This is a genomic window from Streptomyces sp. NRRL B-1347, assembly GCF_000720325.1.
GTDB lineage: Bacteria > Actinomycetota > Actinomycetes > Streptomycetales > Streptomycetaceae > Streptomyces.
The window spans coordinates 1-57,671 of sequence record NZ_JOJM01000018.1 but is presented as its reverse complement, the minus strand read 5'-3'; the positions used below and the strand labels follow the sequence as shown (position 1 = coordinate 57,671).

Annotated in this window: 34 protein-coding genes and 1 pseudogene (1 of these 35 running past the window's edge); 14 read left to right on the top strand and 21 right to left on the bottom strand. The window is 74.3% G+C overall.

What is annotated here, in order from left to right:
• From IG74_RS0117500 to IG74_RS0117485, 4 genes and pseudogenes are all read right to left on the bottom strand, one after another.
• Positions 1–7,947, bottom strand: the 5' end (the start) of a protein-coding gene (locus tag IG74_RS0117500; RefSeq protein ID WP_030677332.1) for a non-ribosomal peptide synthase/polyketide synthase. It extends 12,078 nt beyond the left edge of the window; only the first 7,947 of its 20,025 coding nucleotides appear in the window; it begins with the start codon at positions 7,945–7,947; its stop codon lies beyond the left edge, outside the window.
• Positions 7,948–7,960: 13 nt separating this feature from the next.
• Positions 7,961–25,820: pseudogene (locus IG74_RS45935) on the bottom strand (non-ribosomal peptide synthase/polyketide synthase).
• A 102-nt stretch (positions 25,821–25,922) separates the two neighbouring features.
• Positions 25,923–27,272 (bottom strand): serine hydrolase domain-containing protein, encoded by a 1,350-nt coding sequence (locus IG74_RS0117490; RefSeq protein WP_030677330.1) that lies wholly within the window; start codon positions 27,270–27,272, stop codon positions 25,923–25,925.
• Positions 27,273–27,357: 85 nt separating this feature from the next.
• Positions 27,358–28,578, bottom strand: coding sequence for a cytochrome P450 (locus IG74_RS0117485; protein WP_051854973.1), 1,221 nt, complete (start codon positions 28,576–28,578; stop codon positions 27,358–27,360).
• A 1,471-nt stretch (positions 28,579–30,049) separates the two neighbouring features.
• Between IG74_RS0117485 and IG74_RS0117480 the strand changes: the two genes are divergently transcribed.
• Positions 30,050–30,664: a hypothetical protein gene (locus IG74_RS0117480; protein WP_051854972.1), complete on the top strand. Its 615-nt coding sequence runs from the start codon at positions 30,050–30,052 to the stop codon at positions 30,662–30,664.
• Between the two features lie 122 nt (positions 30,665–30,786).
• Here the strand turns inward: IG74_RS0117480 and IG74_RS0117475 are convergent, their stop codons facing one another.
• Positions 30,787–31,533, bottom strand: a complete 747-nt coding sequence (locus tag IG74_RS0117475) for an RNA polymerase sigma factor (protein WP_063761255.1) — start codon at positions 31,531–31,533, stop codon at positions 30,787–30,789.
• Positions 31,534–31,700: 167 nt separating this feature from the next.
• On the opposite strand from IG74_RS0117475, the gene IG74_RS0117470 reads away from it, so the two are divergent.
• Positions 31,701–32,795 carry a MerR family transcriptional regulator gene (locus IG74_RS0117470; protein ID WP_051854971.1) on the top strand — a complete coding sequence of 365 codons (1,095 nt, stop codon included), beginning with the start codon at positions 31,701–31,703 and terminating at the stop codon, positions 32,793–32,795.
• A 50-nt stretch (positions 32,796–32,845) separates the two neighbouring features.
• On the opposite strand, the gene IG74_RS0117465 is transcribed toward IG74_RS0117470, so the two are convergent.
• Complete coding sequence (locus IG74_RS0117465) at positions 32,846–33,517, bottom strand: fasciclin domain-containing protein (RefSeq protein ID WP_030677302.1); 672 nt, start codon at positions 33,515–33,517, stop codon at positions 32,846–32,848.
• A 255-nt stretch (positions 33,518–33,772) separates the two neighbouring features.
• On the opposite strand from IG74_RS0117465, the gene IG74_RS0117460 reads away from it, so the two are divergent.
• A complete protein-coding gene (locus IG74_RS0117460; RefSeq protein ID WP_030677298.1) occupies positions 33,773–35,464 on the top strand; it encodes a molybdopterin-dependent oxidoreductase in 1,692 nt (563 codons plus the stop codon).
• 15 nt (positions 35,465–35,479) lie between these two features.
• Here the strand turns inward: IG74_RS0117460 and IG74_RS0117455 are convergent, their stop codons facing one another.
• Positions 35,480–36,232, bottom strand: coding sequence for an anti-sigma factor (locus IG74_RS0117455; RefSeq protein ID WP_030677295.1), 753 nt, complete (start codon positions 36,230–36,232; stop codon positions 35,480–35,482).
• Positions 36,229–36,813, bottom strand: coding sequence for a sigma-70 family RNA polymerase sigma factor (locus tag IG74_RS0117450; RefSeq protein ID WP_030677293.1), 585 nt, complete (start codon positions 36,811–36,813; stop codon positions 36,229–36,231). Before IG74_RS0117450 ends, IG74_RS0117455 begins: the two co-directional genes overlap by 4 nt.
• 207 nt (positions 36,814–37,020) lie before the next feature.
• Here IG74_RS0117450 and IG74_RS0117445 point away from each other — a divergent pair, with 207 nt between their 5' ends.
• Both IG74_RS0117445 and IG74_RS0117440 read left to right on the top strand, forming a co-directional pair.
• Entirely contained in the window at positions 37,021–38,643 is a 1,623-nt protein-coding gene (locus IG74_RS0117445) for an SDR family oxidoreductase (protein ID WP_078868838.1), read from the top strand.
• 41 nt (positions 38,644–38,684) lie between these two features.
• Positions 38,685–40,061, top strand: a complete 1,377-nt coding sequence (locus IG74_RS0117440) for a cryptochrome/photolyase family protein (RefSeq protein WP_030677288.1) — start codon at positions 38,685–38,687, stop codon at positions 40,059–40,061.
• Positions 40,062–40,086: 25 nt separating this feature from the next.
• Here the strand turns inward: IG74_RS0117440 and IG74_RS0117435 are convergent, their stop codons facing one another.
• The 4 genes from IG74_RS0117435 to IG74_RS0117420 are packed head-to-tail and all read right to left on the bottom strand — an operon-like array spanning position 40,087 to position 42,414.
• Entirely contained in the window at positions 40,087–40,689 is a 603-nt protein-coding gene (locus tag IG74_RS0117435; protein ID WP_051854970.1) for a hypothetical protein, read from the bottom strand.
• Positions 40,686–41,669: a DUF6286 domain-containing Asp23/Gls24 family envelope stress response protein gene (locus IG74_RS49415; RefSeq protein WP_051854969.1), complete on the bottom strand. Its 984-nt coding sequence runs from the start codon at positions 41,667–41,669 to the stop codon at positions 40,686–40,688. Before IG74_RS49415 ends, IG74_RS0117435 begins: the two co-directional genes overlap by 4 nt.
• On the bottom strand, positions 41,666–41,851 hold the full coding sequence (locus IG74_RS52115; protein ID WP_030677279.1) for a hypothetical protein: 186 nt from the start codon (positions 41,849–41,851) through the stop codon (positions 41,666–41,668). Before IG74_RS52115 ends, IG74_RS49415 begins: the two co-directional genes overlap by 4 nt.
• A 50-nt stretch (positions 41,852–41,901) precedes the next feature.
• Positions 41,902–42,414, bottom strand: coding sequence for an Asp23/Gls24 family envelope stress response protein (locus tag IG74_RS0117420; protein WP_030677276.1), 513 nt, complete (start codon positions 42,412–42,414; stop codon positions 41,902–41,904).
• 182 nt (positions 42,415–42,596) lie between these two features.
• Between IG74_RS0117420 and IG74_RS0117415 the strand changes: the two genes are divergently transcribed.
• The 5 genes from IG74_RS0117415 to IG74_RS0117395 all read left to right on the top strand — a co-directional run bounded on the left by IG74_RS0117415 (position 42,597) and on the right by IG74_RS0117395 (position 46,423).
• Positions 42,597–43,184, top strand: a complete 588-nt coding sequence (locus tag IG74_RS0117415; RefSeq protein ID WP_051854968.1) for an RNA polymerase sigma factor — start codon at positions 42,597–42,599, stop codon at positions 43,182–43,184.
• Positions 43,175–43,885 carry a hypothetical protein gene (locus IG74_RS0117410; protein WP_234334357.1) on the top strand — a complete coding sequence of 237 codons (711 nt, stop codon included), beginning with the start codon at positions 43,175–43,177 and terminating at the stop codon, positions 43,883–43,885. The genes IG74_RS0117415 and IG74_RS0117410 overlap by 10 nt, the downstream gene beginning before the upstream one ends.
• On the top strand, positions 43,879–44,235 hold the full coding sequence (locus IG74_RS0117405; RefSeq protein WP_030677266.1) for a hypothetical protein: 357 nt from the start codon (positions 43,879–43,881) through the stop codon (positions 44,233–44,235). Before IG74_RS0117410 ends, IG74_RS0117405 begins: the two co-directional genes overlap by 7 nt.
• Positions 44,236–44,450: 215 nt before the next feature.
• Positions 44,451–44,939 (top strand): beta-class carbonic anhydrase, encoded by a 489-nt coding sequence (locus IG74_RS0117400; RefSeq protein WP_030677263.1) that lies wholly within the window; start codon positions 44,451–44,453, stop codon positions 44,937–44,939.
• 158 nt (positions 44,940–45,097) lie between these two features.
• Entirely contained in the window at positions 45,098–46,423 is a 1,326-nt protein-coding gene (locus IG74_RS0117395) for a hypothetical protein (RefSeq protein ID WP_158857654.1), read from the top strand.
• A 107-nt stretch (positions 46,424–46,530) separates the two neighbouring features.
• Here the strand turns inward: IG74_RS0117395 and IG74_RS0117390 are convergent, their stop codons facing one another.
• Positions 46,531–46,881 carry a helix-turn-helix transcriptional regulator gene (locus tag IG74_RS0117390; RefSeq protein WP_030677257.1) on the bottom strand — a complete coding sequence of 117 codons (351 nt, stop codon included), beginning with the start codon at positions 46,879–46,881 and terminating at the stop codon, positions 46,531–46,533.
• Positions 46,882–47,017: 136 nt separating this feature from the next.
• Between IG74_RS0117390 and IG74_RS0117385 the strand changes: the two genes are divergently transcribed.
• Positions 47,018–47,755 carry an STAS domain-containing protein gene (locus IG74_RS0117385; protein WP_078868836.1) on the top strand — a complete coding sequence of 246 codons (738 nt, stop codon included), beginning with the start codon at positions 47,018–47,020 and terminating at the stop codon, positions 47,753–47,755.
• 49 nt (positions 47,756–47,804) lie between these two features.
• Here IG74_RS0117385 and IG74_RS0117380 read toward each other — a convergent pair whose 3' ends face one another.
• Positions 47,805–48,569: a GNAT family N-acetyltransferase gene (locus IG74_RS0117380; RefSeq protein ID WP_030677251.1), complete on the bottom strand. Its 765-nt coding sequence runs from the start codon at positions 48,567–48,569 to the stop codon at positions 47,805–47,807.
• Between the two features lie 294 nt (positions 48,570–48,863).
• Here IG74_RS0117380 and IG74_RS0117375 point away from each other — a divergent pair, with 294 nt between their 5' ends.
• On the top strand, positions 48,864–49,055 hold the full coding sequence (locus IG74_RS0117375) for a hypothetical protein (RefSeq protein WP_030677248.1): 192 nt from the start codon (positions 48,864–48,866) through the stop codon (positions 49,053–49,055).
• A gap of 75 nt (positions 49,056–49,130) precedes the next feature.
• On the opposite strand, the gene IG74_RS0117370 is transcribed toward IG74_RS0117375, so the two are convergent.
• From IG74_RS0117370 to IG74_RS0117360, 3 genes are all read right to left on the bottom strand, one after another.
• Positions 49,131–50,345, bottom strand: a complete 1,215-nt coding sequence (locus tag IG74_RS0117370; protein WP_030677245.1) for a hypothetical protein — start codon at positions 50,343–50,345, stop codon at positions 49,131–49,133.
• A 277-nt stretch (positions 50,346–50,622) separates the two neighbouring features.
• The gene (locus IG74_RS0117365; RefSeq protein ID WP_158857652.1) at positions 50,623–51,579 is read right to left on the bottom strand and encodes a hypothetical protein; all 957 of its coding nucleotides are present in this window, start codon (positions 51,577–51,579) and stop codon (positions 50,623–50,625) included.
• Entirely contained in the window at positions 51,576–51,932 is a 357-nt protein-coding gene (locus IG74_RS0117360; protein ID WP_030677243.1) for a winged helix-turn-helix transcriptional regulator, read from the bottom strand. The genes IG74_RS0117365 and IG74_RS0117360 overlap by 4 nt, the downstream gene beginning before the upstream one ends.
• 123 nt (positions 51,933–52,055) lie before the next feature.
• On the opposite strand from IG74_RS0117360, the gene IG74_RS0117355 reads away from it, so the two are divergent.
• A complete protein-coding gene (locus IG74_RS0117355; RefSeq protein ID WP_078868834.1) occupies positions 52,056–52,715 on the top strand; it encodes an NAD(P)-dependent oxidoreductase in 660 nt (219 codons plus the stop codon).
• A gap of 94 nt (positions 52,716–52,809) precedes the next feature.
• On the opposite strand, the gene IG74_RS0117350 is transcribed toward IG74_RS0117355, so the two are convergent.
• From IG74_RS0117350 to IG74_RS0117340, 3 genes are all read right to left on the bottom strand, one after another.
• On the bottom strand, positions 52,810–54,000 hold the full coding sequence (locus IG74_RS0117350) for a serine hydrolase domain-containing protein (RefSeq protein ID WP_030677241.1): 1,191 nt from the start codon (positions 53,998–54,000) through the stop codon (positions 52,810–52,812).
• Positions 54,001–54,128: 128 nt separating this feature from the next.
• Positions 54,129–54,890 (bottom strand): GNAT family N-acetyltransferase, encoded by a 762-nt coding sequence (locus tag IG74_RS0117345; protein ID WP_030677240.1) that lies wholly within the window; start codon positions 54,888–54,890, stop codon positions 54,129–54,131.
• Between the two features lie 204 nt (positions 54,891–55,094).
• The gene (locus tag IG74_RS0117340) at positions 55,095–55,292 is read right to left on the bottom strand and encodes an antitoxin (RefSeq protein ID WP_030677239.1); all 198 of its coding nucleotides are present in this window, start codon (positions 55,290–55,292) and stop codon (positions 55,095–55,097) included.
• Positions 55,293–55,561: 269 nt separating this feature from the next.
• Between IG74_RS0117340 and IG74_RS0117335 the strand changes: the two genes are divergently transcribed.
• A complete protein-coding gene (locus IG74_RS0117335) occupies positions 55,562–56,935 on the top strand; it encodes an alkaline phosphatase (protein ID WP_030677238.1) in 1,374 nt (457 codons plus the stop codon).
• A 67-nt stretch (positions 56,936–57,002) separates the two neighbouring features.
• Here IG74_RS0117335 and IG74_RS0117330 read toward each other — a convergent pair whose 3' ends face one another.
• On the bottom strand, positions 57,003–57,389 hold the full coding sequence (locus tag IG74_RS0117330; RefSeq protein ID WP_030677234.1) for a RidA family protein: 387 nt from the start codon (positions 57,387–57,389) through the stop codon (positions 57,003–57,005).
• Positions 57,390–57,671 lie beyond the last annotated feature (282 nt).

The window sequence follows — 57,671 nt, the reverse complement described above, 5'->3', positions numbered from 1 at the left end:
GGCCGGGATCACCGCGGGGGCCGCGGTTCCCGCCGGTGCGCCGAGGGCGGCGGCCAGGGCGCACACGGTGGGGTGGGTGAACAGGAGCCGGGGCGACACGTCGGTGCCGAAGGCCGCGCGCAGCCGCGAGGTGACGCGGACGGCGAGGATGGAGTCGCCGCCGAGGGCGAAGAAGTCGTCGTCGGCGCCCACCTCGTCGGTGTCAAGGACGTCCGTCCAGGCGGCGGCGACGAGCCGTTCGGCCTCGGTGCGCGGCGGGGTGCGGTCGCCCCCGGTGGCGAAGCCGTCGGCGCCGGGCGCGGGCAGGGCGCGCCGGTCGAGCTTGCCGTTGACGGTCAGGGGCAGCGCGGCCAGCGGGACGTAGGCGGCGGGCACCATGTGGGCGGGCAGCAGGCGTTCGAGGTGCGCGCGGAGCTCGGCGGCCGCCGGGGCGCCGTCCTCGCCCGCGCCGACGACGTGCGCGACCAGGCGCCGGGTCCCGGCGGTGTCCTCGTACACGCCGACGGTGGTGGCGCCGACGCCGGGGTGGGTGTGGAGGGCGGCCTCGATCTCGCCGGGTTCGATGCGGTAGCCGCGGATCTTGACCTGGGCGTCGGCGCGGCCGAGGTACTCCAGGGTGCCGTCGGGCCGCCACCGGGCCCGGTCGCCGGTGCGGTACATGCGGCTGCCGGGCGGCCCGAACGGGTCGGGCAGGAAGCGGGTCGCGGTCAGGGCGGGCAGGCCGAGGTAGCCGCGGGCCAGGCCCTCGCCCGCCACGTACATCTCGCCGATGGCGCCGGGCGGTGCCAGGGCCAGGTCGTCGTCGAGCACGTGGACGCGCAGGTCGGGGATGCCGGTGCCGATGGGGCTCGCGGCGCCCGTGCGGGCCGTGGCCCGGTCGAGCGGGGCGTAGGTGACGTGCACGGTCGTCTCGGTGATGCCGTACATGTTGACCAGGCGCGGCGCGTCGTCCGGGTGGCGGGCGTACCAGTCGGCGAGCCGGTCGACGTCGAGGGCCTCACCGCCGAAGATGATCTGACGCAACGCCAGGCGGGCGCTCAGCTCGGGGTGTTCGGCGTCGGCGCGGACCAGCGGGTAGAAGGCGGACGGCGTCTGGTTGAGGATGGTGACGCCTTCGTCCGCGAGCAGGCGCAGGAAGTCCTCCGGGGAGCGGGCCGTGTCGTCGGGGACGACGACGAGCCTGCCGCCGTGCAGCAGCGGGCCCCACAGCTCCCACACGGAGAAGTCGAAGGCGTAGGAGTGGAACAGCGTCCACACGTCGTGCTCGTCGAAAGCGAACCGGTCCCGGGTGCGGGTGAACAGCCGCACGACGTTGGCGTGCGGTACGACCACGCCCTTGGGGCGGCCGGTGGAGCCGGAGGTGTAGATGGCGTAGGCGGGGCTCTCCGGGAGCGGGCGCCGGGCCGGGGCCGGGCCGGTGGCCGGGCGCCGGTCCAGGTCCGCCCGGACCGTGGCGTCGTCCAGGAGCAGCACGTCGATGTCGGTGCTGTCGGTGCTGTCGGTGCTGTCGGTGCGTACGTCGGTGTCCGTGGTGGTCACCAGGGCCACCGGGGCGGTGTCGCGCAGCAGGTGGGCGACGCGTTCGGCGGGCAGCTTGGGGTCGATCGGCAGATAGGCGGCGCCGGACTTGAGGGCGGCGATGACCGCCACGACCAGGTCGGTGGAGCGGGGCAGGGCGAGCGCCACGAACCGCTCGGGTCCGGCTCCGGCCTCGGCGAGGCGGTGGGCGAGGCGTCCGGCCGCCGCGTCCAGTGCGGCGTAGTCGAGACGGTCGTCGCCGCAGGTGACGGCGGTGGCGTGGGGGGTGAGCGCGGCCTGGGCCTCGAAGAGGTCCACCAGGGTGTGCGCGGGGCGTCCGTGCGCGGAGCCGTTCCAGTCGGTCAGGATCCGCCGGCGTTCCTCGGCGGTCGTGGCGGCGAGATCGCGCAGCGGCCGGTCGAGGTGGTCGGCGAACTGCGCCAGGAGCAGGCACAGCCGGTCGGCGAGCGCCCGCGCGGTCGCGGCGTCGAACAGGTCCGGGTCGTAGGCCAGGTCGAAGCCGAGGCGTTCGCCCTGGTAGGCGCGGAGCACCAGCGGGTAGTTGGTGGCGTCGCGGGAGGTGACGTCGACGAGGCGGACGCCGGTGGTGGCCGCGCGGGCCTCGTCGAAGGGGTAGTTCTCGAAGGCCACCATGCTGTGGAACAGCGGGGTGCCGGACGGCACGTCGCTCAGCGCGGTCAGCTCGGCCAGGGAGACCGCGGAGAAGCGCCGTGACTCGGCCTGTGCCTCCTGGAGTTCGCGCAGCCATGCGCCCGCCGTGCGGCCGCTGTCGACGTGGACGCGGGTGGGCAGGGTGTTGATGAACATGCCCACCATGGACTCCACGCCGGGCAGTTCGTCGGGGCGTCCGGACACGGTGGTGCCGAACACCACGTCGCGCTCGGCGCCGTGGCGGGCGAGCAGCAGCGCCCAGGCGCCCTGGACCAGGGTGTTGGCGGTGAGCCCGGCCGCCCGCGCGGTGCGTGCGAGGCGCGCGGACACCTCGTCGGACAGGCCGGTGGTGTGCACGCCCGCGGAGCGGGCCTGGTGGGCCTCGCGCAGGGGGCGGTCGACGGGCAGCGGTGTCGGCGTGGCGAAGCCCGTCAGGACCTGCTGCCAGTGGGCGCGGGCGGCCGTGCCGTCCTGCTCCGCCAGCCACCGTACGTAGTCGCCGAAGGGGCGGCGCACGGGCAGCGGTGCGGTGCTGCCCGTGGTGAGTGCCGCGTAACGCTCGCCGACCTCGGTGAGCACCTGGGCGAGGCTCCAGCCGTCCAGGATCAGATGGTGGGAGGTCCACAGCAGATGCAGGCGCGCGTCGGGCAGCCGGACCAGGGTGAGCCGCATGAGGGGGGCCGTCGCGAGGTCGATGCCGTGCGCGAGGTCGTCCGCGCGCAGCCGGTCGAAGCGGGCGGCGCGCTCGTCCTCGGGCACCTCCCGCCAGTCCACGTGGGTGACCGGTACGCAGACCTCGCGGTGCACGACCTGGAGCGGGGCGGGGACGTCCTCCCACACCACCGACGTCCGCAGGGTGGGTGTCCCGTCGGCCACCTGCTGCCAGGCCAGGGCGAAGGCGTGCGGGTCGGCCACGCCGTCGAGGAGCAGCGCCGCCTGGTCCACGTACACGTCGTCGGCGCCGCCGACGAGGCGGTGGAAGAGCATGCCCTCCTGGAGCGGCGTCAGCGGCAGCAGGTCCGCCACGTTCCTGCCGTCGCCGACGAGGCGGTCCACGCCGGCCTGGTCCAGGCCTGCCAGCGGGTAGTCGGAGGGGGTGCGGCCGCCCGCGTCCGGGCGGGCGCAGTGCTCGGTGATCGCGGTCAGGGCGGCGGCCATGTCCGCGGCCAGGCCTTCGACGGTGGCCGCGTCGTGCGTGTCCTGGCTGTAGTGCCAGGTGATCTCCAGTTCGCCGTCCGCCACCACGGCCGTGACGTCGAGCAGGTGGTCGACGGGCTCGTCCGCGGCGAGGTCCCGGCCGGGCACGTCGGCGGCCGGGGCGAAGTTCCCGGTGCCCGCGGTGTCCCACTGGCCGTGGTAGTTGAAGGACACCTGGGGCAGGGGCAGGTCCCGCAGGGCGCGGGCGGCCGGGTCGGGCGAGCCGAGGCGGGCCAGGGCCTCGTAGCTCAGGCCGCGCCGGGGCACGGCCCGCAGCCGCTCCTTGACGGCCTTGAGCGTGGCACCCCAGTCGGGTGCGCCGGGCGGTCCTACGGGGGTGAGGGTGACGGGGTACTGGGTGGTGAACCAGCCCACCGTGCCGGACAGGTCGAGGGTGTCGTCCTCACGGCCGTGGCCCTCCAGGGCGACGGTGACGCGCGCGGTGCCCGCCCAGTCGGCGAGCACCCGGCCGAGGGCGCTGAGCAGCACGTCGTTGACCTGGGTGCGGTAGACGCCGGGCACGCGGCGCAGCAGCGCGTCCGTGGTGGTCCGGTCCACCCGGGTGCGGACGGTGCGCACCGATCCGGCGAGCGGGGCCGCGGTCCGGTCGACGGGCAGCGCGGTGCGGGGCTCGGCGGCCTCCGCCGTCCAGGCGGGCAGGTCGTCGTCGAGGCCGCCGGACCGCACCAGGTCGGACAGGTGGCAGGACCAGTCGGCGAAGGGGGTGGCGGCGTGCTCCAGACGGACCGGCTCACCCGCGGCGGCCTGGCGGTAGGCCTGTTCCAGGTCGCTGAGGAGGATGCGCCAGGAGACGCTGTCCACGGCCAGGTGGTGGGCGGTCAGGAAGAGTTGCGGCCGCTCCCCCGTATCTGAACGTGCCCCTGTTTCTGGCTGCTCCCCCGCCGCGGGGCGCAGCAGGGCCGCGCGCAGCAGGGCTCCGGTGGCCGGGTCCAGGGCGGCGCGGGCGGCGTCGGCGGCCGCTTCCCTGGCGGACGCGGCGTCGGCAGCGTCGGCGGCGGTGTCCGCGGCGGGCAGGTCGTGGCGGGTCAGCAGGCCGGAGGCGGGCCCCTCACCGGGGTGCTGCCGCCAGCCGCCCTCGCTGTTCGCGAAGCGCGTGCGCAGCGCCGGGTGGTGGGCGGCGAGGGCCTCCACGGCCTGTTCCAGGGCCTGTTCGTCGAGGTCGTACGGCAGGTCGAGCAGCAGCGACATGCTGAAGCGCGACGTCGGTCCGTGGGTGGCGAAGAACCACTCCTGGACGGGGGTCAGCGGGGCGGGCCCGGCCGTGTGCGACGGTCGGGGCACGGGTGCCTCGGCGTTCCGCTGGGACGCGGCGGCGGCCAGGTCGGCGACCGTCTGGTGCCGGAACACGTCCTGCGAGCTCAGCCGCAGCCCGGCCGCGCGGGCGCGCGAGACGGCCTGGATGCTGAGGATGGAGTCGCCGCCGAGCTCGAAGAAGTTGTCGGTGACGCCCACCCGGCTCGCGCCGAGGACCTCCGCCCAGATGGCGGCGAGGGTCTCCTCGTCGGGGGTGCGCGGGGCGACGAACTCCCGTTCGCGCGGGCCCGTGTCGAGGTCGGGGGCGGGCAGGGCCCTGCGGTCCAGCTTGCCGTGGGCGGTCAGCGGCAGCGCGTCGAGCACGGTGAACGAGGACGGCACCATGTGGTCGGGCAGGACCCGGCGGCAGGCGGCCCGCAGCGCGGACGCGGCGGGCCGGTCGGCGCCCGGGGCGGGCGCGACGTAGGCGGCGAGGCGCAGATGGCCGTGTGCGTCGGGCACCGCGACGACCGCGGCCCCGGAGACCTCCGGCAGGTCGAGGAGCACGGCCTCGATCTCCCCCGGCTCGATGCGGTGGCCGCGCACCTTCACCTGGTCGTCGGCCCGGCCGAGGTAGTCGAGTTGCCCGTCGGCGGTCCAGCGGGCCAGGTCCCCGGTGCGGTACATGCGGCTGCCGGGCTGGCCGAAGGGGTCGGCGAGGAAGCGGGCAGCGGTGAGCCCCGGGCGGCCCGCGTAGCCGCGGGCCACCTGCTCGCCCGCCAGGTACAGCTCGCCGCCGACGCCCGGCGGCACCGCCTGGAGCCGCCGGTCCAGGACGTACGCGCGCACGCCCGGCAGCGGGCGGCCCACCAGCGGCCGCACGTCACCCTCGATCCGGCAGGCCAGCGCGTCGACGGTGCACTCGGTGGGGCCGTAGAAGTTGTACGCGGTCACGTCCCGGTGTCCGGCGAGTTCGCGCCACAGGGCGGGGCCGATGGCCTCACCGCCGAGCATCAGGATCCGGGGGTGGTGGCGGGGGTCGCTCAGCAGCCCCGCGGGCAGCAGCTGCCGCAGGTACGAGGGCGTCAGGTCGAGGAAGTCGACGCGGTGTTCGACGACGTACTCGACGAGCGCTGCGGCGTCCAGGCGGGTCGTCTCGTCGACCAGGTGCAGGGGATGGCCGTCGGCCATCAGGAGCACGCCCTCCAGGGAGGTGTCGAACGAGAACGACGCGGTCAGCGCGACGCGCAGCGGACCGCCGCCCGCCGCGGCGACGAAGCCCTCGCGGTGGCCCGCGAGGAGGTTCGTCAGGGAGCGGTGGGAGACGGCGACGCCCTTGGGGCGGCCGGTGGAGCCGGAGGTGTAGATGACGTACGCGGTGGAGTCCGGGTCGGGCCGCACGGCCGGGGGCCCGGCGGCGGGGGCCGTGGCGGGCACGGCCGCGAGCGCGGCCTCGTCGAGGACGAGGGCCGGTTGCGCGTCGTCGAGCAGGTATCGCACGCGTTCCTCGGGCAGCGCGGGGTCGAGCGGCAGATAGCCCGCGCCGGACTTCCACACGGCGAGCATCGCCACGATCGTGTCGGCGGTGCGCGGCAGCCGCAGCGCGACCAGCTGTTCGGGCCCGGCGCCGTGGGCGACGAGGTGGTGGGCGAGGCGGTCGGCGCGGGCGTCGAGCGTCGCGTAGTCGAGCCGTTCGTCCCCGGCGACCAGGGCGGTGGCGTGCGGGGCGCGGGCGACCTGCTCGGCGAAGAGCTCCGGATAGGTGGCGGCGGGGGACGCCGGGGCCGCGGTCGCGTTCCAGTCCTGGGTGATGCGGCGCGTCTCCTGCGGGGAGAGCAGGGGGACGGTGCCCAGGGAGCGGTCCGGCTCGGTGGCGGCGGTGTCGAGGAGCCGCACCAGCTGGTCGGCCATCCGCTCGGCCGTGGCGGTGTCGAACAGGTCGGTGCGGTACTCCAGGAGGCCGACGAGCCGGTCCCCTTCGGGCACGAACTCCACGCTCAGGTCGAAGGTGGCCGCTTGCCGGGGCACGGTCACCGGGGCCGCGCTCACCCCGTTCATGCCGGGTGCCTCGGGCGGGGCGGGGTGCAGCAGGACCATCACGTCGAACAGCGGGTTGCGGCCCGCCTCGCGGGCCGCGCCCACGGTTTCCACCAGGCGCTCGAAGGGCGTGTCGCCGTGCGCGAAGGCGTCGTTGACGGTGTCGGCCGCGGCTCCCAGGAGGTCGCGGAAGGACCCGGCCTCCGCCACGGGGGTGCGCAGCACCACGGTGTTGACGTAGAAGCCGACGGACCGTTCCAGGTCGGTGTGGGAGCGGCCGGGGGTCAGCGAGCCGATGGTGATGTCGTCCTGCCCGGACCAGCGGGCGAGGAGTGCCTGGCAGCCCGCGACCAGGGACGTGAACAGGGTGGTGTGCCGCTCCGTCGCGAGCGCCCGCAGCCGGGCCGTGGTGTCGGCGGACACGGTGAAGGTGTGGACGGCTCCGGCGCCCGCCTCCTCGCCGCGGCGCGGCCGGTCCAGCGGCAGGTCCGGCGGCACGGCGCCGGCCAGCTGCCCCGCCCAGTAGGCGAGGTGGCGCTCCAGGCGCGGCCCGGAGAGGCGCTCGCGCTGCCACACCGCGAAGTCCGGGTACTGCGCCGCCACCGGGGCCAGGTCGGGTGTGGTGCCGCGGGCCAGCGCGTCGTACGCGGCGCACAGCTCCTCCAGGACCACCCCCATCGACCAGCCGTCGGTGACGATGTGATGGGCGGTCAGGAGCAGGACGTGCGCCGTCTCGGCGCCGCCCGGCTCGCGCAGCAGCAGGGCGCGCAGCAGCGGGCCGTCGCTCAGGTCGAAGGGGCGCTCGTACTCCGCGAGGAGCGCCTCCTCCAGGGCGGCATTGCCCGCGGACAGATCCCGTACGGGAAGGGGCACAGGGCCTGCCGGGTGCACGGTCTGGGCGGGCCGCCCGTCGGTCTCCTGGAACGTGGTGCGCAGTGCCTCGTGGCGCTCCACGACGGTGTCGAGGGCCCGGGAGAGGGCTCGGCGGTCCAGGGTGCCGGTGAGCCGGAGCGCGACGGCGCTGTTGTAGCGCGATTCGCCGGGCCGCAGCCGGTCCAGGAACCACAGCCGCTGCTGGGCGAAGGACAGCGGCAGCGGCTCCGACCGGTCCGCGGGCGGGATGCCCGGCCGTCCGGGCGTGCCCGGCGTCCCGTCCTTGGCCGCCGCGGTCGTTCCCGGTGCGCCGGCGCGTCCGGCGAGGCGGCGGCGCAGCGCCTCCTGGAGGTCCTTGGGCAGGGCCGCGGCGCGGTCTCGCTTCGAAGACGTCATGGTCTGGCAGTCCTCACCGTTCGTCGTGGTCGCTGTCGCCGCGTGCGGCGTCTTCGAGTTCGCTGAGCACCTGCTCCTCCACCAGGTCCGCCAGGGCGGCGACCGTGCGGTGGACCAGGACGTCGCGGGGCGTGAGGGTCACGCCGAACGCGTCGTTGGCCCGGGAGGCGATGAGCAGGGCGCGCAGGGAGTCGCCGCCCAGGGAGAAGTAGTCGTCCTCCACGCCCACCACCGTCTGCAGGACCTCCTCCCACAGGAAGGCGACGGCCTCCTCGGTGGGGGTGCGCGGGGCGACGTGGCCGGACGTCTCCTCCTGGTCCGGTGGCGGCGCGGGCAGCGCGGCCCGGTCCGTCTTGCCGTTCTCGGTGAGCGGGAAGCGGTCGAGGACGACGTACGCCGAGGGGACCATGGGCCCCGGCAGGGTGCGGGCGGCGAGCGCCCGCAGCTCCGCCGCGGCGGGCCGCTCGGCGTCGGGTGCGGCGAGCAGGTGGGCGACCAGGCGCGGCAGCCCCGGCTCGTCCTCGCGCACCGTGACCACGGCGTCGAGCAGTCGGTGCGGCCCAGGTAGTGCAGTTCGCCGTGGGCGTCGCGGCGGGCCAGGTCGCCGGTGCGGTACATGCGCGAGCCGGGCGGGCCGAACGGGTCGGCCGTGAACCGCGAGGCGGTGAGGCCCGGGCGGGCCAGGGTCGGGCCGCTCAGCCACAGCTCCCCCGCCACCCCGTCCGGGACCGGCCGCAGCCGGGCGTCCAGGACGTACACGCCAGTGTCGGGCAGTCGGCGGCCGATGGGCGGGGCGCCGCCGTCCGCTGTCAGGGGCCCCGACCAGGTGGCCACCACCGTCGCTTCGGTGGGGCCGTAGGAGTTGACCAGGCGGTGGTGCGGCGCCCAGCGGGCCACCAGTTCGGCGCTGCACGCGTCGGCGCCGACTGTGAGGGTCTTCAGGTCGGGCAGGGTGCCGGGGGTGTCCGGCGGCAGGGTGGCGAGCGCGGCCGGGGGCAGCAGGGTGTGCGTGATGCGTGCGGTACGCAGGACCTCGGCCAGTTCGCCGCCGAGCAGCGGCCCCGGCGTGGGCACGACCAGGGCCGCGCCCTGCGGCAGGGACATGCACAGCTCCAGGACCGAGGCGTCGAAACTCGGCGTGGCGAACGCCAACACCCGGTCCCCCACCGCTACTTGATAGTGCACCGCCTCCGCAGCGGAGAAGGTACGCCGCACCCGCCTTCGTCACACCGAGCTGGGCCAGGACCATCTCGGCCGAGCGCGGCAGCACCAGGGCCACCAGATCACCCGGGCCCACGCCCCGCGTGATCAGCTGATGCGCCAACCGGTTCGCACGCGCCTCCACTTCCGCGAAGGACAGCGTCAGACCGGGCGCGACCAACGCCGTCGACCCCGGCGTGCGATCCACTGCCGCTTCGACCAGCGCGGGCAGCACCTCAGGCGCGACCGGGGCCTCCGCGGGACGCGCGGGCCCCCGCAGCAGCCGCTCGCGCAGCTCCGGCGGCAGGGCGTCCACGGCGTCCAGGGGCGTACCGTCCGGTGCGGCCACGAGGGCGCGCAGGGTGTGGACCAGCTGGGCGGAGAGGGAGCGCGCGGTGGACTCGTCGAAGTAGCGGGGGTCGTAGCCGAGGACGACGCCCATCCGGCTGCCCGGCAGGATCACCACGGTCAGCGGGTAGTTGGTGGACTCGTGGGCGTCGAGGTCGCGCACCTGGACGCCGTGCGCGCCCGCCGTGTCGTCGCCGACCGGATAGTTCTCGAAGACCAGCAGGCTGTCGAACAGCGGTGTTCCGGCGGGCAGTCCGCTGACGGACTGCAGGTCGGTGAGCGGTACGTGGTCGAAGCGGCGGTCCTCGGCGCGCGCGGCCTGCGTCTCGCGCAGCCACGCGGCGCACGCGGCGTCGCCGTCCACGGTGACCCGGGCGGGCAGCGTGGTGATGAACAGGCCGGCGATGGTCTCGGCGCCGGGCATGTCCGCGGGCCGCCCGGAGACGGTCGTACCGAAGCACACGTTCCGGTCGCCGCTCCAGCGGGAGAGGAGCAGCGCCCAGGCGCCCTGCACCACGGTGTTGAGGGTCAGCCGGTGCCGCCGGGCGAAGTCCGCGAGGCGGTCCGTCTCGGTCTCCTCCAGGTACTCGGCCAGCCAGCTTCCGGAACGGGCGGGCGCGCCCTGGGCCGGCCTGCGGTCGTAGGGCAGCGGGGTCGGGGCGGTCAGGTCCGCGAGCGCGCCCGTCCAGTGCTCCTCGGCCCGCGCGGTGTCGCGGGCCGCGAGCCAGGCGGCGTAGTCCGCGAACGGCCTGCGTTCCGGCAGCCGCGGCTCCTCCCCTCGGGAGAGGGCGGCGTGACTGGCCACGACGTCCCCGAGGACGTGGAAGACGCTCCAGCCGTCGAGCAGTGCGTGGTGGAAGGTCCACACCACGCGCACCTCGTCCGGGGTGAGCCGGATCAGGGCGACGCGCAGCAGCGGCACGCGGTCCAGGTCGATGCCGCGGGCCTTGTCCTCGGCGAGCAGACGCTCCAGCTCCGTGTCGCGCGCGTCCGGCGCGAGGGCGCTCCAGTCGTGTTCGGTGACGGGCACGGTGACGGCGCGCCGCACCGCCTGGAGCGGCACGGGCGCCCCGTCCAGGACGACGGCGGTGCGCAGCACGGGGGTGCGGTCCACGACGTGCTGCCAGGCCGCGGCCAGCACGCCGGCGTCGGGCACGCCGTCCATGACGAACGTGATCTGCTCGACGTACAGGCCCTCGGCGGGCTCGTCCATGCCGTGGACGAGCATCCCGGCCTGGGTCGGGGTGAGCGGGTAGAGGTCCACGACGTCGTGTCCGGTGCCCACCAGGCGGTCGACGCCTTCCTGGTCCAGCGGGGCCAGCGGGAAGTCCGACGGGGTGCGGCCCCCGGCGCCGGGTTCGGCGCAGTGCCGCGCGACGGCCCGCAGTTCGTCGGTCATCTCGGCGGCGAGCCGGGCGACGGTGTCGCTCCGGTGCACGTCGCGCGAGTACGACCAGGTGAACTCCAGGCGCTTGTCCGTCACGCGCCCGACGACGTCCAGGAGGTGCGGGCGGTCCGCGGCCGTGTCCATGCCGCCCGCCAGGTCGCCGTGGGGCGCGTGCAGCAGGCTCCCGGAGGCGTGCCGGTCCTGCTGGCCCAGGTAGTTGAAGGAGATCTGCGGCAGCCCGGGCAGCCCCGCGCCCGCGGTCGGGTGCAGATGGCGCAGGGCGCCGTGGCCGATGCCGCCGTGGGGCACGGCCCGCAGGCTCTCCTTGACGGACTTCAGCGCGGTGGCGGTGTCCGCGTCGCGCGGTACGTCGAGCGCGACGGGGAACACGCTGGTGAACCAGCCGACGGTGCGGGAGAGGTCGACGTCGTCGAAGAGCTCCTCCCGGCCGTGGCCCTCAAGGGTCACGGCCACCCGGTCCCGTCCCGTCCAGCGCGCCAGGACGCGGCCGAGGGCGCACAGCAGCACGTCGTTGACGCGGGTCCGGTAGACGCCGGGCACGTCCTGGAGGAGCCGGCGGGTCTCCTCGCTGTCGAGGCCCACCGTCACCGACTCCTCGCTCGCGGCGGTGTTCGCCCCGGTGAGGTCGGTCGGCAGGGTGTGGCCGTCGGGCACGTTCCGCCAGTGGTCGAGTTCGGCGTCGAAGCCTCCGGCCTCGGTGTGCGCGGCGAGACGGCGGGCCCACGCCTGGAAGGAGGTCGTCTTCGGCCCGAGGTCGGGCGTGTTCCCGGCGCGCAGCGCCCCGTACGCGGTGTCGAGGTCCTCCAGGATCAGGTGCCAGGACACCGCGTCCACCACGAGGTGGTGTGCGGCGAGCACCAGGACCGGCCGCCGCCCGTCACCCGTGCGGCACAGCGCGGCCTTGAGGAGCGGCCCGGATTCCAGGTCGAAGCCCGCGCAGAGGCGGTCGACGAGCCCGGCCGGAACGTCCGGGCCCTCGCCCTCTGCCGCGTGCACCTCCAGGTGCACGTCCGCGCCCGGCGGAGTGCCGTGCTGGCGGCGGACCCCGTCGGCGTCCTTCGGGAACCTCAGGCGCAGCGCGTCGTGGTGGTCGTGGACGGCGGCGAGGGCGGCGCGCAGCGCGGTCTCGTCGGTGTCGGCGGCCAGCTGGTAGGCGACGGCCTGCGTGAGGTGGGCCGGGTCACCGGTGAGGGTGTCGAACAGGTAGCGCTGGACCGGTGTGAGTGGTGCGTCGCCGACGACGGCGCCCTGTTCGGCCGCCGTTCCGGCGGCGGGCAGGTCCTCCGCCGCGGCCGCCAGCTCGGCGATCGTCTGGTGGCGGAACAGATGCCGTGGCGTCAGGGCGAATCCGGCCCGGCGGGCCGCGGCGACGATCTGGATGCCGAGGATGGAGTCCCCGCCGAGCGTGAAGTAGTTGTCCTGCGCGCCCACGTCGGGCACCCCGAGGACCTCCGCCCAGATCGCGGCGAGCGCCTTCTCCGTATCGGTGCGCGGCGGGACGCCGTCCCCGTCGGCAGCGGCCGGCCACACCGGGTCGGGCAGCGCGTTCCGGTCGAGCTTGCCGGTGGCGCCGAGCGGCAGGCGCTCCAGCGGTACGACGACCGCGGGGACCAGGTGGTCGGGGAGGGTGCGGGCGAGGAAGTCGCGCAGCGCGACGGGGTCCGGTGCGGTGCTGCCGCGCGGCACCGCGTACGCCACGAGGCGGCGGTGGCCGTCGCGCTCCGACACGCGGGCGGCGGCCGCGGCCACGGTCGGTGCGGCCCAGGTAGTGCAGTTCGCCGTGGGCGTCGCGGCGGGCCAGGTCGCCGGGCGGGCCAGGGTCGGGCCGCTCAGCCACAGCTCCCCCGCCACCCCGTCCGGGACCGGCCGCAGCCGGGCGTCCAGGACGTACACGCCAGTGTCGGGCAGCCGCCGACCGATGGGCGGGGCGGAACCGTCCGCGGTCAGGGGCCCCGACCAGGTGGCGACGACGGTGGCTTCGGTGGGGCCGTAGGAGTTCACCAGGCGGTGGTGCGGCGCCCACGCGGCCACCAGTTCCGGACCGCAGGCGTCAGCGCCGACCGTCAGCGTCTTCAGGTCGGGCAGGGTGCCCGGGGTCTCCGGCGGCAGCGTGGACAGCGCGGCAGGCGGCAGCAGGGTGTGGGTAATGCGCTCCACCCGGAGCACCTCCGCGAGGTCCGCGCCGAGCAGCGGCCCCGGTGCGGGCACGACCAGGGCCGCGCCCTGCGGCAGGGACATGCACAACTCCAGGACCGAGGCATCGAAACTCGGCGTGGCGAACGCCAACACCCGGTCCCCCGCCGCCACTTGATAATGCGCCGCCTCCGCAGCGGAGAAGCCCGCCAGACCACGATGGGTCACCACCACACCCTTGGGCGTACCGGTCGAACCCGACGTGTAGATCACATACGCCGGATCGTCGAGACGCAACGGGCGCACGCGGTGCTCGTCGGTGGGCCGGTCCTCCCGCGCACCGTCCGCAAGCAGGTCGGCGACCCGCTCGGCGTCGAGCGTCACCGCGGGCGCCGCGTCCCGCAGCATCAGCGCCACCCGCTCCGCCGGATATCCCGGATCCACAGGTACGTACGCCGCACCCGCCTTCGTCACACCGAGCTGGGCCAGGACCATCTCGGCCGAGCGCGGCAGCACCAGGGCCACCAGATCACCCGGGCCCACGGACGTCCACCGCGTCCAGACGGGTGTCGTCCGACGCGTCGGCCAGGAGGCGCAGCGTGTGCAGAAGCCGCTCCGACAGGGAGCGCGCGGTCGACTCCGCGAAGTGGCCGGGGTCGTAGTCCAGGATGACCGACAGGACGTCCCCGGGGGCGACCACCACGTTCAGCGGGTAGTTGGTCGGCTCCACGTCGCGTTCCTGCTCGATGGTCAGGCCGTGCCGGGCCAGGGCACCCTCGTCGAACGGGTAGTTCTCGAAGACCACGATGCTGTCGAACAGGTTCGTGCCGCCGGGCACCTCGCTCCAGGTCTGGAGCTGGGCGAGCGATACGAAGTCGTGCCTGCGGGACTCCGACTGCGCGGCCTGGAGCTCCCGCAGCCACTCCAGCAGGCCGCGGCCGCCGTCGATCCGTACGCGCGTGGGCAGGGTGTTGATGAACACCCCGACCATCGAGGTCACTCCGGGCAGTTCGGCGGGGCGCCCGGAGACGGTGGTGCCGAACACGACGTCGTCCTCGCCGCCGTACCGCGAAAGGAGCAACGCCCAGGCGCCCTGCACCAGGGTGTTGACGGTCAGTCCGGAACGCTGCGCGGTCTCCCGCAGCCGCGCCGACGTCGCGGCGTCGAGCGCCACGCCGACGGTCCCCGACGACGACGTGCGGTGCGCCTCGGCGGGCCGCCGGTCCCTGGGGAGTTCGGTGGGGGCGGCGAACCCGGCGAGCGTCTCGCGCCAGTACCGTTCCGACCGCGCGGTGTCCTGCCGCGACAGCCACTCCAGGTAGTCGCGGAACGGCGCGCGCTCAGCGGTCTCCGGACGGCGTCCCGCGGTCAGCGCCGCGTACCGCTCGCACACCTCGTCGAAGACCTGGGCCGCGCTCCACCCGTCGAGCAGGACGTGGTGGAACGTCCACACCATCCGCACCCGGTCCGGCGCGAGGCGGATCAGGGTCAGGCGCATCAAGGGCGCCGCGCCCAGGTCGATCCCGGCGTCCCGGTCCTCGTCGAGCAGCCGGTCCATCTCCCGCGCGCACCGGTCGGCGGGCCAGCCGGTCCAGTCGTGGTGGGCGACGGGCACGGCGGCCCGGTGCTGTACGGCCTGGAGCGGTTCGGCGGTCTCCTGCCACACCAGGCGGGTGCGCAGCATCGCGTTGGCGTCGGCGGTCCGCTGCCACGCCTCGGCCAGGGCGTGCGGGTCGGTGACTCCGCACAGCACCAGCTGGACCTGGTTGACGTACGTGCGCGCGTCGGGGTCCATGAGGCTGTGGAACAGCATGCCCGCCTGCATCGGTGTCAGCGGGTACAGGTCCGCGACCGCTCGGCCGTCGCCCACGACGCGGTCAAGTGCCGTCTGGTCCACGCGGGCCAGCGGGAAGTCCGACGGCGTACGGCCCCCGGCGTCCTCGTGGCAGCAGTGCGCGACGATCTCGGTGAGCGCGCGCAGCATGCCGTCGGCGAGGCCCGCGACGGTCTCCTCGTGGTGCAGGGTGTGGCTGTAGTGCCAGGTGATCTCCAGCTGTCCGCCTTCGACGCGGGCGATCACGTCGAGGAGGTGCGGACGCGCCGCGTCCGGCGCGTCGGCGCCGTCGAGGCCGCCTGGCACGCCGCGCACCAGCGCCCCGCCGCTGCCCGCCGACCAGTCGAACCGGCCCAGGTAGTTGAAGCTGATGCCGGGCGTCGGCGCCGTGGCGAGGCGGTCGTCCCCGGCGAGGCGGGCGAGGGCGCCGTGGCCGATGCCCCGGTCCGGCACGGCCCGCAGCTGTTCCTTGACGGACTTCAGGGCGGTCCCCCAGTCCGCGTCCGGCACGTCCAGGGCGACCGGGTACAGGCTGGTGAACCAGCCGACCGTGCGGGACAGGTCGATGTCGTCGAAGAGCTGGTCCTCGCGGCCGTGGCCTTCCAGAGCCACGGCGACGGTAGAACGTTCGATCCAGTCGGAGACGGTACGGCCGAGAGCGGTCAGGAGCACGTCGTCGACGCGGGTGCGGTAGGCGCTGGGCACCTTCCGCAGGAGGTCGTCGGTGCGCTGCCGGTCCAGGCGTACGGTGACCGCGCGCACGTCGGCCATGGTGGTGCTGCCCGGTGCGGCGCCGGTGTCCAGGGGCAGCGGTGCGGCGCAGTGCCCGGACACGTCCTCCCAGTGGGCGCGCTGCCCGGCGAACCCGCCGGACGCGGTGTGCGCGCGCAGTCGCCGGGCCCACTCCTGGACGGACGTGGTGCGCTCCGGAAGGCGTACCGGTGCACCGGCCCGCGCCTGCTGGTAGGCGGTGTCGAGGTCCTCCAGGAGGATGCGCCAGGACACGCCGTCGACGACCAGGTGGTGGACGGTCAGGAGCAGGCGCGGGCGCGCGCCGGTGAACAGGCGTGCGGTCAGGAGCGGGCCAGTGGCGAGGCGGAACCCGGCGTGCGCCTCGGCGGTGGCGCGGGCCTCGGCGGCTTCGGCGGCCTCGGCGTCCAGGCCGCTCAGGTCGCGGACCTCCAGGAGGTCCGGTGCCGTCTCGTCCGGGCCTGGGCAGTGCTGGTGCCAGGTCCCGTCGTCGCCCCGGACGAACCGGGCGCGCAGGGCGTCGTGGTGGGCCCACAGGGCCGCGAGGGCGCGGCGCAGGGCGTCCGCGTCGACGTCGGTGTCCGTCTCGACGGTCAGGCACTGGTCGAAGACCTCGGGGCGGCTCGGCCCTGGGTCGAGGTACCAGTGCTGGATGGGCGTGAGCGGGACCTCGCCGGTCACGGGGCCGGTTCCGGCGACGGCCGCGGCCGTTCCGGTGGCGGCGGCGAGGGCGGCGACGGTGGGGTGGCGGAAGAGGTCGCGCGGCGTGAGCCCGAGCCCGGCGGCGCGGGCACGCGACACGACCTGGATGCTGAGGATCGAGTCGCCGCCGAGGGTGAAGAAGTTGTCGTCGGCGCCGACGCGGTCCACTCCCAGGAGGTCGGCCCAGATCTCGCTGAGGACGCGCTCGGCCTCGGTGCGGGGCGGGCGGTAGGCGGTGTCGCCCGCCGCCGACCAGTCCGGCGCGGGCAGTCTGCCCCGGTCCACCTTGCCGTTGGCGGTCAGCGGGAGCTCCGGCACGGTGACGAAGGCGGCGGGCACCATGTAGTCGGGCAGTTCGGCGGCCACGTGGGCGCGCAGTTCGCTCGCGGTCGGCGCGCCCGCCGCCGGTGCGGGCACGAAGTGGGCGGCCAGGCGCTTGCGTCCGGCGTGCTCGCACAGGGACACGACGGCCTCGGCGACGCCCGCGTGCGCGGTGAGCCGGGCCTCGATCTCGGCGGGCTCGACGCGGAAGCCGCGCAGCTTGATCTGGTCGTCCGCGCGGCCCACGAAGTGCAGTTCGCCGTCGCCGCCGAAGCGGACGATGTCGCCGGTGCGGTACATGCGGGAGCCGGGCGGGCCGAACGGGTCGGCCACGTAGCGGGCCGCGGTCGCGCCCGACTGCCCCACGTAGCCCCGGGCGAGTCCGGCCCCGGCGACGTACAACTCCCCCGGAATGCCCGGGGGTTGGGGCTGGAGGGCGGCGTCGAGGACGTACGCCCGGGTGTTGTCGAGCGGGCGCCCGATGGGCAGCACCGGAGGCAGCGGGTCACCGGCGCGGAAGGCGCGCCGCGTCGCGAAGGTGGTGGTCTCGGTGGGGCCGTAGCCGTCGACGACGGTGAGGTCGGGGCAGGCGTCGAGGACGCGGCGCACCACGGCGCCCGGCACGGCCTCGCCGCCGGTCCACACCTCCCGCGCGCCGCGCAGGCACGTGGGGTCCTCCTGGGCGAGGAGGCGGAAGAGGCCCGCGGTGAGCCACAGGAACCGCACGCCTCGGTCGGTGATCGCGCTGCGGACGACGGCGGCGTCGACGTCCCCCGGCGGGGCGAGGACGGCCGTTCCGCCGCGCAGCAGGGGCACCCACAGCTCGTAGGTGGAGGCGTCGAAGGCGTGCGGGGAGTGCACGAGGACGCGGTCGTGTCCGGCGAAGGCGCGGTCGGACGCGAGGGCGGCGACGTCACGGTGGCGTGCGGCGACACCCTTGGGGGTGCCGGTGGAGCCGGAGGTGAACATCACGTACTGGACGGAGTCGGGGTGCGGGGCCGGGGCGGCGGGCGTCTCCGGTGCCGTCTGCTCCGGCTCGTGGTCGGGCCTCAGCACCGTTCCGTCGGGCAGCACTTCCCGCGCCGTCCGCTCCCACTCGGCATCGGTCAGGACGAGGTCCGCGCCCACTTCGGCGAGCATGCGCCGCAGCCGCTCGCCCGGCGCCCGGCCGTCGAGGGGTACGTACACGCCGCCGCAGAGGGCGAGCGCGAGCTGTGCGACGACCAGGCCGGCCGAGCGGTCCATGAGGACGCCCACGGGTGCTTCGGCCGTCACGCCATGGCTGGCGAGCCGGGCCGCGAGGGCCCTGGCCCGGGCGTCCAGGTCCCGGTAGGTGAGCCGGTCGGCGCCCGCCTCCAGGGCGAGGGCGTCGGGTGTGCGCGCCACCTGAGCCGCCCACAGGTCGGCGACCGTCGCGTCGGGGACGCTGGTGGCGGTGTCGTTCCACTCGTCGAGGACCTGGCGGCGGCGGGCGGGGGTGAGCAGGGGAAGGCGCGCGGGCGGGCGCTCGGGCCCGGTGGCGATGCCGTCGAAGAGGACGGTGAGGTACTCGGCCATCCGGGCGACCGTGGCGGCGTCGAAGAGGGCGGGGTCGTAGCCGAGGCGCAGGGTGAGTTCCGCGCCGGGGTAGGCCACCAGGCTGAGCGGGTAGTTGGTGGTCTCGATGCCGTCGAGGTCGCTCAGGCGCAGCCCGTGGGCGGCGGCGAGGTCGTCGTCGACGGGGTAGTTCTCGAAGACGACGATGCTGTCGAACAGGGCGGTCCGCTCGGGGAGTCCGGTGAGGGCCTTCAGCCGCGTGAGCGCCACGTGGTCGAAGCGGCGGTCCTCGCTCTGGTCGTACTGGAGGGCGCCCAGCCAGTCGACGAGGGTGCCGTCGCGCGGCACGCGGACACGGGTGGGCAGGGTCGTGATGAACAGGCCGGTCATGGAATCGGCGCCCGGCAGCTCGGGCGGCCGCCCGGAGACGGTGGTGCCGAAGACGACCTCCTCCCGGCCCGCCTGACGGCTCAGGAGGAGCGCCCAGGCGCCCTGGACCAGGGTGTTCAGGGTCAGGCCCGCCGCCCTGGCCAGGTCTTCGAGGGCGCGCGTCGTGGTCTGCGGGACCGTGACGCGGACCGCCTCGGTGGACTCCGCGTGGTGGGTCTCGCGCGGCTCGCGGTCGTAGGGCAGCGCGGTCGCCTCAGTCAGACCCGTGAGGCGGTCGCGCCAGTGCCGTTCGGCGCGGTCGTCGTCACGGTCGCGCAGCCAGGCCACGTAGTCGCTGAAGGGCCGCCGCGCGGGCAGCGGATCGCCCTCGTCGGCGGAGCGGGACGGCTGCGCGTGGCAGGCGAACACGTCGGACAGGACCTGGAACAGGCTCCAGCCGTCCAGGATCAGGTGGTGGAAGGACCACACCACGCGTACGGAGCTGTCGGAGAGCCGGACGAGGACCAGGCGCTGGAGCGGGGCGCGGGCCAGGTCGATGCCGCGCTCGCGGTCGCGGTCGAGCAGGTCACGCAGCGCGCTCGCCTGCTCGTCGTCGGTCAGTTCGCGCCAGTCCAGGTGCGTGACGGGCACGGACGCGTGGCGCAGCACCACCAGGAGCGGTTCGGGCACGTCCTGCCAGACCGCGCGGGACCGGAGCACCGGGGTGCGGTCCGTCACGCGCTGCCAGGCGGCCGCGAGGGCGGCGGGCTCCGGCACGCCGTCCAGGACGAACGACACCTGCTGGAAGTACACGCTCTGGTCGTCCTGCGACAGGCCGTGGAAGAGCATCCCGGCCTGGGTGGGCGTGAGCGCGTGGACGTCCTCGACCGCGCCGGGGTCGTCGCCCACGACGCGGTCCACGGCCGTCTGGTCGAGCCGCGCCAGCGGGAAGTCCGACGGGGTGCGGCCGCCGGTGCCGGGCCGGGCCGCGTGCCGGGCGATCCCGGCGAGCGCGTCCGCGAACCGCGCGGCGAGGCCCGCGACGGTCGCCTCCTGGTGCAGCGCGTCGGAGTAGAACCAGGTGAACTCCAGTACGTCGCCGTCGAGATGCCCCACGACCTCCAGCGGGTGGGGGCGCGCGGACAGCGGGTCGGCGTCCAGCTCCAGGGGGCGGCACGGGCCGCCGTACAGGCCGTCCGGCGCGTCCGGGAGCCCGAACCGGCCCAGGTAGTTGAAGCTGACCTGCGCGGCGGGCGCCGCGGGCGCCGTGCCGGGGCCGGTCAGATGGCGCAGCGCGTCGTGCCCCAGGCCGTGCCGGGGCACCGCCCGCAGCTGCTCCTTGACCTGCTTCAGGACGGCGTCCCAGCCGGCGTCCTGCGGCACGGCGAGCGCGACGGGGTGGCGGGTGGTGAACCAGCCGACGGTCCGGCTGGTGTCGACGTCGGCGAACAGCTCTTCGCGCCCGTGCCCTTCGACGTCCACCAGGACCCGCTCGTGGCCGGTCCACGCGCACAGCACGCGCCCGAGCGCGCTCAGGAGCACGTCGTTGACCCGGGTGCGGTAGGTGTCGGGCAGCGTGCGCAGCAGGGCGGCGGTGTCCTCGGCGGTGAGGCGTACGGTCACCGAGCGGGCCGAGGCGTAGGTGTTGGCGCCCGCCCCGTCCGTCGGCAGGGTCGCCGCGGCGCCCGCGAGGGCCCGGGTCCAGTACTCCCTCTCGTCGTCGAAGCCGCCGTCGGCCGCGTGCGCGGCCAGGCGCCGTGCCCAGTGGCGCAGCGGCGAGGACTTGGCGGGCAGCGCCGCCGCCCCGGCGCGGCCCTCGCGGCGGGCGCGGTAGGCCCGGTCGAGGTCTTCGAGCAGGACGCGCCAGGAGACGCCGTCGACCACGAGGTGGTGGACGGCCAGGTGCAGGACGGGCCGCAGCCCCGCGCCGCGCTCGTGCAGGACGGCGCGCAGCAGCGGGCCGTTCCGCAGGTCGAAGGGGCCCAGGTGCGGTGCGTCGGTGTCGGGTCCCGTGTGGCGCGCCAGGCGCAGGCGCGGGGTCTGCCCGTCGACGTACCAACGGACGCCGGACGAGCCGTCGGTCACGAGGTCGGTGAGGAAGTGGGAGTTCAGCGCGTCGTGGTGGGCGACGAGGTCGTTGAGCGCGCCTTCGAGGGCCACCGCGTCGACCGCTTCGTACAGCTCCGCCGACAGGGTCTGGGCGAAGTGGCCGGACCGCCCGGCGGCGCTGTCGAACAGCCAGCGCTGAATGGGTGTCAGGGGCGCCGGTCCCGTGGCCGCCACCTGGGCCGGGGCGGCGGGCCTCCGGCTTTCCGCGGCGTCCGCGCGGCGGGCGAGGTCGGCCACCGTCTGGTGCCGGTAGACGTCGCGGGAGGTGACCGTCAGGCCCGCATGCCGGGCCTGGGCGACCACCTGGATGCTCAGGATGGAGTCGCCGCCGAGCGCGAAGAAGTTGTCGTCCGCCCCGACCCGCTCCACGTGCAGGACGTCCGCCCAGATGCGGGCGAGGGTCCGCTCGGTGGGTGTGCGCGGCGGCACGTGCCGGGCGGTGCGCCCGGCGGGCCCCGGGTCGGGGAGCCGGTCGCGGTCCAGCTTGCCGTTGGGGTTCAGGGGCAGCGCGCCGAGCCCGACGACGACGGCGGGGACCAGGTAGTCGGGCAGGGCGCGGCCGAGCTCGCGGCGCACCGCGTCCGGGTCCACCCGCTTTCCCGGGGCGGGGACGACGTAGCCGACGAGGCGCCGGTGTCCGTCGCTTTCGCGGGCGGCCGCGGCGGCCTGCGCCACGCCCTCGCAGCGCAGCAGGGCCTCCTCCACCTCGCCGAGTTCGATGCGGAAGCCGCGCACCTTGACCTGCTGGTCGGTGCGGCCCAGGTACTCAAGATCGCCCGCCTGGGTCCAGCGCACCAGGTCCCCGGTGCGGTACATGCGGTCCCCTGCCGCGCCGAAGGGGTCGGCGACGAAGCGGGTCGCGGTCAGTCCGGGGCGGCGCAGGTATCCGCGCGCGAGACCGCCGCCGCCGAGGTACAGCTCGCCCGTCACGCCCGGGGGCTGCGGGCGCAGCAGACGGTCCAGGACGTAGGCGCGGGTGCGCGCGACGGGCCTGCCGATCGGCGGGGCCTGGTCGGGCTCGGTGTCGTCGGCGAACCAGGCGGTGGCGTAGACGGTGGCTTCGGTCGGGCCGTAGATGTTGGCGACCTCGCAGAACGGCATGGCCCTCCGCAGGTCGCGCACGGTCTGCGCGGGCAGCGCCTCTCCGGCCAGGACGAACGTGTCCGACGCGATGGCCGCGCCGCCCTCGGTGAGCAGCCGTGCGATCACCGAGGGCACGCCGCTGACGAGTCCCGCGCTGCGCAGGTCGGGAGCTTCGGCGAGGGCCGCCAGGTCCGCGACCACCTCGACGCTGCCGCCCGCGAGCAGGGGGCAGATCAGCTCGAACACCGACACGTCGAAGTTGAGCGAGGTCGAGGCGATCACATGGGCGAGCCGCTCGGGCCCGAACCGTTCCGCCACCCACGCGGCGAGCGCCGCCACGCTGCGGTGGGCGACCACGACGCCCTTGGGACGGCCCGTCGACCCCGAGGTGTAGATGACGTACGCGGGGTGGTCGGGCAGCGGCCGCCGTGCCGGGAACGCCGTCGCCGGGTCCGTGTCCTCCGGCAGGTCCGCGCCGTCGGCCAGGCAGTCCTCCAGGATCAGCGGCTCGCAGTCCGCGGGCAGCGCGTGGGCGGTCGCACGCCCCGCCACGACGAGGGCCGGGTCGGCGTCGGCGAGCATGAAGCGGATGCGCTCGGCGGGGTAGCCGGGGTCCACGGGCAGATAGCCCGCGCCGGACTTCAGGACGCCCCACAGGGCCGGGACCAGGTCGGCGGTGCGCGGCAGGCACAGGGCCACCAGCGTCTCGGGGCCCGCGCCGCGGGCGATGAGCTGCCGGGCGACGCGGTCGGCGCGCCGGTTGACCTCCGCGTAGTCGAGGCGCGTGGTGCCGCAGGCCACGGCGGTCCGGTCGGGGGTGCGGGCCACCTGGGCCTCGAACAGGGCCGGCAGGGTGCTGCCGACGGCCTCGTGCGCGGCGCGCACGGGCGGGTTCCAGGCCTCGAGGAGGGTGCGCCGCTCGCCCTCCAGGAGCAGGGGCAGCTCGGCGAGCGTCCGGTGCGGGCCGTCCGCCATGTCCTCCAGGAGGCGGTGCAGATGGCGGCTCATCCGGGCGACCGTGTCCACGTCGAACAGATCGGTGTTGAACTCGACGGTCAGCTCGCGGCCGCCGTCCGCGCGCGGCGCGAACTCCAGGACCAGGTCGAAACGGGAGGCCGGGCGGGGCAGCGGGTGCTCCTCGACGCGCACGGTGCCCGCCAGCGGCGGGTGGTCCGGTGCGGTCTGCTGGACGACGAGCGCCTGCACCAGCGGCGTGCGGCTGGGGTCGCGGGGCGGGGCCAGCTCCTCGACGACGCGGTCGAAGGGCACTCCGTCGTGCGCGAAGGCGTCCAGGACGGTGGCGCGCATGCGCTCCACGAATCCGCCGACGGTGGTGGTGTCGTCGACTTCCTCGCGCAGCACCACGGTGTTGGCGAAGAAGCCGGTGACGTCCTCCAGGTCGCGGCGTCCGCGCCCGTTGGTGACGGTGCCGAAGGCCACGTCCCGCTGGCCGGAGTACCGGGAGAACAGCACGGCCGCCGCGGCGGCGAACAGGGTGAACAGGGTCGTGCCGCAGCCTGCGGCCAGCTGCCGCAGGCGCTCGACCAGGTCCGCGGGGAGCGGGTGGCGGTGCGCGGCGCCGCCGGTGGTGCGCACCGGTGGCCGTGGCCGGTCGGTGGGCAGGTCCAGCTGCTGCATGCCGGTCAGGTGCCGCTTCCAGTACGCGAGGTCCTCGCTGTCGGCGCCGGAGGAGCGCTGCCGCCGCTCCCACACCGCGAAGTCCGGGTACTGGGCCTTCGGCGCGGGCAGGCCGTCCGGTGTGCCGGTCGTCTCCGCGTGGTAGAGGGCGGCCAGTTCGCGGGTGAGGAGGCCCACCGACCAGCCGTCGGTGACGATGTGGTGCTGGGCGAGCAGCAGCAGGTGCTCGTCGTCGGTGACGCGGATGAGGAGCGCCCGGGTGAGCGGTCCCGCCGTCAGGTCGAAGGCGCGGCCGAGTTCCTCGGTGAGCAGCCGTTCGGCGACCTCGGCGCGCCGTGCGGCGGGCACGTGCCCCACGTCGGCCGTGCGCAGGGGCAGTTCGGCGGTGGGGCTGATCCGCTGCACGCCCTGTCCGGCCACGGTGGCGAAGGTGGTGCGCAGCGCGTCGTGGCGGGCGGCGAGCCGGTCCAGGGCGCGGCGCAGCGCGGTGCCGTCCAGGTCGCCGCGCAGCCGCAGCGCCACGCCGGTGTTGTACTCCGTGCCGCCCTCGCTCAGGTCGTCGAGGAACCACAGGCGCTGCTGCGCGCTGGACAGGGGCAGGGGGCGGTCGCGCGGGGCGGGCGGTATCGGCTCCGGCGGGGCGGCGGCGGACGGGTCGCCGATGAGCGGGGCGAGCGCGGCGACGGTCCGCGCGGTGAACACGTCCCGCACCGCGAGGCGGACGCCGAGTTCCTCGGTGATCCGCGACAGCGTCCGGGCGGCGAGGACGGAGTCGCCGCCGAGGTCGAAGAAGTCGTCGTCGGCGCCCACGGCGTCGACTCTGAGGACCTCTGCCCAGATGGCGGCCAGGGCCGCTTCCCGCGGGGTGCGCGGCTGGGTCCCGGCGGCGGTCTCGCGGACGGGGGCGGGCAGGGCCTTGTGGTCGACCTTGTGGTGGCTGGTGAGCGGGAGTTCGTCCAGGACGACGACGGCGGCCGGGACCATGTGCGCGGGCAGGACGGCGGCCGTCGCCGCGCGCAGTGCCGCGGGCTGCGGGGCCCGGTCGGCGTCGGTGGGCGTGACGTAGCCGACGAGCCGTCGCCGTCCGGGCTCGTCCTCGCGCACCACGACGACGGCCTCGCGCACGCCGGGTCCGCGCAGCAGCGCCGCCTCGATCTCTCCGGGTTCGATGCGGAAGCCGCGCACCTTGACCTGGCGGTCGGCGCGGCCGAGGAACTCCAGCTCGCCCTCGGCGTTCCAGCGGGCGCGGTCGCCGGTGCGGTAGAGCCGGGCGCCGGGCGGGCCGAAGGGGCTGGCGACGAAGCGCGTCGCGGTCAGGCCGGGGCGGCCGTGGTAGCCGCGGGCCAGGCCGTCCCCGCCGACGTACAGCTCGCCTTCGGTGCCGGGCTCGACGGGTCGCATCGCCGCGTCGAGCACGTGGGCCTGGGTGCCGGTCAGCGGGGTGCCGATGCTCGGTGCGCCGCTGCCCGCGGTGAGGGGGCCGGTCCAGGAGGCGACGACCGTCGCTTCGGTGGGGCCGTAGGAGTTGATCATCCGGCGGCCGGGGGCCCAGCGGTCGACGAGGGCCGGGGGGCAGGCCTCGGCTCCCACGATCAGCGTGCTCAGATGGCGTCCGACGCCGCCCGCCGGGTCGGGCAGGGTGGCGAGGGCGGCGGGCGGGATCAGGGCGTGGGTGATGCGGTGTTCGTCCAGGACGGCGGCGAGTTCGTCGCCGAGCCAGGGTCCGTGCGGCGGCACCACCAGGGTGGCGCCGGACAGGACGGAGCTGCACAGTTCGAGGACGGCGGCGTCGAAGCTGGGCGAGGAGAACTGCAGGACGCGGTCGCCGGACCGTACGGTGTACTGCTCGGCGCAGCCGCGGCTGAAGCCCGCGATGCCCCGGTGGGTGACGGTCACGCCCTTGGGCCTGCCGGTGGATCCGGAGGTGTAGATGACGTACGCCGCGTGGTCGGCGCCCACCGGCGCGGGCCGGGGATCCGGCACCGGTCCGGCCGCGTCGTCGAGGACGGCGCGGACCCGGGCCAGGTCGTCGAGGACCACCGCGGGTGCGGCGTCGGCCAGCATCAGCTCGCGCCGCTCGGCGGGGTAGCCCGGGTCCACGGGCAGGAACGCGGCACTAGCACGTGTCACGGCGATCTCTGCCGCGATCAGTTCGATCGAGCGCGGCAGAACGAGCGCCACCGTGCGGTCCGGTCCGGCTCCGTGCCGCAGGAGGTCGGCGGCCAGGCGGTCGGCCCGGTCCGCCAACTCCCGGTAGGACCAGGTCCTTTGACCGTCGGTGACCGCGGGCGCGTCGGGCGTGCGGGCCACCCATGCGGCGAACAGCTCACCGAGCGACGGGTGCGGGTGCGCACCGGAGCTCCCGCCTCCGCCGCCGGGGGCGACGTGGTCGGCCGGCGGCAGGGAGGTCGCCGGGGTGGGCTTGTCATGCAGGTCCGTCATGGGGGGATGTCCTTCGGCGCGGGGACGGTGCGGGTGCGCGCGGGCACGGGAACTTCCCGGCAGGGCAGGGCCGGGGCGTGCTCACGCCGGAGCTGGGTGTGCTCAGGAGGTGCTGGTGCGGCGGGCGGTGCGGCCCGAGATCTGCACGCGGTCGACGGTGCCGGTGGCGGCGTCGCGGTGGAAGCGTCCGCCGGGCTCGCGGCGGCCGGTGGCCGGATCGACCAGGTCGCACGTCAGGTCGGCGTAGCAGACGAGGGGCAGCGGAAGGTCGCCGTCCACGGACAGCGCTGGGGAGCCGTCGACGTCGAGGGTGATGCGGTATTCGAGTGCGCCGTTGCGGTAGGTGCCGACGCACTCGGGCAGGGCTATGGGTTCGCCCCGTTGCGCGGGTGCCGGAGCGGTCGGCACGCGCACGCCGGTGAGCCGGGTGAGGTCGTCGGCGAGGTCGTGCCACAGGGCGGTGGCGCCACCGGCGTTGCCGGTGAAGGCGACGACCACGCCGCTGTCGGGCTCGGCCCGCAGGTGGCAGGAGGTGCCCTGGGCGTTCCCGTCGTGGCCGCACCACCGGCGGCCGTCCTCCTCGAACAGTGCGACGCCCAGGCCCCAGGCGTCCGCGAGGACTCCGGGGTCGGCGCCGGGTACGGGGGTCCGCATGAGCGCCGCCACGGCGGGCGGCAGCACGGCGGACCTGCCTATCAGGGATCTCCCGAGGGCCGCCAGGTCCTGGGCGCTGGCCAGCAGGGCGCCCGCGGGTGCTTCGACGGGGGCGAGGTTCTGCCGGGCCGGGCGCAGTTGTCCGGTCGCGGTGTTCAGGGCGTGGCCGACGGCGGTGGTGCGGGCCCCGGAGTCCTCGCCCAGGTGGGCGGCCGTGGTGCCGAGCGGCTCCAGGAGCAGGGCGCGGACGGCCTCCTTCCAGGTCATGCCGGTGACGGATTCGATCAGCCGTCCGGCGGCGACGTATCCGGCGTTGGAGTACGAGAATCCGGTGCCGGGGGCGAACAGCGCGTCCTGGGGGGCGCAGACGCCCGCCAGATAGCGCGAGACGGTCGTGCCCGCGGCGGCGTCCGAGTCGGGTCCGGTGGGCAGTCCCGCGGTGTGGCTGAGCAGGTGCCGAATCGATACCTCAGGTAACACGCGCAGCTCGGGCAGCAAGGAGCTCGCGGGGTCGTCGAGTTCCAGGTCGCCGTCGTCGGCGAGGAGCATCACGACGGCGGCGGTGTAGACCTTGGTGACGGATCCCAGGGGCACGGCCGTGTCCGCGGTGAACGGAGTGCCGGTGGTGGCGTCGGCGGTGCCGGTGTGCACGCTGACCACGTCGGTGCCGGTGTCCACGGTCAGGTGGGCACCGGGGACCCGGTGGGTGCGCGCGAGCACGTCGAGGCGGTCCTGCAGGACTTCGCGTAAGCGGGACGGCGACCGCTCGACGATCGTGGCGGCGGTGGTGTACGGCATGACGAAGTGGCTCCCGTTAAACAGTGGCTCAGGGCGGGTGGCGCGCCGACCGGCGGGCTCCGGGCCGGACGTGGGGGCGCGGGGCTTACGGTCTGACGACGTCGACCGGCAGGTGGCGGACGCCGACCAGGACGGCCGGGTTCTGGTACGTGACGTCGTCGTAGGTGGAGACGGAGAGGTCGCGGAAGCGGTCGAGCAGCATCCGCAGGGCGATGCGGGCCTCCAGGCGGGCGAGGGGCGCGCCGAAGCAGAAGTGGATGCCGTGGCCGAAGGTCAGATGGGGATTGGGGCTGCGGGTCACGTCGAGGACGTCCGGCTTGGTGAAGCGGTCGGGGTCGCGGTTGGCGGCGCCCAGGTGGGCCATCACCAGGGTGTTGGTGGGCAGTTCGTGGCCGCCGAGGACCACGGGCCGGGTGACGCGGCGGCCCAGTTCGGGGAAGGGCGGCAGCCAGCGCAGCACTTCCTCGATGGCGTCGGGCAGCCGTCCGGGGTCGGCGCGCAGGGCGGTGAGCGTGCCGGGGTTGCGGTCGAAGGCCACCAGGGCGTTGCCCAGGAGGGCGGTGGTGGTGATGTGTCCGGCCACCAGGAGCAGGGCCACGAACCCGACCATCTCCTGGTCCTCCAGGCGGACGCCGTCCACCTCGGCGGCGATGAGCTTGCTGATGAGGTCGTCGCCGGGCACGGCGCGGCGGCGGCGGATGTGGTCCAGGACGTAGCCGTTCATCTCGCGGACGGTCGGCGCGATGGCTTCGAGGGCGCGCTCCAGGTCGGCCATGTCGGGCGACTCGCCGAGCTGGTCGCCGCCGAAGAGGGTGGCGGCCCACTCCTGGAACAGCGGGTGGTCCTCGGTGGGGATGCCGAGGAGTTCGGCGATCACGATGATGGGCAGCGGGTAGGCGAGCGCGTCGACCATGTCGATCCGGTCGCGGTCGGCCGCGGCGTCGAGGAGGCGGGCGCAGATGGCCTCGATGCGCGGTTCGAGCCCGTGCACCACGCGCGGGGTGAACGCCTGGCTCACCAGGGTGCGGAACTTGCGGTGCTCGGGCGGGTCCATGCCGACGAAGTTGCCCTGCCTGAAGGCTTCGAAGTCCTCCTGGGAGGGGGCGATCGGGGTCATGTCCGAGGAGTACGTCGCCGGGTCGGCGAGCACGGCGGCAACCCCTTCGTGGTTTACGACGTGCCACACCCCCTGCGCCTCGTCGTGGCGCACGGGGCCGGTCTCACGCAGGGACCGCCACTGTTCGGTCAGCGTGTCGAACAGTAAGTGGTCCTGTGCCGATGTGCTGTTGGTCGAATTGCTGGTCACTTCTCTCCCTTGGGTGGGGGGATGCGCGGGCACGACGAAAGCAGGGGGTGGGGCGGTCGCTCTGGCTGAGTCGTCTCCGGCACGCGGGGCGGGACCGTCCTGTGTCCCGCACGGGTCGCGTGTCCACGCGTGGGCCGCGGGGCCCCGCGGGGTGGACGCGGCGTGTGGGCAGGCCGATGGAGCGTCCGTCACGGTGGGCGGGCAGGCCCTAGCGACGGGCGGTGTCCTCACCGACCCGCACGCCTGCCATCCGCCGTCACCGGGGCCGCTTGGCCTGGCTCAACACGTCCGCCCCATCGCACTTCGGCTTTCCGTCCGCCCTTGGGCGAAGGGCGGCACCTGTTGTGCGAACCAAGCCGACATCACTCATCCCCCAGTGAAACGATCCTCGCGGCTGTGCGCGAGATTTCCCCATGCTCGTGCGAATAGGTGGCGCGGACCCGCGAAGGCGGGACTCCCAGCTGCGGACGACAACGTACGCACATCCCATGGATGCGGTCCTGCGCTTTGCACCACGCATATTCAGAGCACCCTCGCCACAGTCTTCACGGTGGGTCACTCGATAGCAACCCCCAGAAGTTGAACGGAGGGTGCTTCCGCCGTCTGTTTTGCGTAACCGCCGAGTAGCTTTCGAACGGTCTTGTTCGCTCCTCAACAATCCGATGCGGACCGCCGCCACGCGTGTGCCCCGCCGCCCCTTGGCCAAACACCCAACCATAGAAATCGCCCCCTTCCGCCCGCCCGCATCCGGCCAGCAACCGCTCCCACCAGGCACGGTCACTGATCTCCGGCCATGAACGACTGCCGCCATGGAAGAGGGTGACCGAATTCGTACCCTCGCCGCCCACTTCGGCTCCGTCCCACGACATGGACCGATCGGGGATGTCCGACCGCAGGAGGCCCCCTCCGGTCTAGACATCTTCGTGGCCGAATTCCATAGGGGGCGCACAGGGGCGCACGGTCACGCATTGTGCGCGGGCGCACGCTTCCAGCAGAAACCACTTTCCTTCTCCAGGTCCGCGGAATTCTCTCCGGTTAACGGCGAATGTCGGGTTAACGACCAATGCCTTGGCCAATGCTTGGGGTATGCATGCGACGAAAGAAGATCTTTTCTCGCTTCGCGACGGCATCGGCGTAGCCGATTAGGAACACGCTCGGCGAACCGGGTACGTCGGAGTCATCGAGCAGGTCGTTCTCGCACCACCTGGGCTTTTCAGCGGGCTCGGCCCGCCGGAGCCCGGCGCCCTCGGGCGCCGGGCCCGGTGTGAACGCAGCGTGCCCCCGGTACGGCGAGCGACGCCACGGGCAGGGGGGTGAGCAGCCGGTCCGTGCGGGCGGAATCGGCTCACCTTGCACATGTTTCCAGCCGATTCGGGGTCCTGACGCGGAGGGACGGGTGTGGCTGCACATGCTCAGGGCACGAGCGGTGCCCGAGGGGCGGGTGCCGCGTCCGCGGACAGGGGGGTCTTCAATGAACAAGGGACGACGCACGGCCAGACGGGCCGCGATCGGGGGTGCCGTCCTCGTGGCGGCGGTGCTGGGCACGACGCCCGCGTCGGCGGCGGACCGGGGAGCCGCGGCCGACATGCCGGGCTTCATCGATCCCTCGGATCTGCCCCCGGACCCCTTCTCGGACTGGTACTTCTCGAGCTTCCCCACGGACGGGCCGTTCTGGCCGCTGTGCGTGACGTCGGCGCTCCCGGAGACCGACGTCTGGTACGCGACGTACTCCACGCCGGAGACCGCGGGGGCGGCGCAGCTCGCGGTGACGTTGCCGACGGAGGCGGAGGCCGTGGAGACGGCCGCGCGGTTCGAGTCCGAGGTCCGGGGCTGCAAGCAGCGCATGGAGCAGGAGAATCCGAACCGGCCCGTGACGTTCTGGGACCACGGCACTCTCGACGTGGAGGAGGGCGCCCATGCGTACGGCGTCGGCTTCGAGGGCGGCTGGGGCTATCAGAACCAGCTGATCTCGGTGGGCCGTGACGCCCGTACCGTCACCGTCGTGACGTGGGAGAGCAACTGGGGCGACCCGCCCGTGGACGCCTTCAAGGGCACCACGCGCACGGCCGTGAACAAGCTGCACTGAGCAGTGGGGGCCGGGCTCCGAGTCCGGCCCCCTTCCCGCGCGGCGTCGCGCTTCCTCGCGTCGTGGAACACCACCAGCGCGTCGGGTTCGGGGCGGCGGCCGACTACGTACTGCTGGGGCAACTACGTACTGCTGGGTGAGGGGTTGCGTCGTTCGCGCGTCGGTGGTGCGGTCGCTGCCGCCCGTGGGCGACCCGCGATGTCCCCCGTCACCTCCACGGCACCGCTCTCCCGCAGTTGGCGGCGCAGTTGCTCGAGGCCCCGGCGCGCGTGGCTCTTCACCGTCCCGAGCGGCCAGCCCGTGACCACGGCGATCTGCGGCTGGGTGAGGTCGTCGTAGAAGGCGAGCCTGAGGACGCGCCGTTGCGCGGGTGACAGACGGCTCACCTCGTAGCCGATCATCACGCGGTCGAGCACGGCCTCCGGATGGTCGTCACGCCGGTCCTCGCGTGCGGACGGCACCGTGGCCGCGCGGGCGACGAGGTCCGCCCGGCGCGCGCGGGCCGCGAGAGCGTCGGCGATCTTGTGGCGGGTGATGCCGACGAGCCAGCCGGGGAACGTGCCCCTGCCGACCGTGTAGCCGGCGCGCGCCCGCCAGGCGGCGAGGAACACCTGCTGCGTGACGTCCTCGGCCTCGCGCGCGTCACCGAGTGCGCGCCGCCCCCGCGCGTGGACCAGGGGCCCCCAGCGGCGGAAGGCGGCGGCGAGGCTGTCCTGACTGCCGGACACGAAGCCCCGGGCGATGTCCTCGTCGCTCAGCGGCCCCTCGGCCTGCTCCGGGCCCGAACGCCGTGGGCGCGGCGGTGACGGTTCGGTCCCGCGCGGACCACGGACGTCGGGGGTTCGCCGGGCGGTGTGGGGGGAGGGCATGCTGCGGCTCCTTGAGCAGGGGACTGCGGCTGCGCGGCGCGCGGTCGGGCCGCTCGGCCGACCGGGGCGCGGGGTCCACCTCGGGAGGGGTGCGACCGGGCTCCCATCGTCCGCAGGCCGCATTCGGCCGAGCAACATGCGTCGTTTCTGCGTCGTATGGTGACGGCGTGGTCGACAACCAGCAGGAGGAACCGGACGGGCCCGACGGCGTCGCCGTGACGACCGGCGCGCTCGCGCGGCGCCTGGGCGTCTCGCCGACCACGCTGCGGTCCTGGGACCGGCGCTACGGCCTGGGCCCTGCCGTGCGCGCGGACGGCCGGCACCGCAGATGGAGCCGGAACGACGTCGCCATGGTCGAGGCCATGTGCAGGCTCACCGCCACGGGTGTGCCACCGGCGGAGGCCGCCCGCCTCGCCAAGCAACGCGGCCGCGGCCCGGCCGAAGGCACGGTGACGGGAGTGTCGGCCGCACCGGTCCCCGTACGCGTCGACCGTGCCGGGGGCGACCGTGCCGGGGGTAACCGTGCCGGAGGCGACCGCGCGGAGGGTAGCCGTGCCGGAGGCGGCCTTCCGCTCGGGAACGTGCGGCAGGAGTCCAGAGGCCTGGCCCGCGCGGCGGTGCGCCTCGACGCGCCCGAGGTGCAGAATCGGCTCAACGCCCTGGTCAGGGCCCACGGTCTGACGGTCACCTGGGACGAGGTGATGGTGCCGACCCTGCGGGCCGTGGGCCGGAAGTGGGCGTCGTCCGGGGACCGTTACGTAGAGGTCGAGCACCTGCTGTCGTGGCACATCTCGACCACGCTGCGCAGCGCCCCGCTGCTCGTCCCGGCCCGCCCCGCCGTCGACGCCGCCCCCGTGCTGCTGGCCTGTGTGCCGGACGAGCAGCACACCCTGCCGCTGGAGGCGCTCCACGCCGCGCTGGGGGAACGGGGCGTGCCCACGCGCATGCTGGGCGCCGCCGTTCCCGTGGAGGCGCTGCTCGCGTCGGTGCGCCGCGTCGGCCCGGTGGCCGTGGTGCTGTGGTCCCAGGCGCGTTCCACGGCCAGCGTCCCGCTCGCCCAGCACCTCACCGCCATGGAGTGGGGCGTGAAGGGGGCCCGGCGGAGCCCGGCGGTCCTCACCGCGGGCCCCGGCTGGGCGGGCCGAGCGGTGCCGGGGCTCGTGCGCTGCCACGGCCTGGAGGACGCGGCGTCCACGCTCTGCGGGCTGTACGGCGACCTCCTGGGCCCGCCGCCCACCGCAACGCGGGCGGCGGGCGGCTGACGGCCGTCACGGCCACGCCCTCGCGGCGGTCCTCGTGGGGACCGGCCCCGTCACTTCTTCGGCATCAGAACGGTGTCGATGAGGTACACGTGCGCGTTGGCGGTCTTCACGTTGCCGCACACGACGTCGGCGGAGTCGTTGACCTTGTACGACTCCCCTGACCCCGAGGTGCTCAGCTTGCTCTTCTCCAGGGTGGCGAAGGACCCGTCCTCCAGGTCCGCGGGGGTCAGCCTCTGCCCCACGACGTGGTAGGTCAGGAGACCGGTCAGCTGCGCCTTGTCGCTGAGGACCTTGTCCAGGTCCTTCTTGGGGATCTTGGCGAAGGCGTCGTTGGTGGGCGCGAACACGGTGATGTTCTCCGCGTTGTTGAGCGTGTCGACGAGCCCGGCCTTCTTGACCGCGGTGACCAGGGTGGACAGGGCCGGGTTGTGGGAGGCGGCCGTGGCGACCGGGTCCTTGGCCATGCCGTCGAAGCTGCCCGCGCCGTCCTCGGGAACCGAGGAACACGCGGGACCGAACGGTTCGTCGGCACCCTTCATCGCGTCGTCCGCGGCGTCTTTGCTCGCGCCCTTGCTCGCGTCGTCCCGCGCGGCGGTGGACTTCTTGCCGGAAGCGCCGTCCTGGCCGTCGCCGTCGTCCGAGCAGGCGGCGAGGGTCAACGGCAGAACGGCCGCGGTGGCCAGGGCGAGGGCGACGCGGCGGATGCGGAGGGTGCTGCTCATGATCTGCTCCTCGATGGAGGGTCGGGGGAAGAGTGGGAGAGGTCCGGGGGGAAGCGGAACCGCTCTCCCGCTCCGTACGCCGGTGATTCGGAGCTGCGGGCGATTCGGCTTGGCCGTTCACCCGAAGAGATCAGTCCGTTCTCGGTCCGCGCAGGTCATCGAGGTGCTGCCCGCAGGGCTCGGTGGCGCCCTCCCGGGTGCCCCACCCGTGGTGCGGCACCAATCCGCCCGCGGGAGCGGCTACGGATGCCCGGCATGAGCGATGAACTGAGAACCTCGCGGCTCCGGGCGGTCCTGCGGCTCGGTGCCTTGGGCGCGTTGAGCGGGCTCCTCGCGGGCTACGTGGCCCTGGCCGTGGCCGAGCTGGTGTCCGCCGGAGTGCGGCCCGAGGCCGGGCCGGTGGTCGCGGTCGGCGGCGCGGCCGTCGACCGGACCCCGGCTTCCCTCAAGCTGTGGGCGATCCGCACCTTCGGCACGCACGACAAGCTCGTCCTGCAACTGGGCATCCTCGGCGTCCTGGGCCTGTTCGCCCTCGCCCTGGGGGTCCTGGCCGCGCGGCACCGGCGGGTCGGCTCCGCGGGCGTACTCCTCTTCGGAGCCGTCGGGGCGCTCGCCGCGACCGGTCGTCCGGACTCCGCGGGCGCGGCGGACGCGCTGCCCTCCGTCGTCGGTGCCGCGGCCGGCGCCGCGCTGCTGTACGGGCTGGCCGGACGGCTCCGGCCCGCGAAGCCCGCTGGCGAGTGCCCCGCTGACGGACACGCGGGACCGCGAGCGCCCTTGGCAGCGGACGAGCAGGCGTCCCCGGAGGACATCGACGTACGGACCGACGTCCAGGGGAAGGGCGTCGGGGATGCCGGGTGGGATCGTCGCGGGTTCGTCATCGCCGCCACGGCCGCTGCCGCCGCGGCGACGGGCGCCGGTCTGCTCGGCCGGGCGCTGCACGGGGCGAGCGGCGAGCGGGCGGCGAACGCCCGCGACCGGGTCACCCTGCCGCCGCCGTCCTCGCCCGCCGCCCCGGTGCCCCGGGGAGCGGCGCTGCGCGTGCCGGGCATCAGCCCGTTCACCACGCCCAACGCGGACTTCTACCGGGTCGACACCGCCCTCGTCGTGCCCAAGGTCGTGGTCTCGTCCTGGAGCCTGCGCATCCACGGCAAGGGCGTCACCCGTGAACTGCGCCTTTCCTACGACGACTTGCTGCGCATGCCCCTCGTCGAGCGCGACATCACGCTCACCTGCGTGTCGAACGAGGTCGGCGGCCCCTACGCGGGCAACGCGCGCTGGATCGGCGTGCGGCTGGAAGGGCTCCTCGCCCGCTGCGGCGTCGAGCCGCCCTCCCGGGGCGGCCTCGCCGATCAGCTGGTCGCCCGCTCGGTGGACGGGATGACCCTCGGCACTCCGGTGGAAGACGTCCTGGACGGCCGCGACGCGATGCTCGCGCTCGGCATGAACGGCGAACCGCTGCCCTTCGCGCACGGCTTTCCGGTGCGCATGGTCGTCCCCGGCCTCTACGGGTACGTGTCCGCCTGCAAGTGGATCGAGGACATCGAACTCACCACCTTCGACGCCTACGACACGTACTGGGTCAAGCGGGACTGGGCGCGGAAGGCCCCCGTCAAGACCCAGTCCCGCATCGACACCCCCAGGCCCTTCGCCCGCCCCGAGCCGGGCACGGTCGTGATCGCCGGGGTGGCGTGGGCCCAGCACCGCGGCATCGACAAGGTCGAGGTCCGCGTGGACGACGGCCCCTGGCGGCGGGCCGACCTCGCCGCGGAGGACACCCGGGACACCTGGCGCCAGTGGTCCCTCCCCTGGACGGCCACCCCCGGCAGCCACACGCTGACCGTCCGCGCCACCGACCGCACCGGCACGACCCAGACCGAGGAGCGCACCCGCACCATCCCCGACGGCGCGAGCGGCTGGCACTCCGTGCTCGTCACCGTCGGCTGACGCCCGTCGGCGCGGTCAGGCGGGGAGGTCCACGAGCGCGACGGGCGGTGAGGTCGGCTCCGGCGAACCGCCCGCGGGCTCCACGGTGATGCCCATGCCGGTGGCGTCCCCGACCGGGCCCTTCATCAGGGTCGCCGTGGCCGCGCGGCCGGGGTCCATGAGTCCGGCGGAGCGCATGGCGCCCTTGTCGTCGAACCACAGTTGGTAGACCTTGCCGCGGGGCGGTTCGGCCAGGCCGGACGTCAGGAGCGCGGCCCGGTCCCGGCTGCCGGAGACGACGACCGTGGCCCTCGCCCCGCCGGGGAGCTTCGCGGTACGGGCCCGCGCGTCGGGCGCGGCCAGCAGGGCCGCCAGGTCGTCCGACCGCTCCTCGGCCCGGCGTGCCGTCTCGCGCGCCGCGTCGGCCTGGCGGTGCTGCCAGACGGCGGCGCCGCCCAGGGCGGCGGCCGCGGCGAGGCAGGCGGCCAGTGCCCAGCGGGGCGCGCGGCGCGTTCGGTACCACGCGCCGCCGGGCGGTCCCGGCCGCTGCCGGGGCGCCTCCTGGCGGACGGTGGTGATGCGCCGGAGCACCTCGTGCTTCATCTCGGGGCGGGGCGCGACGGCCGCCGCGAGGCCGAGGCGCGCCGCGGCGGCCGTCAGTTCCCGCACCTCCTGGGCGCAGGACGGGCACCGAGCCAGGTGCTCCTCGAAGAGGCGCCGCTCGTCGTCGTCCAGGGCGTCGGCGGCGTAGGCACCGGTGAGCGTGTGGGGGTCCACGCCGATGGTCATGCGCTCACTCCCAAGCAGTCGCGCAGCCGGATGAGTCCGTCGCGCAGGCGGGTCTTGACGGTGCCCAAGGGCAGCGAGAGGAGTTCGGCGACCTGACGGTAGGTCAGGCCGCGGTAGTAGGCCAGCGTCACGGACTGCCGCTGGACCTCGGTGAGCGCGCGCAGGCACCGGCGGACCTGCTCGCGCTCAAGGCGGGTCTCGACCTGCTCGCTGACCTCGTCGTACTCCGGTGTGTGCGTGAGCAGGGCCGCCTTGCGCTCCCGGGCGGTGGCGGCCTCCTCGGAGCGGACGCGGTCGATCGCGCGCCGGTGCGCGAGGGTCAGGACCCAGTTCATGGCGGTGCCGCGGTCCTGCCGGTAGCGCGGCGCGGTGCGCCACACCTCCACCAGGACTTCCTGGGTGACCTCCTCGGACTGGGCGTGGTCGCGCAGCACGCTGCGCACCACCCCGAGGACGGGGGCGGTCACCGCGTCGTACAGGGCCGCGAACGCCTGCTGGTCTCCGCGGGCCACCCGGCCCATCAGCTCTTGGAGGTCGGGGCCCGGTGCCGCCCGGGACCCGATGTGCACGACTTCTTTCACGTGATGGCCTCCCGGACAGCGGTGGATGTTCTTCCGTATTCCGGAGCCGACGGCCTCGTGGATTGGCCCGTCACCCGTGCAGGCGCCCGCGCCGGGCGCATCCATCGGGCTCGTTCGCACCGTAGAAGTGATGACGGACGCGCGAAGTGCTGACGGACGCGCCACGGTGACGATGGACGAGCGAGCAGGCGAGCGGCGGGAGCCACGATGAGCGACGACGACACCACGGCGACCGGGCCCCGGGCGGGCGGTGGCCGGACCTGCCTGGTGACCGGCGCGAGCGGATACATCGGGGGGCGCCTCGTCCCGGAACTGCTCGACGCGGGCCACCGCGTGCGCTGTCTGGCCCGTACCCCGCAGAAGCTGCGTGACCATCCGTGGGCCGATCGGGTGGAGGTGGTGCGGGGAGACGTCACGGACCCCGCATCGGTCGCGAAGGCCATGAGCGGTGTGGACGTGGCCTACTACCTGGTGCACTCCCTGGGCACCGGGCGCGGTTTCGAGGAGACCGACCGGCGCGGCGCCCGCGTCTTCGGGGAGCAGGCCCGCCGTGCGGGGGTCGGCCGGATCGTCTACCTGGGCGGGCTGACGCCCGCGGCGGTGCCCGAGCGGGAGCTGTCGCCGCATCTGCGCTCCCGCGCGGAGGTCGGGCGCGTCCTGCTCGACTCGGGCGTACCGACGGCCGTGCTGCGCGCCGCCGTGATCATCGGCTCCGGCTCGGCCAGTTTCGAGATGCTGCGCTACCTCTCCGAGCGGCTGCCGGTGATGGTCACCCCGCGCTGGGTGCGCACCCGGATCCAGCCGATCGCCGTGCGCGACGTGCTGCGTCTGCTGGTCGGCTGCGCCGACCTGCCCGCCGACGTCAGCCGCGCCTTCGACATCGGCGGCCCCGAGGTGCTGACGTACCTCGACATGATGCGGCGGTACACCGCCGTCGCCGGTCTCCCCCGGCGCCTCATCCTGCCCGTCCCCCTCCTGACCCCCGGCCTGTCCAGCCACTGGGTGGGCCTGGTGACGCCGGTGCCGGCCCGGATCGCCCGCCCCCTGACGGAGTCCCTGCGGCACGAGGTGGTGTGCGCCGAGAACGACATCGCGCGGTACGTGCCCACCCCCGATGGCCACCCCTTCGGCTTCGACCGCGCCGTCGCCCTCGCGCTGCAACGCGTCCGCGAGGCCGAGGTCACCACCCGCTGGTCGTCGGCCGCCCTGCCCGGCGCGCCCAGCGACCCCCTCCCCACCGACCCCGACTGGGCGGGCGGCAGCCTCTACACCGACGTACGCGAACGGGAGACCGAGGTCGCGCCGGAGGCTTTGTGGGACGTCGTCGAGGGCATCGGCGGCGAGAACGGCTGGTACTCCTTCCCGCTGGCGTGGGCGGTGCGCGGCTGGCTTGACCGGCTGGTCGGCGGCGTCGGGCTGCGCCGGGGCCGCCGTGACGCGCGGCGGCTCAGGGTGGGCGACTCGCTCGACTTCTGGCGGGTCGAGGAGATCGAGCGCGGCCGGCTGCTCCGGCTGCGCGCCGAGATGCGCCTGCCGGGGCTCGCCTGGCTGGAGATGCGCGTGGACAGTGGTGGGGCCGGTGCCGGGGGCGTGCGCTACCGGCAGCGGGCCCTGTTCCATCCGCACGGTCTGCTGGGCCAGCTGTACTGGTGGAGCGTCTCGCCCTTCCACGCGGTCGTGTTCGGCGGGATGGCCCGCAACATCGTCCGTGCGGCCGAGCGCGCGACGCCCCCGCCGATCGGGAGCGACGCCCACCGCCCGGACGCGGCGCCGCCCGAGCCGGGCGCCACGGCACCGCATCCGCGGAGCCGCTTCCGGCCGAAGCCCTGAGTGTCCTCAGCGGCTCCGCGCCCACCGAAAGAAGCTGACCCATGCACGTCTCGGTCGTCCTGTTCACCTCCGACCTGCGCCTGACCGACCATCCGCCGCTGCGGGCGGCCCTGGACGCGGCGGACGCCGTCGTACCGCTGTTCGTACGGGACCGCGCCGTCGAGGCGACCGGTTTCGCCGCGCCCAACCGCACCGCCTTCCTCGACGAGTGCCTGGCCGATCTGGACTCCGCGCTGCGCGAGCGGGGCGGGCGGCTCGTGGTGCGCTCCGGCGACCTGGTGGCGGAGGTGTGCCGGGTGGTGACCGAGGCGGACGCCGACGAGGTGCACATGGCGGCCGGGCACACCCGGTTCGCCACCGGCCGGGAGGAGCGGCTGCGAGCGGCCCTGGAGACGGCGGGCCGCCGGCTGTTCGTGCACGACGCGGTCACCGTCGCCGTACCGCCCGGCACGGTGACCCCCGCCTCGTCCGACCACTTCGCCGTCTTCACCCCGTACCACCGGCAGTGGGCGCGGGTGCCGCTGCGTCCGGTCGTCGGCACCCCGCGCCGGGTGTCGGTACCCGACGAGGTGGGTGGCGAGAAGGTGGCCGCGCGCGACGCGAGCGCCCCGGTGTCACCGGCGCTGCCGCCGGGCGGGGAGAGCGCGGCCCGCGAGCGGGTGACCGCGTACTGGCGCCACGGTCTGGGCGCCTACGAGGGCACCCATGACGACCTGGCCGCCGACGCCACCTCGCGGTTCTCCGCCCATCTGCACTTCGGCACCTTGTCCCCGGTGGAGCTCGTGCGGCGCGCGCGCCGCCACGGCGGCCCGGGCGCCGAGGCCTTCGTCCGGCAGCTCGCCTGGCGCGACTTCCACCGCCAGGTCCTCGCCGCCCGGCCGGACGCCGCCCACGCCGACTACCGCACCAAGCACGACCGCTGGCGCACGGAGCGCACCGCAGCCGACGACATCGAGGCCTGGCGCGAGGGCCGCACCGGATACCCGCTCGTCGACGCGGGCATGCGGCAACTGCGTCACGAGGGCTGGATGCACAACCGCGCACGGCTGCTCACCGCGAGCTTCCTGACCAAGACCCTGTACGTGGACTGGCGGGTGGGCGCCGCCCACTTCCTGCACTGGCTGGTGGACGGCGACGTGGCGAACAACCAGCTCAACTGGCAGTGGATGGCGGGCACCGGCACCGACACCCGCCCCAACCGGGTGCTCAACCCGGTCACCCAGGCCAAGAAGTACGACCCGGACGGCACGTACGTGCGCCGCTGGGTCCCCGAACTCGCCGGTGTGGACGCCCCGTCGGTGCACGAGCCGTGGAAGCTGCCCGGCCTGGACCGCGCGGCCCTCGACTACCCCGACCCGATCGTCGAGCTGTCCTACGGGCTCGACCGCTTCCGGCACGCCCGCGGCAAGCGGCCCTAGCGAGGCCCGCGCGGCCTGCGGAGGCTCACCGCAGTCGGCGCGCGGCGTGCGGGCGGACCTCGAAGTGGATCTCGGCCTGGAGCGTCCGGGGCGCGGCGGCCGCCCGTGCCTCGGCGAGCGTGTCGCGGGCGAGCCGCTGGAGGACCGCGGCCGGTGCGGCGCCGGGCGCGAGCGTCACCGTGACGTGGGCCCGAAGGCGCTGCGGGCGGCCGAGGAGGCGCACCCGGGCCCCGTCGACGCCGGGCGTGGACCGGGCCCGTTCGGCGAGGGCCGCCGCGAAGGCCGTGCCGGACAGGGTGATGCCGCCGTCCTTCAGGGGCCGCTCGTCTCCCAGGGCCAGGCGCCGCAGCCGACCCGGCCGGATCTCGTACGCCGCGCAGGCCCCGAAGGCGAGCACCCCGAGCGCGAGCGCGGCGATCACGGCGGCGGGCCACCAGCCGTGCGCCCGCCACCGGTCGAGGGCCGCCCCGTCCAGCCACAGGCGGTCGGGGTCCAGGCGTGCCCACCCCTGCGGCAGCCGCTGGCGCACGGCATCGGCCGTCGTGGCCAGAGCCGCGCCGCCGAGCACGGCGAGAGCGCCGGTCACCAGGAGGACCGCCCTGTTGGCGGCGGAGCGCAGGCCGCTCATCCCGGCGCCCCTGCGCCCGTCCCGACAACCGCGGCGGCGGGGATGCCGGGCCCGGACCGCAGTCGTACGCGCAGCCTCGGGGGCCGCGTGAGGCCGCATCCGCCCAGGGCGTCCTCCGCCGCGCGCGTCACCTCTTCCCGCGCGCTCGCCGGATCGCCGAAGGCCAGCTCCGCGCGCACCCGTGCCCGACGGCGGCCCACCCGCACCCGGACCCGGGTGGTCGCGGGCAGCGCCGCGACGGAGTCCCGCAGCAGGACGGCGACCGTGCCCCGGGGAAGGTCGGCGTACGTCTCCTCGTCGGGCGGCGCCATCGGCAGACGCGCGCGTCGGCCCGGGGTGAGGGCCAGCGCGACCATCCACAGGCCGAGCACGATGGTTCCGGCCGCCGCGCAGGCGGTGACCGTGCCGCCGTCGGGCCCGTGCGCGGACAGCCATGCCACCAGGCGGACCCGCCACGCGGCGGGCGCGCGCCCGGCCGCGTGCACCGCCACCACGTCGGACAGCAGCACCGCGCACCCGGCCGCGACGGCCAGCGCGGCCAGGGCGACGGGCAGACGGCGCGGGGACCAGGGCCGCCGGGCGCGGCGCACGGGGTGCGGGCCGCGCTTGACCAGGGAGACGGGCGGGCCGCCCGCCGTCCCCTCGGTGCCCCGCTCCGGCCGGTCCAGGGCCCGTACGCGCACGCTGACGGGCCGCACGGCCAGGCCGGTGAGCTCGGCGGTGCGCGCGGTGACGTGCCGCTGCACCGCCCGGCCCGACGCGTCGAGGACGCCCGGATACGGCAGTGCCACGGTGACGCCGACCCGGGCGTCCGGGCCCCGCACGGCGGCCGAACCGCCGTCGGCGCGTACCCCTCCGGGGATCGGTGTCTCCGCCGCGGCGCGCTGTGCGACACGGCGGACCACGCGGTCGGCGACGGTCGTCGTGCCGCGCAGCGCCGCGGGCGTACGGGGCGCCGACGGGCGCGGGGGCGTGGTCATCGGCGCTCCGAGCCGCGACCGGTGAGGAACTCGTGCAGGCCGACGCCGTCGTCCACGAGCCGCCCCACCACGAAGCCCACCGCGCCGAGCGCGGCCACCAGCAGGAAGGCGCCGAAGCCGCCGAACCAGCCGGCGAATCCCAGGGCCATGCCCACGATCAAACCCACCAGGGCTGTACTCACGCTTCACCTCATGTCAGGGGGACGGGACGGGACTCACGACGTGCGGGCGCTCACTCCACGCGCGCCGAGCCGTTGTCGGGGTTGTCGTCCTCGGGCAGGTGCACGTCGTTGACGGCCACGTTGACCTCGACGACCTCCAGGCCTGTGATGCGCTCCACGGCGGCGATGACGTTCTCGCGGACGTCGTGGGCGACGTCGGTGATCGGCACGCCGTACTCGACGACGACGTCCAGGTCGATGGCGGTCTGCCGCTCGCCGACCTCCACCTTCACGCCGCGCCCGACGTTCGAGCGGCCGCCCGGGACGCGGTCGCGCACGGCGCCGATGGCACGGGACAGGCCGCCGCCCATGTCGTACACGCCGGGGATCTCCCGGGTGGCCATGCCCGCGATCTTGACCACGACCACGTCGGCGATGGACGTCCTGCCGCGCGTGGCCGCCGGTTCGTCGGCGCCGGTGCGGCCGGTGAGGGTGGTGGCGCCCGGTGCGTTCGGCCGGCCGCCACCGGTGTTCTCCGCGGTCTGGGGCGTGTTCGCCTTCGAAGCCAGCTCTTGTGTCGCCATGGGGCGTCTCCTCGTCTCACGGTGTGTCCGTAGGTGCCTTCCCTCTGCTCTGACCCGTGTGCCCGGGCGCGTGTTACGCATCCGCGGGCACTTCTTCGGCCGAATAGGAATCGGTCAGGGTCGCGTAACGTCCGTGCCCCCGGCCGTGTCGTATGGAGAGGACCACCAGAGAGGAGCCGAGCGTGCCCGGGGACGAGGACGGGACACCGCGGGAAGCAGGACCTTCCCCCCGGCACGACGACGCGTTGCTCGCGATACGGGCGGCGGAAGGGGACGAGGAGGCCTTCGAGGCGCTCGTCCTGCGCCACGGCCCCCGACTGTTGCAGCTGGCCACCCGGCTGCTGGGCAGCCCGACGGAAGCGGAGGACGCCGTGCAGGAATCGTTCGTGAGTGCCTGGCGCAAGCTGCCCGAGTTCCGCCGCGACGCCCGCTTCGGCACCTGGATGCACCGCATCGTCACCAACAGGTGCCTCAATCTGCTCCGCGCCAGGCCGCGCGTCGCGGGCCTCGACGACGTGCCCGAACCCGCCGCGCCCGAGTACCAGGTCTCGCCGCCGCGGGCCGTGGAGGGCATCGCCGCCGTCGAGGACCTGACGAAGGCCATGGAGGGCCTGTCGGCGGAACAGCGCGTGTGCTGGGTCCTGCGCGAACTCGACGACATGCCGTACGAGTCCGTGGCCGAGACGGTCGGCATCACGACGGGAGCGGCCCGCGCCCGGGTCTTCCGGGCGCGGCGCCACTTGATGGAGACGATGGCGGCATGGCGGTGAACGAACACGGCGGGCCCGGAGCGGGCGACGAGGCGCCGATCCCGTCCGACGGCACCCGGGACGCGACGGTGCCGGAGGAGGAGCGGCTGCCCTGCGGCCGCCGCCTCGCCGACGTCTGGGAGGCGGGGGAGGCGGGCGAGCCGGATCCGCACCTCGCGGACTGCCCGTACTGCCTCCCGGCTCTCGACGGCTTCTACGAGTTGCAGGACGTGGTGTGGCGGGCGCGTGCCGCGCAGCGCTCCGCCTGGCCCTCGGACGCCTCGGCGCTCAGCGCGCGGATCATGGACGTGGTCCGGCTCGAACTGCGGCCCGGGCGCACGCTTCCGCTGGGCGAGGCGGACGAGGACGCGTGGATCGTCGAGGCCGCGGCCGCGCGGACGTTCCGCGCGGCCGCCGAGACGCTGCCGGGCGTGCGGGCGGGCAGCTGCCGCGTGGCCCCGGCCGGGTCCGGCGGCGCGCCGCGCGACCCGGTCGGCGTGCGCATCGAGATCCAGGCCGCCCCGTCCTGGGACCTCCCGGACGTCGCGGACCGCGTACGGCACCGGATCGCTGACGCGGCCGCGGACGCCCTGGGCATGCGCGTGGCGGCCGTCGACGTGGTGATCACCGATCTCCTCCTGGACGACGACGGCGGGCCGGGTGACGGCCACGGCACGACGGGCCCGGGCGGCGCGGACCGGAGCGGAGGCGGGGCATGGTGACCCGGGCGCAGGACGACCGGCGGCTCGTGGAGGCCGTCGCCGAAGCGGTGGGCGAGGTCCCCGGTGTGGCCTTCCTGCGGCCGGGGCTCGCCGAACGCCTGCGCGCCGCCGCCACGGCGACGCGCCGCGTCAACAGCGCGCCGACGGCGTCGACTTCGGGCATACGGATCCCACCCGGCTCCCGTGACGGCGGCCGCCTCTCCGTGGAGGTGTTCGTGGTGGTGCACCGGGGCCACCGCGCCGTCGACGTGACCCGCGCGGTCCGCGAGGCGGCGACCCGGGCCGCGCGGACCACCCTGCCGGCGAAGGTCCTGGTCCACGTGTCGGTGACGGTCAGCGGCATCGTGTGAGAGGGGTGCGGCCGTCCGGGCCGAACCGAGGCAGCCGTATCGGCTCGCCGTGCGGCCGGACACCGTGGCGGGGCCTGGTACGGGGCCCGAACATTGCCGGCGTATGGCAGGACGATGGCGGAACGGGCCCGAGGCTTCCCCCCTGTCCGGTCCCGTCACTACGGTGCCGAGCGACGGGTTCCGGGGACGCCCTGGTCCCAGAAGGTGAGGGCGCCATGTCCGTGACCGACGAGTACCTGGCCAACAACTCCGCCTACGCCGCGTCGTTCCGCGGCCCGCTGCCTCTCCCCCCGTCCCGGCAGGTGGCGGTTCTCGCCTGCATGGACGCCCGGCTGAACGTGTACGCGGTCCTCGGCCTCGAGGAGGGCGAGGCCCACGTCATCCGCAACGCGGGCGGGGTGGTCACCGACGACGGGATCCGCTCCCTCGCCATCAGCCAGCGCCTGCTGGGGACGCGCGAGATCATCCTGATCCACCACACGGACTGCGGCATGCTCACCTTCACCGACGGCGACTTCGAGCGGCAGATCGAGGAGGAGACCGGGATCCGTCCGCCCTGGGCCGCCGAGGCGTTCTCCGACCTGGAGGACGACGTGCGCCAGTCCGTCCGCCGCATCGCCTCCAGCCCGTTCGTCCCGCACACCGATGCCGTGCGCGGCTTCGTCTTCGACGTCGCCACGGGGCAGCTCACCGAGGTGAAGTAGACGCGCACGGCGTACCGCCTCGACCGAACCGCCGGAGGCTGGCTCGAACTCCCCTCCTTGCACGTGGGGTTGTCCGGCTGACCGGAATGAGAGGGTGACTTCTCGCGCCGCTCGGCCCCATCCTCGGCCTGACGTTTCCCAGGCCACGAGAGGATGCCATGACACACCGATTACCCTCGCGCCGGACCGGGCCGGAGTCCCGTGGCAGGCGGCGCGGGAGAACCTTCGTCCTCGGCGCGGTGCTGCTCCTGACGTGCACCGCCGTCGCCGCGACCACAGGGGAGGCCAGCTCCGCGAGCACCCCTCCCAAGCCCGTGCCGCGCACGCCCGGAGCGCAGTTCCCCACGGGCCCGGCGCCCGACGGATTCGCCACCTGGTCCGACCTGTTCACCACGCAGCAGCGCCTCAACGCCAAGGCCTCGAAGATCCTCACGGCCGCGCGCACGGCCGGTCACGACAATCCGGTCGGCGTCGTCGCCGCCCCGAAGAACCGCGCGCTGCGCGTGTACTGGCACGGCACCGTGCCCGACGGCATGCGGCGACAGCTCGGCGGCCGCGCGGGCGACGTGCCGGTCGAGGTCCTGCCCGCGCGCTACAGCAACGACGCCCTGCGCACCGCGGTGCGCGGGCTCAAGACCTCGGGGGCCACGAGCATGGCCGTGCCCCGGCCCGACGGCAGCGGCGTCGTCGTGCGCTGGGCCCCGGGTGCGCAGCGGCACGGCCGCACCGCCGACGGGGTCCCGGTGACCGTCGCCCCGGGCGCCGGCCCGCAGGGCTCCCGGGCCGTCCCCCTGACCGGCAGGTGCGCCGACGGCGCCCGCTACTGCCGCGAGGACGACACCACGCCGTACTACGCCGGTGCCCGCCTCTCCAACTGCACCGTCGGCTGGCCGCTGCGCCTGCCCAACAACACGCCCGCGCTGCTCACCGCCGGCCACTGCGGCGCCGGCGGCGCCACCGCCTACGACGGGGGCGGCGACGCGATGGGCGGCTACGGCAACCACAGCGTCGGCTCGGACCACGCGACCATCGGGGCCGCGGGGTCCGGCCGGATGTGGGACGGGAACTGGCAGAACTCCACCTTCACCAAGCCCATCGGCGGCCGGGACGGCACCTACGTCGGCAACCACGTCTGCACCTCCGGCTCGCGCTCGGGCGCGCTGTGCGGGTTCACCATCAGCTTCATCGACCCTCCGGACCCGTCGGGGGCTCCCGGCCCCAGCGCGTACGCGAGTGAGAACACCGCTCAGTACGGGCCCGGCCAAGGGGACAGCGGCGGGCCGGTCTTCAGCCTCTCGGGCGACGGCCAGCGGGTGTTCGCCGTGGGCACGGTGACCTCCGGGGCCAACGACGCGCGCGTCCCCTGCCGGGGCGAGAACTGGCCCGGCCGCGTGTGCGCCTGGCACTTCAGGTTCGACCGCGTCGACTACGCGCTCAGCAGCACCTTCTCCCCCGTCTTCGGCAGCCAGATCGTCACGGGCTGAGGCCGATCCGCCTCGTCCTCGTCACGGCCCGGCGAACGCGCCCAGCGTTCGCCGGGTCCGCTGCGTGGGCCGCGTACAGCCTCTGGACGGCGCCTAGGTCGCGTCGTTCACGCGTCGCTCGCGGACTCCTGGCCGACGTGCGGCGCTGCCGCGTGCCGGGTGTCGACCCGGGCGAGGAGACCGAGCAGGGAGGCCACGGTGAGGCCCGCCTCGGCGGGGTGGCGCAGGATCGTTCCCGGTTCGATCTGGTACGTGTTGCCGCGCCCCTCGCGGGTGTGGGACAGGTACCCGCTGTGCTCCAGATCGGAGATGATCTTCTGGACGGCGCGTTCGGTGAGTCTGCAGCGGGCCGCGATGTCCCGGACCCGCGCGTTCTGGTTCTCGGCGATGACAGCGAGTACCCGCGCGTGGTTGGTGATGAACGTCCACCCCGTATGTGGCTCCGGTGCTCCACCCATGAGGCAGAGCGTACGCCAGACAGTTCAGGCATGAAAATACGTGAACCATATTTCGTGTATCCGTTGACGTTGGTTCGCGGGGCGGCGAATCTGGTGGCGGCAGAAGCACAAGCGCTCCAGGCCAGGGGAGAAGACCATGCCGCAGGCGGCGCAGTCAGGGACCGGGCAGGCGGACAGCCGTGCCGGACTTGTCGATTCCCGCAGTACGGCACCGCAGTCCGAGCTGACGATCCACGCCCGCACCGAGGGCGAACGCCTCGTGGTCACCGTCCGCGGCGATCTGGACCTCGACACGGACCAGGAACTGCGGCGGGAGCTGCGCACGGCCCTCAGCCTCTCCGGCGACGGCATCGACGTGGACCTCGGCGGCGTCGAGTTCTGCGACTGCTCCGGGCTCAACACCCTGCTGACCGTGCGGCAACAAGCCCTGGAGGAGCCGAAGTCGGTCAGGATCCGCGCGATCAGCCCGGCGGCCGAGCGGGTCTTCGCACTGGCCGACGCCCTGCCCCTGTTCACGTCCGAGGCCGACGCGGAGGCGCGCGTCCCGTCCGCCGCGGACGGCTCCGGAGACTCCGGCGACTCCGAGGCCCATCTGCGCGTCAAGGTCGTACAGCTGCGGCGTGCGATGCAGACCAGGGGTCCCATCGACACGGCCCGCGGCATCCTGATGGCCGTCTTCGCCCTCGGCGAGGAGGAGGCGTGGGACGTGCTGGTCATGACCTCGCAGAACACCAACGTCAAGCTGTATCTGCTGGCTCAGCAGGTGGTGGGTTCCATCAAGGGCGCGCCGCTGCCGGAGGCGATCCAGGAACAGCTGTCCGCCGCCGTCACCCACGTCACGGCCTTGCACGCCCGGGCCGGGCACGGGCAGTGAACTGCCGCCTCGACGACGGCGACGGGCCACGGGGTCCGCGCCGCGGGCCTTACGCCACGCCGACGAGGCGCGCCGAGACGCAGGGGTCCTCGTCGCGGTAGCCGAGCCGGTCGTAGAGCCGCCGCGCGGGTAGGTTGTCGGCGAGCTGCCACAGGGTGCAGCAGCCGTGCTCGCGCACCGCGTACCGGGTCAGCCAGGCGGTGAGCGCGGCACCGAGGCCCTCGCCGCGCCGGGACGCGTCGGTGGCGACGGACGCCATCAGCGGCACCCCGCTGTCGCGCAGCCTGCTCAGCGCGCCGCAGGCGACGAGCCGCCCGTGCGCGTCGCGGATCCCGGCCCAGAGGCTGACGTCGGCGGAGCCGGGGCCCGTGGAGTGGGCCGGGCTGTGCGCGCCGAGGAAGGCGACCAGTTCCTCGTGGTGCTCCTCGCCGAGCTCGACCACGCGCTCCTCGTTGCGCATCGCGGGCGGTTCCACGAGCGTCCAGCGGAAGACCCACTCGACGACGTCAGCGAGCTCGCGCCGCTCCCCCACCAGCGCGTCACTGCCGCACGGCCCGGTGAACTCCCTCACCTCACCGGGCCGTTCCCGCTCGGCGTTCAGCACGAGGGCCGCGGCGGCCGCCGCGTCGCCGACGCTCCACACATGGCCGCGCCCGGCGTCCAGCCAGGCGACGGCGCCCTCGCCGGACCAGCCGGTCCGGTCGTCCTGGCGCCGCCGCGCGGCACCGAAGCGCAACAGGGCGGAGCCGGACCGGCGCTCCAGGCCCTGGTCGAACAGGTCGGCGGTCCGGGAGACAAGAGTCGTAGCCTGCATCGCTCTCAGCAAAGGAAGGGGGTACGGGTACACGGGTACGGGAACGCCAAGCGCTCGACCGACCGGGACGGACACTCTGACATACGGGCCCCGGGGTGCGGCAAATCGGCTCTGACGTGGCCTTATACGGCAACGCCCGCACCGGGACGGTACGCGGGTGCCGCCCCTCGGGGACGAGCCCCGGTCGGCCGCTCGTTGAAAGCGATGAAGGCCCAGAAAGGGGGAACACGCTCATGTACACCCTGAAGCGCGCGTGGCGGCGCACCGGCGAGGCCCCTCGCGGCCGTCGGTGCCGTGCTCGCGCTCGTCACCGGTCTCTCCGCCCAGGCCGCGGAAGCGGTCAGCGTCGAGAACTTCACCGACGCCAACGGCAGGCTCTTCACCGGCAGTCTGTGCGAGGAGAGCACCTTCTTCATCCAGATCCACGCGGGAACGTCCCTGGTCTTCGGTGCGACGAAGCCCCGCAGCGCCAAGTTGGGAGCGTGACCGGCCATGGGCGGAACACTGGGACGCGTGGGCCGGGCGGCGCTGGCCCCGGTTCTCCTGCGGGGGCTCACGGCTTCAGTGGCTCAGGGCCTCGGCGAGCTTCGCCAGACGCTGCCGCACGTCCTCACGGGCACCGTTCTTCCCTGTGACCCGGGTCCGCAGGCTGAGCAGTTCGGTGCCCAGCTCCCGGACGCGGCCGGGCTCGGTGACGCGGTGCCAGGCGTGATGGGCGCGGTCGACGGCCTCCGCGACAGCGGGATCGCTCTCCGGCTGCTCGGCCATCAGGCGGGTGACCGCGCCGCGCATCCACAGCTCGCAGGCCCGGTCGAAGGCGCCCTCGGCGAAGGCCAGGAAGGCGCGCACCTCGATCCAGTGGGCCACCTCCGGCGAGGTCGCACCGTGGCCGCGCAGGGCGTTCTGCTCGCACGCGGCGGCGATGGCGGCGGCCTCCGCGTGCCGCCCCGCCCGGCTCGCCTCGCTGATGGCGCGGTGCGGATCCGCGAAGGCCGGGGCGGCGGCGGGTGGTGCGGCCGAAGCAGGCACGACGGACACGAGCGGGGCGGCCGGCGCGGCCGGTGCCGTCCTGGGCGCGGGGATGTCGAGCGGTCGCTGCTCCACGGATCCCGCCGGAGCGACGCCTCCCAGCCAAAGAGTGGCGTCGTCGTCGACGTCGGCCGCGGCAGCACCGACGGCCTGCTCATGCAGCACATGAGCGGGAGGTGTGACCGAAACCGTGCGCAGGATGTGGGCGAAGGCGCGCGTGTAGGCAGGAGCGGGCCGATGGCGGCGGTCCTCCAACTGCACGGCTCCGTACAGCGCGTAAGGGCCGTCGAGCGCCTGCTCGCGGCGGACGAGCGCCTGCCAGACACCGGTGTCGGCGGCCAGGTCGGCGACCACGGTCGTGCTGCCCGGCGGCCGGTGCCGCAGCTCGGCGGTGAGCCAGTGCCACGGCAGGGCCGTGTAGCGGACGGTGCGGGCGGTGGTGCGGGCCAGCGCCAGGTGGAGGCGGTGCTGACGGGTGTCGACGACCAGGTGACCGGCGGCGTGGACGAGCAGGTGCCCCTCGGTGGCCGCGGCCGTACGAAGGCACGTCAGGACGGTCTGGGGGTCGTCGGGATTGGCCAGCTGGACCGCGCTCGCCTGCCGGGTGCCGACGAGCCGGGCCGGCGGGAGTGCGGCCAGCGGCGGCAACTGGGCGGTGACGGCGAGCGGGTGGCGCACCGGTGGCTCGGCGGCAATCAGCAAGGCGTATCCGGGCAGGTCGTGGTCGGTCCTCGTGCTGTTCGCCATGTTCAGCACCGTATCTGGCCATCCGGCGGGCGCCAGAGTCTTTCGTACGACTCCGCCGGTGCGAGCGCGCCACTTGTCTCCTTCCAGGCCGAATGGTCCAGAACGCGGCGGGCGCCGCACCGGAGACACTCGGCCAAATCCGGAACCCGGCACGCATGACCGAGGCGCGCTCGGGCACACTGATGGCCGGGCCCGCCGTGCTCCCCCGTCGCGGCGGGCCCTCTTACGAGCCGACCGCGCCGAGCCGACCGGGCCGCGCCGCTGCACCGCGCACCGTTCAGCGGTGGTCCGCCGCGTCCTCGTAGATCAGTCTGCTCGGGTCCGAGGAGATCCCCTCGACCGGCAGCCCTTCGGGCAGGACGGGCGCCAGGGTCCGGAAGACCGCCCGGATCCGTTCCGGACCGTAGGACCAGATGTTCTCCGTCGCCCGCAGCGATGCCCCGCCGCCGGGCAGCGGGGCCACCTCGTGGAAGGCACCGCTGTCGCGGAGCGCCTCGATCCCGCCGAGCGCCGCCACGACGTCCGGGGGACAGACCGTCCACCACGCATAGCCACGGAGCACGGTGTCCAAGTGGGGGAACGTGTCCTCGAGGAGCAGCCCGAGATCTGTTTCGAGGGCGGTCCTTCCTGTGACGAATTCGCCGTCGTCCGCGACGCTTCCGTAGAGGATGCCTTCGTGACGGTTCACCTGGGTGCGGAAGAAGTCGGTCCAGCGCCGCTGGGCCTCGTGCCGGACGCCGGGGTCGGCGAATTCCTCCGTCGTCCGGGAAGCGACGAGCGAGACGCATTCCGGGGTGTCCTGCTCCCTGACCACGGCCACGTCGAGCCACGGCTGGTCGGGATGGCCGTCGCGGCCGATGACCCGCAGGCAGACGCTGGCGTGACCGGGCATGGAGGCGAGGTCCCGGAGAAAGGCGGTCCAGTTCTTCGGGGTCCAGGGGACTTCGTACGGTTTCTGACGCCGCCGGGTGGGTTCCAGCAGCACCAAGGTCGCCCACAGCTCGCCCGGTGCCGCTTCGCCGCGGCTGAGGGCGTCGGCGCGGTCGGTGAGATCCGCCGCGGGCGTGAGCTCCGCCCACAGCGGACCCGCGAGCGCGTCGAGCGCGGCGGCGAACCAGGGTTCAGCCAGTGCGCGATAGGCCGTGCCGCTCGCCGGGCAGGGCAGGTTGATCTCCGCTCGCAGCGCGGAATTCAACGTGATCCCGCCCTGAGCTCCTTCGTCGTGTCCGGTCATGGCGCCGCTCGGTCCGTCTCGTAGGCCGCTCTCGCCGCGACGATGTCCGGCACATGGGTGCGGGCCCAGTCACAGGCGAAGTCCAGCGGCTCCAGGAGCGAACGCCCCAGCGCGGTCAACTCGTACTCCACGCGCGGCGGGTTCTCGTCGTGCGCCGTCCGGCTCACGAAGCCGTTGCGCTCCATCGAGCGGAGGGTCTCGGTGAGCACCTTGGGGGTGACCCAGTGCAGCGGCACCCGCAGCTCGGAGAACCGGCGCGGGCCGCCCTCCAGACAGCGCAGCACCATCGCGGTCCACTTGTCGCCGACGCGGAACGGCGCCGCGCGGTCGGAGCAGCCGGGATCCTCGAACATCTCCGGGTGCAACGGCTGCTCTGACGGCGGTGTCTTGGCTGGGCGCGGTGGCTGGTTCACCCGCCCGACGCTAACCCCAGTACCTTTGCAGTAACCAGGCACCCCCGTCCTAACGTCGGCGTCATGAACAGCGACATCATCATTTTCGGAGCGGGTGGACGCGTCGGCCGGGCGGCGGTGGCCGAGGCCGTGGCGCGTGGCCACCGGGTGACCGCGGTGGTCCGTGACCCCGCCAAGTACCAGGACCTGGGCGGCGAGCGGGTCGCCGTCGTGCAGGGAGACGTGACCGATCCGCGCTCGGTGGCGGCGCTCGCCCCGGGTCACCGTGCGGCGGTCAACGCGTCGGCGCGCCTCGACATCGGGTCCGAGGACCACTTCACCGCCGCGGCGGGCGCGCTGATCGCGGGGCTCGCGGAGGCGGGCGTGCGACGGCTGCTGGTCCTGGGCATCGCCACGACCCTCGAAACGGCCCCCGGCGTACGGATCATGGACGGCGCGGACTTCCCGGCGCAGTGGCGGGCCTTCGCCCAGGGGCACGTCGCGGAGTTCGAGCTACTCTCCACGGCCGGGCCTGAGCTCGACTGGCTGATGGTCGTGCCGCCGCTGGACCTGACCGCGGAGGCCGCACCCACCGGCGGCTACCGGACGGCCGTCGGCACCGTCCTCGACGGGCCGGGCCGGATCTCCCACGCGGATCTCGCACTCGCCCTGCTCGACGAGATCGAGGCACCGCGCCACAGCCGCGTGCAGTTGGCGGTGACGGCGGCCGCCGCCGGGGCCTGACGGCCCCCCGTGTCCGCGAGCGCGCGGACAAGAGGTCGCCGTCGCCGGGCTCTGCCCCCCGGCGGCGGCGACCGGCGCTCTGGCCGTGGCGGGGTCAGCGGCAGAGGGCCGTGTCCACGACCTTCTCCACGCGGTCCACGTCCGCCTGGGCGCCCGGCATCCTCGTCACCGCGACGTTGGCGGCGCGGCCGTCCTTGGTGACGCCGCCCCGGGTCTCGTAGCCGTCGATGTCGCCGCCGTGGTTCCAGGCGAGGCCGCCGCACGACAGCGGCCTGCTCACGAGGCCCAGGCCGTAGCGGACGCCGGGGCCCAGGGCCTTGGCGGGGATCGTCTTGCGCATCTGGTCGAGCTGGGCCTTCGGCAGCAGGTCGCCCTTCAGGAGCGCGCCGAAGAACCGGTTGAGGTCGGCGTTGGTGGAGATGAGCTGCCCCGCCGCCCAGGCCCAGGACGGGTCCATCTCCGTGAAGTCGCGCAGCTGCTTGCCGTCCGGACCCTTGATGTAGCCCTTGGGGTGGCGCTCCCGGATCGTCTTCTCACCGACGCCCGGGAAGTAGGTGTGGCGCAGCCCGACGCGCTGGATGATCCGCTTGTCGATCTCCTCGGCGAGGGGGCGTCCCGTGACCTTCTGGATGATCAGACCGGCCAGGACGTAGTTGGTGTTGTTGTACTCCCACTTCGTGCCGGGCTCGGAGTGGGCCTTGTGCTTCAGGGCGATGTCGACGAGGTCGCGGGGCTCGAAGTACCGGTGCTGGATGGCGGGGAAGTCGAGGTGGTCCGTGTAGTTGGGGAGTCCGCTGGTCTGCTGCAGCAGCTGGCGGACGGTGATGCGGCGCCCGTCGATGCCCTCTCCCCGGACGAGGCCGGGCAGATAGGTGTCGACGGAGGCGTCGAGGCTGATCTTCTTCTCGGCGACGAGTTGCAGCACGACCACCGCGGTGAAGGCCTTGGTGTTGCTGCCGATGCGCACCTGTCCGTCCCGTGGCACCTTCGCGCCGGTGGCCAGGTCGCCGACGCCCGCGGTGTAGCTACGGGTGCGGCCGTCCCGGTCCGTCACGCTCGCCAGGGCACCGGGCGGGCCGCCGTCGCGCACCAGCGCGTTCAGACCCTGCTGCACGGCGTCCGGCCGGGCGGCGGACGCCGCCGACGTCGCGGACGCCGCCGACGGTGGGAGGGCACCGATGGACATCACACCGGCGGCCACCGCGGCCGCGGCCAGCACGACGCGGCGGCGGCCGCCCCGCTGCCGTCCGGAAGAGCGGAAGGTCTGTCCTGCCTGTACGCGCACGGGTCAACTCCAGGAAATCGTGGGAACGTCGGCGGTTGGTGCCGAGCCCAAGGATTTCCGGAATCGATCATTCAGGACGATCCCGCTACCCACCCGACTCCGACTGGGGTTAACCCCCGGATCCCGCCTCAGTCGCGTTCGAAGCCGTGGGTGACGCCGATGGCTGTGAAGCCGCGGCGCTCGTACCAGTGGCGCGGCCAGTCCGTCGCGTCGGCGGTGAGGAACCGGATGCCGCAGCCCTCGTCGACGGCCGAGCGCAGGGCGGCGCTCAGGACGGCGTCGGCGTGGCCGCGCCCGAGGTGGGCCTCCACGGTGACCAGGTCCTCGATCTGGGCCGTGCCGGTCGCCGGGTCCACATAGAGGTCGGCCCACGAGGCGACCTCGCCTTCTTCCGTGCGGGAGCCCAGGAAGCGAACGACGTCCGCCCCGCGCCGGCGGGCCGCGCGTCGCTCGACGAGGTGGCGTACGACCTCGTCGTCGACGTCCGGGAGGAAGCCCCGCCAGCGCCGGGTGAGCGGCGCGCGCAGCGCGTCGAGGTCCACCTCCGCCGCGGCCCCGCCGACGTGCACGGGGCCCGTGTGCAGCATGACGAGATAGGTGGAGTGGGTGTAACCGGCCCGGATCAGCGGCTCCGCGCAGGCCGTGCCGGTCGCGTCGTCGAGGACGGAGATCCGTCGGTGCGCCAGCCGGCCCAGCACCTCTTCGGCGAGGGCGGGCAGCGCCTCCGCGTCGACGGCCGCGTCGATGAAGACCTGGTTGTCCATGCGGGAGTGGGCGAAGGCGTCGTCGTGGACGGCGAATCCGCCCGGGAGATCCACGACGCGCGCGGCCTGGCGGCGGGCGAAGGCGGACAGGAAGGCGTTGATCCGCTGACGTTCTGAGCTGGTCATGCGGGGAGCCTAGGCAGCCACGGCCACGGCCGCCCGTGAATTTCCCCGCGCGGGAACACGGTCCCGGGCACCCTCCGGCCGCCGCCTCACGGCTCCCTCACGAACCGCCTGCCGCCCGCCCGCTCCTCCCCCGCCCCGACCCCGACGACGGCCCCGGCCTGCGGGCCAGGGCTGCGGGCCAGGGCTGCGGGCCAGGCCCGCGGATCAGGCCTTCTTCTCGCCCAGCTTGCCGACGACGTCCTGCGCCTTGTCCACAGCGGTGTCGATCTTGTCGCTGTGCTTGCCGTCCGTCTTGCTGTCGATGAAGTCGCCGACCTTCTCAAGCCCGCCCGAGATCTTGTCCCCGTGGGCCTGCGCCAGGTCCTCGGCCTTGTCCTTGAGGTTCTTCAGGGCGTCGAACATGTACTGCCTCATCCTTCTATTTCTGGGTTTCCCCTGGTCAGGACCATGATCCCATGTGCTGGGCGAGATGCGGCGGCCGGGGCGCACCCCCACGGACAGGCGCGGCCCGCGCGGAAAGGAACCCGTCAGCGGCGCCGCGCCCGCCCCGCCCAACAAGATCCATTTCGTGTCACGCACACGTCAGGGAAACAACGCCCGGGCGTTTCCGCCGGTTCACATGGCGCTGGTGAAGTGTCCGACAAGTCCAGTACTTCACCGAGGAGTCGTGCATGTCCAGACCGCGCCGGTCCCCCCGTACTCTCATCGTCGCCGCTTCCGTGGTCGCGGCCACCGCCACCGCCGCCGTCGCGGTCACCGCCACGGCGGGGGCCTCGGGCGGCAAGGAGCAGGCCCAGGCCGCGATCAAGGGCGGTAAGGCGAAGAACGTCATCCTGCTCATCGGCGACGGCATGGGCGACTCGGAGATCACGCTGGCCCGCGACTACACCGTGGGGGCGGGTGGCCGTCTGAACATGGACAAGTTCCCGCTGACGGGCAGCTACACGACGTACGCCGTGCACCCCGACGGCTCCCCGGAGTACGTGACCGACTCCGCCGCCAGCGGCACCGGCTGGGCCACCGGCCACAAGACCGTGAACGGCCGCATCTCCAAGACGCCGGACACCGACAAGGCCGTGCCGACGATCCTGGAGCTCGCGCAGCGCCGGGGCTACGCCACCGGCTCGGTGACCACCGCCGAGCTGACCGACGCCACCCCCGCGGTGCTCGCCTCGCACGCCAGCGACCGCAGCTGCCAGGGCCCGGCCGACATGGCCAAGTGCCCGGCCGACACCATCGCCAAGGGCGGCCCCGGCTCCATCGCCGAGCAGAGCGTCAACCACAAGGTGGACGTGCTCCTCGGCGGTGGCAAGCAGCGCTTCGACCAGAAGGTCACCGACGGCAAGTACAAGGGCCGCACGGTCACCGAGCAGGCGAAGAAGCTGGGCTACCAGGTCGTCACCGACAAGGCCGGGCTGAAGGCCGTCAAGCCGGGCAAGCCCGTCCTCGGCCTCTTCGCCGAGGGCAACGTGGCCACGGAGTGGACCGGCAAGCCCGCCGCCGTCGGCGGCACCGCGCCGCAGCGCTGCGTCACCTCCAACCCCGGCCGCCCGGACGGCACCCCGGCCCTCGCGGACCAGGCCACGCAGGCCATCAAGCTCCTCGAGGCCAAGCAGAAGAAGCAGCACTCGAAGCAGGGCTTCTTCCTGCAGATCGAGGGCGCCTCCATCGACAAGCAGGACCACGCGGCCGACCCGTGCGGCCAGATCGGTGAGACCGCCGCGTTCGACCGCGCGGTGAAGGTGGCGCGCGCGTACGCCGCCAAGCACCCCGACACCCTCGTGGTGACCACCGCCGACCACGGCCACACCAGCCAGATCGTGCCGCTGGACGCGCAGCCGCCCGGCCTGACCTCCACCCTCGTCACCGACGAGGGCCAGCAGCTGAAGGTCAACTACTCGACCAACACCCCGGGCAAGGCCCAGGAGCACACGGGCACCCAGGTCCGCATCGCCGCCCAGGGCCCGCAGGCGTACCGCGTCCTCGGCGTCACCAACCAGACCGACCTGTTCACCACGGTCCGCGAGGCGCTGCGCCGGCGCTGACCTGATCCGAACACGCACGTACGGCACACGACCCCAGCGGTTGTGTGCCGTACGCGTGCGCGGGGTCTCAGCCGGCCGCCACGACCTCGATCTCGACGAGCCACTCGCTGACGAGCGTGGTGGCCACGACGGCGGTGGTCGGGACGGGCCTGCCGCCGAGCGCGGCCGTGCGGGCGGCCGCGTTGGCATCGGCGTACGCGGGATCGCGCAAGTAGCTGGTCAGCCGCACGATGTTGGCAACGGTCATGTCGGCCGACGCGAGGATGGCGCGGATGTTCGCCCAGCTCAGTTCGAGTTGCTCCGCCAGGTCCGCTCCGGGCTTTCCCGCCGGGTCCAGGCCCATGGTGCCCGCGACGAACAGGAGCCGTTCGGCGCCGCGCACCTCCATGGCGTGCACGTAGTCGTCCGTGGCCGCGTAGACCCCTTCGGCCGGGTTGTGGGGCACAAGTTCCATCAGCTGCCTGCCTGGTGGGTGAGTGGGACGCGCGTCGTACGCGATTGCGGGGCGATCATCGGGCACGGCAGGGGTGCGGGGGAAGTGATTTCCGCGAGGGCGCGGCGGCGGTGCGGAGCGGGCCCCGTGGGGGTCGGGACACCGGTGGTGAAGAAAGTCGTGCGGAGCTGTCACATGCGTCGGCGCCGGTGCGTCAGACCCATGACGGCGACGCCAGCAACGCTGCAAGGCCGTCACCACACGCACCCGACCCGCTCAGCAGTCCCCGAGGAGTCCCCATGT

What these genes read in the sequence shown, in the direction of transcription:
- IG74_RS0117490 (WP_030677330.1), bottom strand. Translation starts at nt 27,272, where the DNA reads ATGCCGTACACCACCGCCGCCACGATCGTCGAGCGGTCGCCGTCCCGC.
- IG74_RS0117480 (WP_051854972.1), top strand. Translation starts at nt 30,050, where the DNA reads ATGAACAAGGGACGACGCACGGCCAGACGGGCCGCGATCGGGGGTGCC.
- IG74_RS0117475 (WP_063761255.1), bottom strand. Translation starts at nt 31,533, where the DNA reads ATGCCCTCCCCCCACACCGCCCGGCGAACCCCCGACGTCCGTGGTCCG.
- IG74_RS0117465 (WP_030677302.1), bottom strand. Translation starts at nt 33,517, where the DNA reads ATGAGCAGCACCCTCCGCATCCGCCGCGTCGCCCTCGCCCTGGCCACC.
- IG74_RS0117460 (WP_030677298.1), top strand. Translation starts at nt 33,773, where the DNA reads ATGAGCGATGAACTGAGAACCTCGCGGCTCCGGGCGGTCCTGCGGCTC.
- IG74_RS0117455 (WP_030677295.1), bottom strand. Translation starts at nt 36,232, where the DNA reads ATGACCATCGGCGTGGACCCCCACACGCTCACCGGTGCCTACGCCGCC.
- IG74_RS0117445 (WP_078868838.1), top strand. Translation starts at nt 37,021, where the DNA reads ATGAGCGACGACGACACCACGGCGACCGGGCCCCGGGCGGGCGGTGGC.
- IG74_RS0117440 (WP_030677288.1), top strand. Translation starts at nt 38,685, where the DNA reads ATGCACGTCTCGGTCGTCCTGTTCACCTCCGACCTGCGCCTGACCGAC.
- IG74_RS0117435 (WP_051854970.1), bottom strand. Translation starts at nt 40,689, where the DNA reads ATGAGCGGCCTGCGCTCCGCCGCCAACAGGGCGGTCCTCCTGGTGACC.
- IG74_RS49415 (WP_051854969.1), bottom strand. Translation starts at nt 41,669, where the DNA reads ATGACCACGCCCCCGCGCCCGTCGGCGCCCCGTACGCCCGCGGCGCTG.
- IG74_RS0117420 (WP_030677276.1), bottom strand. Translation starts at nt 42,414, where the DNA reads ATGGCGACACAAGAGCTGGCTTCGAAGGCGAACACGCCCCAGACCGCG.
- IG74_RS0117410 (WP_234334357.1), top strand. Translation starts at nt 43,175, where the DNA reads ATGGCGGTGAACGAACACGGCGGGCCCGGAGCGGGCGACGAGGCGCCG.
- IG74_RS0117405 (WP_030677266.1), top strand. Translation starts at nt 43,879, where the DNA reads ATGGTGACCCGGGCGCAGGACGACCGGCGGCTCGTGGAGGCCGTCGCC.
- IG74_RS0117400 (WP_030677263.1), top strand. Translation starts at nt 44,451, where the DNA reads ATGTCCGTGACCGACGAGTACCTGGCCAACAACTCCGCCTACGCCGCG.
- IG74_RS0117395 (WP_158857654.1), top strand. Translation starts at nt 45,098, where the DNA reads ATGACACACCGATTACCCTCGCGCCGGACCGGGCCGGAGTCCCGTGGC.
- IG74_RS0117390 (WP_030677257.1), bottom strand. Translation starts at nt 46,881, where the DNA reads ATGGGTGGAGCACCGGAGCCACATACGGGGTGGACGTTCATCACCAAC.
- IG74_RS0117385 (WP_078868836.1), top strand. Translation starts at nt 47,018, where the DNA reads ATGCCGCAGGCGGCGCAGTCAGGGACCGGGCAGGCGGACAGCCGTGCC.
- IG74_RS0117380 (WP_030677251.1), bottom strand. Translation starts at nt 48,569, where the DNA reads ATGCAGGCTACGACTCTTGTCTCCCGGACCGCCGACCTGTTCGACCAG.
- IG74_RS0117370 (WP_030677245.1), bottom strand. Translation starts at nt 50,345, where the DNA reads ATGGCGAACAGCACGAGGACCGACCACGACCTGCCCGGATACGCCTTG.
- IG74_RS0117365 (WP_158857652.1), bottom strand. Translation starts at nt 51,579, where the DNA reads ATGACCGGACACGACGAAGGAGCTCAGGGCGGGATCACGTTGAATTCC.
- IG74_RS0117360 (WP_030677243.1), bottom strand. Translation starts at nt 51,932, where the DNA reads ATGTTCGAGGATCCCGGCTGCTCCGACCGCGCGGCGCCGTTCCGCGTC.
- IG74_RS0117355 (WP_078868834.1), top strand. Translation starts at nt 52,056, where the DNA reads ATGAACAGCGACATCATCATTTTCGGAGCGGGTGGACGCGTCGGCCGG.
- IG74_RS0117345 (WP_030677240.1), bottom strand. Translation starts at nt 54,890, where the DNA reads ATGACCAGCTCAGAACGTCAGCGGATCAACGCCTTCCTGTCCGCCTTC.
- IG74_RS0117340 (WP_030677239.1), bottom strand. Translation starts at nt 55,292, where the DNA reads ATGTTCGACGCCCTGAAGAACCTCAAGGACAAGGCCGAGGACCTGGCG.
- IG74_RS0117335 (WP_030677238.1), top strand. Translation starts at nt 55,562, where the DNA reads ATGTCCAGACCGCGCCGGTCCCCCCGTACTCTCATCGTCGCCGCTTCC.
- IG74_RS0117330 (WP_030677234.1), bottom strand. Translation starts at nt 57,389, where the DNA reads ATGGAACTTGTGCCCCACAACCCGGCCGAAGGGGTCTACGCGGCCACG.